Source organism: Bacillus salipaludis, assembly GCF_004358205.1.
In genome coordinates, this window is sequence record NZ_SMYO01000011.1 from 173015 (window position 1) to 228755 (window position 55741).

Annotated in this window: 63 protein-coding genes and 2 other annotated features (1 of these 65 only partly in view); of the genes, 26 read left to right on the plus strand and 37 right to left on the minus strand. The window is 37.7% G+C overall.

Annotated features, from left to right (window positions below; translation table 11 throughout):
• Positions 1–888, minus strand: partial view of a molybdopterin oxidoreductase family protein gene (locus tag E2K98_RS21935; RefSeq protein ID WP_133337950.1) — the 5' portion only. It extends 336 nt beyond the left edge of the window; 888 of the gene's 1224 nt are visible here — the first part of the coding sequence; it begins with the start codon at positions 886–888; its stop codon lies beyond the left edge, outside the window.
• A gap of 43 nt (positions 889–931) precedes the next feature.
• On the opposite strand from E2K98_RS21935, the gene E2K98_RS21940 reads away from it, so the two are divergent.
• Entirely contained in the window at positions 932–1810 is an 879-nt protein-coding gene (locus tag E2K98_RS21940) for a tyrosine-type recombinase/integrase (RefSeq protein WP_133337952.1), read from the plus strand.
• 547 nt (positions 1811–2357) lie between these two features.
• Here the strand turns inward: E2K98_RS21940 and E2K98_RS21945 are convergent.
• The gene (locus E2K98_RS21945) at positions 2358–2777 is read right to left on the minus strand and encodes an NUMOD4 domain-containing protein (RefSeq protein WP_133337954.1); all 420 of its coding nucleotides are present in this window, start codon (positions 2775–2777) and stop codon (positions 2358–2360) included.
• Positions 2778–3490: 713 nt separating this feature from the next.
• Between E2K98_RS21945 and E2K98_RS21950 the strand changes: the two genes are divergently transcribed.
• The 3 genes from E2K98_RS21950 to E2K98_RS21960 all read left to right on the plus strand — a co-directional run bounded on the left by E2K98_RS21950 (position 3491) and on the right by E2K98_RS21960 (position 5860).
• Positions 3491–3640, plus strand: coding sequence for a CopG family transcriptional regulator (locus E2K98_RS21950; protein WP_133337956.1), 150 nt, complete (start codon positions 3491–3493; stop codon positions 3638–3640).
• Positions 3641–4275: 635 nt separating this feature from the next.
• Positions 4276–5415, plus strand: coding sequence for a phage major capsid protein (locus tag E2K98_RS21955; protein WP_133337958.1), 1140 nt, complete (start codon positions 4276–4278; stop codon positions 5413–5415).
• 58 nt (positions 5416–5473) lie between these two features.
• Positions 5474–5860, plus strand: coding sequence for a hypothetical protein (locus E2K98_RS21960; RefSeq protein WP_133337960.1), 387 nt, complete (start codon positions 5474–5476; stop codon positions 5858–5860).
• A 210-nt stretch (positions 5861–6070) separates the two neighbouring features.
• Here the strand turns inward: E2K98_RS21960 and E2K98_RS21965 are convergent, their stop codons facing one another.
• A complete protein-coding gene (locus E2K98_RS21965) occupies positions 6071–6343 on the minus strand; it encodes a spore germination protein GerPB (RefSeq protein WP_133337962.1) in 273 nt (90 codons plus the stop codon).
• Positions 6344–6720: 377 nt separating this feature from the next.
• On the opposite strand from E2K98_RS21965, the gene E2K98_RS21970 reads away from it, so the two are divergent.
• The 3 genes from E2K98_RS21970 to E2K98_RS31470 all read left to right on the plus strand — a co-directional run bounded on the left by E2K98_RS21970 (position 6721) and on the right by E2K98_RS31470 (position 8632).
• A complete protein-coding gene (locus E2K98_RS21970) occupies positions 6721–7560 on the plus strand; it encodes a hypothetical protein (RefSeq protein ID WP_133337964.1) in 840 nt (279 codons plus the stop codon).
• A 171-nt stretch (positions 7561–7731) separates the two neighbouring features.
• Positions 7732–7989, plus strand: coding sequence for a hypothetical protein (locus E2K98_RS21975; RefSeq protein WP_133337966.1), 258 nt, complete (start codon positions 7732–7734; stop codon positions 7987–7989).
• Between the two features lie 130 nt (positions 7990–8119).
• Positions 8120–8632, plus strand: coding sequence for an SHOCT domain-containing protein (locus tag E2K98_RS31470; RefSeq protein WP_208025406.1), 513 nt, complete (start codon positions 8120–8122; stop codon positions 8630–8632).
• 210 nt (positions 8633–8842) lie between these two features.
• Here E2K98_RS31470 and E2K98_RS21985 read toward each other — a convergent pair whose 3' ends face one another.
• The 3 genes from E2K98_RS21985 to E2K98_RS21995 form a co-directional block, all read right to left on the minus strand.
• Positions 8843–9235: a hypothetical protein gene (locus E2K98_RS21985; RefSeq protein ID WP_133337968.1), complete on the minus strand. Its 393-nt coding sequence runs from the start codon at positions 9233–9235 to the stop codon at positions 8843–8845.
• Positions 9236–9452: 217 nt separating this feature from the next.
• On the minus strand, positions 9453–9647 hold the full coding sequence (locus tag E2K98_RS21990) for a hypothetical protein (protein WP_133337970.1): 195 nt from the start codon (positions 9645–9647) through the stop codon (positions 9453–9455).
• Complete coding sequence (locus tag E2K98_RS21995; RefSeq protein ID WP_133337972.1) at positions 9637–10095, minus strand: helix-turn-helix domain-containing protein; 459 nt, start codon at positions 10093–10095, stop codon at positions 9637–9639. The genes E2K98_RS21990 and E2K98_RS21995 overlap by 11 nt, the downstream gene beginning before the upstream one ends.
• Before the next feature lie 221 nt (positions 10096–10316).
• Here E2K98_RS21995 and E2K98_RS22000 point away from each other — a divergent pair, with 221 nt between their 5' ends.
• Entirely contained in the window at positions 10317–10478 is a 162-nt protein-coding gene (locus tag E2K98_RS22000) for a DNA-binding protein (RefSeq protein ID WP_133337974.1), read from the plus strand.
• A 272-nt stretch (positions 10479–10750) separates the two neighbouring features.
• On the opposite strand, the gene E2K98_RS31785 is transcribed toward E2K98_RS22000, so the two are convergent.
• Both E2K98_RS31785 and E2K98_RS22015 read right to left on the minus strand, forming a co-directional pair.
• Complete coding sequence (locus tag E2K98_RS31785; RefSeq protein WP_308913847.1) at positions 10751–11782, minus strand: molybdopterin oxidoreductase family protein; 1032 nt, start codon at positions 11780–11782, stop codon at positions 10751–10753.
• 129 nt (positions 11783–11911) lie between these two features.
• Positions 11912–14455 (minus strand): PAS domain S-box protein, encoded by a 2544-nt coding sequence (locus E2K98_RS22015; RefSeq protein WP_133337980.1) that lies wholly within the window; start codon positions 14453–14455, stop codon positions 11912–11914.
• A gap of 287 nt (positions 14456–14742) precedes the next feature.
• Between E2K98_RS22015 and yhfH (E2K98_RS22020) the strand changes: the two genes are divergently transcribed.
• The 3 genes from yhfH (E2K98_RS22020) to E2K98_RS22030 all read left to right on the plus strand — a co-directional run bounded on the left by yhfH (E2K98_RS22020) (position 14743) and on the right by E2K98_RS22030 (position 15386).
• Positions 14743–14880 carry a protein YhfH gene (yhfH, locus tag E2K98_RS22020; RefSeq protein WP_081810901.1) on the plus strand — a complete coding sequence of 46 codons (138 nt, stop codon included), beginning with the start codon at positions 14743–14745 and terminating at the stop codon, positions 14878–14880.
• A 70-nt stretch (positions 14881–14950) separates the two neighbouring features.
• Positions 14951–15085 (plus strand): protein YhfH, encoded by a 135-nt coding sequence (gene yhfH, locus E2K98_RS22025; RefSeq protein ID WP_081810903.1) that lies wholly within the window; start codon positions 14951–14953, stop codon positions 15083–15085.
• Between the two features lie 109 nt (positions 15086–15194).
• Positions 15195–15386, plus strand: a complete 192-nt coding sequence (locus E2K98_RS22030; RefSeq protein ID WP_133337982.1) for a hypothetical protein — start codon at positions 15195–15197, stop codon at positions 15384–15386.
• 48 nt (positions 15387–15434) lie between these two features.
• Here the strand turns inward: E2K98_RS22030 and E2K98_RS22035 are convergent, their stop codons facing one another.
• Complete coding sequence (locus tag E2K98_RS22035) at positions 15435–15656, minus strand: cold-inducible protein YdjO-related protein (protein WP_235824906.1); 222 nt, start codon at positions 15654–15656, stop codon at positions 15435–15437.
• Positions 15657–15719: 63 nt separating this feature from the next.
• Here E2K98_RS22035 and E2K98_RS31130 point away from each other — a divergent pair, with 63 nt between their 5' ends.
• A complete protein-coding gene (locus E2K98_RS31130; RefSeq protein ID WP_165976343.1) occupies positions 15720–15860 on the plus strand; it encodes a hypothetical protein in 141 nt (46 codons plus the stop codon).
• A gap of 13 nt (positions 15861–15873) precedes the next feature.
• On the opposite strand, the gene E2K98_RS22040 is transcribed toward E2K98_RS31130, so the two are convergent.
• The 4 genes from E2K98_RS22040 to E2K98_RS22055 all read right to left on the minus strand — a co-directional run bounded on the left by E2K98_RS22040 (position 15874) and on the right by E2K98_RS22055 (position 19578).
• Positions 15874–16128, minus strand: a complete 255-nt coding sequence (locus tag E2K98_RS22040) for a hypothetical protein (protein WP_133337984.1) — start codon at positions 16126–16128, stop codon at positions 15874–15876.
• 82 nt (positions 16129–16210) lie between these two features.
• The gene (locus tag E2K98_RS22045) at positions 16211–18136 is read right to left on the minus strand and encodes an endonuclease MutS2 (RefSeq protein ID WP_133337986.1); all 1926 of its coding nucleotides are present in this window, start codon (positions 18134–18136) and stop codon (positions 16211–16213) included.
• A gap of 391 nt (positions 18137–18527) precedes the next feature.
• Positions 18528–19205: an LrgB family protein gene (locus E2K98_RS22050; RefSeq protein WP_133337988.1), complete on the minus strand. Its 678-nt coding sequence runs from the start codon at positions 19203–19205 to the stop codon at positions 18528–18530.
• Complete coding sequence (locus tag E2K98_RS22055) at positions 19189–19578, minus strand: CidA/LrgA family protein (protein WP_133337990.1); 390 nt, start codon at positions 19576–19578, stop codon at positions 19189–19191. The genes E2K98_RS22050 and E2K98_RS22055 overlap by 17 nt, the downstream gene beginning before the upstream one ends.
• A 129-nt stretch (positions 19579–19707) precedes the next feature.
• Here E2K98_RS22055 and E2K98_RS22060 point away from each other — a divergent pair, with 129 nt between their 5' ends.
• Positions 19708–20310, plus strand: a complete 603-nt coding sequence (locus E2K98_RS22060; RefSeq protein WP_133337992.1) for an SCO family protein — start codon at positions 19708–19710, stop codon at positions 20308–20310.
• Between the two features lie 60 nt (positions 20311–20370).
• Here E2K98_RS22060 and E2K98_RS32115 read toward each other — a convergent pair whose 3' ends face one another.
• The gene (locus E2K98_RS32115) at positions 20371–20505 is read right to left on the minus strand and encodes a hypothetical protein (RefSeq protein WP_256218458.1); all 135 of its coding nucleotides are present in this window, start codon (positions 20503–20505) and stop codon (positions 20371–20373) included.
• A 204-nt stretch (positions 20506–20709) separates the two neighbouring features.
• Here E2K98_RS32115 and E2K98_RS22065 point away from each other — a divergent pair, with 204 nt between their 5' ends.
• The gene (locus E2K98_RS22065; RefSeq protein ID WP_133337994.1) at positions 20710–22329 is read left to right on the plus strand and encodes an ABC-F family ATP-binding cassette domain-containing protein; all 1620 of its coding nucleotides are present in this window, start codon (positions 20710–20712) and stop codon (positions 22327–22329) included.
• A gap of 55 nt (positions 22330–22384) precedes the next feature.
• Here the strand turns inward: E2K98_RS22065 and E2K98_RS22070 are convergent, their stop codons facing one another.
• Positions 22385–22531 (minus strand): YuzL family protein, encoded by a 147-nt coding sequence (locus E2K98_RS22070; RefSeq protein WP_372512723.1) that lies wholly within the window; start codon positions 22529–22531, stop codon positions 22385–22387.
• A gap of 84 nt (positions 22532–22615) precedes the next feature.
• Here E2K98_RS22070 and E2K98_RS22075 point away from each other — a divergent pair, with 84 nt between their 5' ends.
• The gene (locus E2K98_RS22075; RefSeq protein ID WP_133337998.1) at positions 22616–22858 is read left to right on the plus strand and encodes a YkuS family protein; all 243 of its coding nucleotides are present in this window, start codon (positions 22616–22618) and stop codon (positions 22856–22858) included.
• Between the two features lie 30 nt (positions 22859–22888).
• Here E2K98_RS22075 and E2K98_RS22080 read toward each other — a convergent pair whose 3' ends face one another.
• Positions 22889–23332, minus strand: coding sequence for a hypothetical protein (locus E2K98_RS22080; RefSeq protein WP_133338000.1), 444 nt, complete (start codon positions 23330–23332; stop codon positions 22889–22891).
• Positions 23333–23422: 90 nt separating this feature from the next.
• Complete coding sequence (locus E2K98_RS22085) at positions 23423–23911, minus strand: Hsp20/alpha crystallin family protein (protein WP_133338002.1); 489 nt, start codon at positions 23909–23911, stop codon at positions 23423–23425.
• 96 nt (positions 23912–24007) lie between these two features.
• Between E2K98_RS22085 and E2K98_RS22090 the strand changes: the two genes are divergently transcribed.
• A complete protein-coding gene (locus E2K98_RS22090) occupies positions 24008–24271 on the plus strand; it encodes a hypothetical protein (protein WP_133338004.1) in 264 nt (87 codons plus the stop codon).
• Between the two features lie 156 nt (positions 24272–24427).
• Positions 24428–25096 (plus strand): molybdate ABC transporter permease subunit, encoded by a 669-nt coding sequence (gene modB, locus E2K98_RS22095; RefSeq protein WP_232489970.1) that lies wholly within the window; start codon positions 24428–24430, stop codon positions 25094–25096.
• 24 nt (positions 25097–25120) lie between these two features.
• Here the strand turns inward: modB and mprF are convergent, their stop codons facing one another.
• The gene (gene mprF / locus E2K98_RS22100) at positions 25121–27649 is read right to left on the minus strand and encodes a bifunctional lysylphosphatidylglycerol flippase/synthetase MprF (protein WP_235824904.1); all 2529 of its coding nucleotides are present in this window, start codon (positions 27647–27649) and stop codon (positions 25121–25123) included.
• Positions 27650–27874: 225 nt separating this feature from the next.
• Here mprF and E2K98_RS22105 point away from each other — a divergent pair, with 225 nt between their 5' ends.
• The 4 genes from E2K98_RS22105 (at position 27875) to E2K98_RS22120 (ending at position 32861) form a co-directional block, all read left to right on the plus strand.
• Positions 27875–28327, plus strand: coding sequence for a cupredoxin domain-containing protein (locus E2K98_RS22105; protein WP_133338010.1), 453 nt, complete (start codon positions 27875–27877; stop codon positions 28325–28327).
• A gap of 352 nt (positions 28328–28679) precedes the next feature.
• Positions 28680–30905: a formate C-acetyltransferase gene (gene pflB, locus E2K98_RS22110; protein ID WP_133338012.1), complete on the plus strand. Its 2226-nt coding sequence runs from the start codon at positions 28680–28682 to the stop codon at positions 30903–30905.
• A gap of 61 nt (positions 30906–30966) precedes the next feature.
• Positions 30967–31707: a pyruvate formate-lyase-activating protein gene (pflA, locus tag E2K98_RS22115; RefSeq protein ID WP_133338014.1), complete on the plus strand. Its 741-nt coding sequence runs from the start codon at positions 30967–30969 to the stop codon at positions 31705–31707.
• A gap of 422 nt (positions 31708–32129) precedes the next feature.
• Positions 32130–32861 carry an urease accessory protein UreH domain-containing protein gene (locus tag E2K98_RS22120; protein WP_133338016.1) on the plus strand — a complete coding sequence of 244 codons (732 nt, stop codon included), beginning with the start codon at positions 32130–32132 and terminating at the stop codon, positions 32859–32861.
• Positions 32862–32887: 26 nt separating this feature from the next.
• On the opposite strand, the gene E2K98_RS22125 is transcribed toward E2K98_RS22120, so the two are convergent.
• The gene (locus E2K98_RS22125) at positions 32888–34468 is read right to left on the minus strand and encodes a cation:proton antiporter (protein ID WP_133338018.1); all 1581 of its coding nucleotides are present in this window, start codon (positions 34466–34468) and stop codon (positions 32888–32890) included.
• A gap of 189 nt (positions 34469–34657) precedes the next feature.
• On the opposite strand from E2K98_RS22125, the gene E2K98_RS22130 reads away from it, so the two are divergent.
• Both E2K98_RS22130 and yidC read left to right on the plus strand, forming a co-directional pair.
• Positions 34658–34957: a hypothetical protein gene (locus E2K98_RS22130; protein ID WP_133338020.1), complete on the plus strand. Its 300-nt coding sequence runs from the start codon at positions 34658–34660 to the stop codon at positions 34955–34957.
• Between the two features lie 21 nt (positions 34958–34978).
• A complete protein-coding gene (gene yidC / locus E2K98_RS22135) occupies positions 34979–35770 on the plus strand; it encodes a membrane protein insertase YidC (RefSeq protein ID WP_133338022.1) in 792 nt (263 codons plus the stop codon).
• A 41-nt stretch (positions 35771–35811) separates the two neighbouring features.
• On the opposite strand, the gene crcB (E2K98_RS22140) is transcribed toward yidC, so the two are convergent.
• Both crcB (E2K98_RS22140) and crcB (E2K98_RS22145) read right to left on the minus strand, forming a co-directional pair.
• Positions 35812–36171 carry a fluoride efflux transporter CrcB gene (gene crcB, locus E2K98_RS22140; protein WP_133338024.1) on the minus strand — a complete coding sequence of 120 codons (360 nt, stop codon included), beginning with the start codon at positions 36169–36171 and terminating at the stop codon, positions 35812–35814.
• Positions 36168–36551 carry a fluoride efflux transporter CrcB gene (gene crcB / locus E2K98_RS22145; protein ID WP_133338026.1) on the minus strand — a complete coding sequence of 128 codons (384 nt, stop codon included), beginning with the start codon at positions 36549–36551 and terminating at the stop codon, positions 36168–36170. Before crcB (E2K98_RS22145) ends, crcB (E2K98_RS22140) begins: the two co-directional genes overlap by 4 nt.
• A 145-nt stretch (positions 36552–36696) precedes the next feature.
• On the opposite strand from crcB (E2K98_RS22145), the gene E2K98_RS22150 reads away from it, so the two are divergent.
• Complete coding sequence (locus E2K98_RS22150) at positions 36697–37260, plus strand: YhcN/YlaJ family sporulation lipoprotein (RefSeq protein WP_133338028.1); 564 nt, start codon at positions 36697–36699, stop codon at positions 37258–37260.
• Between the two features lie 87 nt (positions 37261–37347).
• Here E2K98_RS22150 and E2K98_RS22155 read toward each other — a convergent pair whose 3' ends face one another.
• Positions 37348–37551 (minus strand): DUF6501 family protein, encoded by a 204-nt coding sequence (locus E2K98_RS22155; RefSeq protein WP_133338072.1) that lies wholly within the window; start codon positions 37549–37551, stop codon positions 37348–37350.
• A gap of 92 nt (positions 37552–37643) precedes the next feature.
• Complete coding sequence (locus E2K98_RS22160; protein ID WP_133338030.1) at positions 37644–38414, minus strand: VOC family protein; 771 nt, start codon at positions 38412–38414, stop codon at positions 37644–37646.
• A gap of 182 nt (positions 38415–38596) precedes the next feature.
• Between E2K98_RS22160 and sda the strand changes: the two genes are divergently transcribed.
• Positions 38597–38722: a sporulation histidine kinase inhibitor Sda gene (gene sda / locus E2K98_RS22165; protein WP_371261560.1), complete on the plus strand. Its 126-nt coding sequence runs from the start codon at positions 38597–38599 to the stop codon at positions 38720–38722.
• 61 nt (positions 38723–38783) lie between these two features.
• Here sda and odhB read toward each other — a convergent pair whose 3' ends face one another.
• From odhB to trpE, 13 genes are all read right to left on the minus strand, one after another.
• Positions 38784–40052, minus strand: a complete 1269-nt coding sequence (gene odhB, locus E2K98_RS22170; protein ID WP_133338032.1) for a 2-oxoglutarate dehydrogenase complex dihydrolipoyllysine-residue succinyltransferase — start codon at positions 40050–40052, stop codon at positions 38784–38786.
• Positions 40045–42894: a 2-oxoglutarate dehydrogenase E1 component gene (locus E2K98_RS22175; protein WP_133338034.1), complete on the minus strand. Its 2850-nt coding sequence runs from the start codon at positions 42892–42894 to the stop codon at positions 40045–40047. Before E2K98_RS22175 ends, odhB begins: the two co-directional genes overlap by 8 nt.
• A 208-nt stretch (positions 42895–43102) precedes the next feature.
• Entirely contained in the window at positions 43103–44503 is a 1401-nt protein-coding gene (locus tag E2K98_RS22180; protein ID WP_133338036.1) for a HAMP domain-containing sensor histidine kinase, read from the minus strand.
• The gene (locus E2K98_RS22185; protein WP_026576557.1) at positions 44500–45177 is read right to left on the minus strand and encodes a response regulator transcription factor; all 678 of its coding nucleotides are present in this window, start codon (positions 45175–45177) and stop codon (positions 44500–44502) included. The genes E2K98_RS22180 and E2K98_RS22185 overlap by 4 nt, the downstream gene beginning before the upstream one ends.
• 36 nt (positions 45178–45213) lie before the next feature.
• On the minus strand, positions 45214–45339 hold the full coding sequence (locus tag E2K98_RS32120; protein ID WP_268884128.1) for a hypothetical protein: 126 nt from the start codon (positions 45337–45339) through the stop codon (positions 45214–45216).
• Positions 45340–45717: 378 nt separating this feature from the next.
• Complete coding sequence (gene mnmH / locus E2K98_RS22190; RefSeq protein ID WP_133338038.1) at positions 45718–46797, minus strand: tRNA 2-selenouridine(34) synthase MnmH; 1080 nt, start codon at positions 46795–46797, stop codon at positions 45718–45720.
• 212 nt (positions 46798–47009) lie between these two features.
• Positions 47010–47792, minus strand: a complete 783-nt coding sequence (trpA, locus tag E2K98_RS22195; RefSeq protein ID WP_133338040.1) for a tryptophan synthase subunit alpha — start codon at positions 47790–47792, stop codon at positions 47010–47012.
• Positions 47789–48994, minus strand: coding sequence for a tryptophan synthase subunit beta (gene trpB / locus E2K98_RS22200; RefSeq protein WP_133338042.1), 1206 nt, complete (start codon positions 48992–48994; stop codon positions 47789–47791). The genes trpA and trpB overlap by 4 nt, the downstream gene beginning before the upstream one ends.
• Positions 48991–49617, minus strand: a complete 627-nt coding sequence (locus E2K98_RS22205) for a phosphoribosylanthranilate isomerase (protein WP_133338044.1) — start codon at positions 49615–49617, stop codon at positions 48991–48993. The genes trpB and E2K98_RS22205 overlap by 4 nt, the downstream gene beginning before the upstream one ends.
• Positions 49614–50405: an indole-3-glycerol phosphate synthase TrpC gene (gene trpC / locus E2K98_RS22210; protein WP_133338046.1), complete on the minus strand. Its 792-nt coding sequence runs from the start codon at positions 50403–50405 to the stop codon at positions 49614–49616. The genes E2K98_RS22205 and trpC overlap by 4 nt, the downstream gene beginning before the upstream one ends.
• The gene (gene trpD / locus E2K98_RS22215) at positions 50406–51431 is read right to left on the minus strand and encodes an anthranilate phosphoribosyltransferase (RefSeq protein ID WP_133338048.1); all 1026 of its coding nucleotides are present in this window, start codon (positions 51429–51431) and stop codon (positions 50406–50408) included.
• Entirely contained in the window at positions 51403–52014 is a 612-nt protein-coding gene (locus E2K98_RS22220; RefSeq protein ID WP_133338050.1) for an anthranilate synthase component II, read from the minus strand. The genes trpD and E2K98_RS22220 overlap by 29 nt, the downstream gene beginning before the upstream one ends.
• Positions 52011–53399: an anthranilate synthase component I gene (gene trpE / locus E2K98_RS22225; protein ID WP_133338052.1), complete on the minus strand. Its 1389-nt coding sequence runs from the start codon at positions 53397–53399 to the stop codon at positions 52011–52013. The genes E2K98_RS22220 and trpE overlap by 4 nt, the downstream gene beginning before the upstream one ends.
• Positions 53400–53468: 69 nt before the next feature.
• Positions 53469–53744, minus strand: a binding site (T-box leader).
• Positions 53745–53781: 37 nt separating this feature from the next.
• Positions 53782–54038: a binding site (T-box leader), on the minus strand.
• Between the two features lie 182 nt (positions 54039–54220).
• Here trpE and E2K98_RS22230 point away from each other — a divergent pair.
• The gene (locus E2K98_RS22230; protein WP_133338054.1) at positions 54221–55504 is read left to right on the plus strand and encodes an MFS transporter; all 1284 of its coding nucleotides are present in this window, start codon (positions 54221–54223) and stop codon (positions 55502–55504) included.
• Positions 55505–55528: 24 nt separating this feature from the next.
• On the opposite strand, the gene E2K98_RS31475 is transcribed toward E2K98_RS22230, so the two are convergent.
• Positions 55529–55741: hypothetical protein (locus E2K98_RS31475; RefSeq protein ID WP_208025407.1), on the minus strand; the 213-nt coding region annotated here is incomplete at its 5' end.

Sequence of the window (55741 nt, forward strand, 5' to 3'; positions counted from 1 at the left end):
TGTGAGCAAAAAAGGATATTCCTCATTCGGACGCTCTAATGGCTGTGTGTAGTCAACAGGGACAAATGGTGCTTTTTTACTTAGTTGCTTTTCTTGGTGAAATCGCTCATGCATGACAAAAGTGCCCGGATGGTCTTCCGTTGGACATGGATAATGGAGACTGTACTCTTTTTCCAGACGTTCATAGGAAATACCACCATACATCTCCCATGCAAGCCTTCTCACTTCATCCCAGATTTCCTCACTGCTGTTATACTTCATCGTGTAGCCCATTATTGTTGAAAGTTCGCAAAGAATTTCCCAATCTTCTTTTACATTCGGATGGGACTCAACTGCTTTCCGTACCCTTTGAATACGTCGATCTGTATTTGTATACGTTCCATCCACTTCACCCCAAGAACGGGCCGGCAACACGACATCCGCCATTTGGGCTGTCTTCGTTAAAAAGATGTCTTGAACAACTAATAAGTCGAGCTTTTCTAATAATGTTTTAGTATGATTCATATGAACATCAGCTAAAAGTGGATTTTCTCCTATCACATAAAGAGCCTTTAAGGCACCCGTTTCAATCCTATCAAAGGTTCTGGTTTGTGTATCACCTGCGATTGGGTTCAACACCACATTCCATTCTTTTTCATACCGACCCCGATATTCCTCGTTTGTAAGACTCATTGCCCCTGCCAATTGATTTGGCAAACTGCCCATATCTCCCGCTCCCTGAACATTATTTTGCCCCCTAAGCGGCATAATTCCGGTACCTTCCCTGCCAATATTGCCGGTTAATAATGCTAGATTCGCAATATCAAAAACATTATTTACCCCGCAATGGTGTTCCGTAATCCCAAGAGTATAGGCAATCATGGAGCCGCTTGAGGCATTTTGAGGCATTAAAAATTGCTGGGGTGAACAATGTAAGGGAGGTTATATCGTAATGTTAATCAGCGAACTTTTAGAGGAATATTTGTTGGAAATCGATGCAAGAGGACAAAGTAAAACAACAATCAAAACGACCAAAGACTCAATTGACACTTTCATAAAGTTTACTGGGGACATCTCTATATTCAAGGTGAATAAGATAATAATTAATAAGTACATCATCGACCAAAGAACGAGATGCAAAAACAATACAATTAACAACCGAATCATATATTTGAGGGGATTGTACAAATATGCAGTTGAGCAAGAACTAATAGAAAAGAGTCCCTTTAAGAATGTGGAGTTTTTAAAGAAACCAAAGGTGATGATTAAGACATATTCACCAGATGACATTCAAAAGATATTGGGATCATTGAAAGGACGAGATTTCCTGACAGTTCGAAACAGGACTTTGATAACTTTATTAGTTGAAACAGGAATCCGAAATAGTGAACTTTGCGGAATCAAATTAGAGGACGTTTACGAGGGTTCTATTAGGATTTTAGGCAAAGGCAATAAGATAAGATTCGTTCCTATCTCTAAACCTCTTCGACTCCAATTGTTAAGGTATATGAGGGTCAGAAACAAGTATACACTGAATCATCCATCTGACTATTTGTTTGTCAATAGATTGAGACAACCGATGACAAGACCTACTTTATTGAAAGCGATTAAAGACATCGGTAAAAAATTAGGGGTCGATGTTGCAACAACGATTCATAATTTTAGAAGATACTTTGCCCAGCAACTATTGAATGATGTTGACATATACATTATTAGTCGCTTACTGGGACATTCCCACTTAGCGACAACCGAGTTATACATTAGAAGTATTGAAGATACCACAATAGTCGAAAAGGGTGCCACCTACTCACCATTAAGTAAAAAGAAATAGTCCAAGTACAGTCCTTGGTCTTTTTTTATCGAAATATTTCGAACTGTATTCCAGTGTTTCGGATATTCTATAATTTCCGTTACTGAGGGTCAACCCTTTGTGGTTTTTTATGCAATCAATTGAATATTTAACTATTCCTTTGAGAACCAAGATTGAATAAACAATGAATACAACATCAAGAAGAACAAGGGATCATAAAAATTGCACACATCAGGAGAGGTTCCTTTTCCTGTTTCCGTTTCGACACCTGACAAGAACGTCAAAAGCCTTTAGAGACAAGGGGGTCACCAAAGTAACCTGTGTTACCTCGTTCAAACTTCGATTTTCTTATATTGAAGTTAGTTCTTTTAAGTAATGTTATATTATTTTAATTAATTTAAAAAATAGTAACCAATATATTATCAAGCTTACTCTCCCAAGGGATTGAGCCATTTACCGACGGTTACCTCGAGGGTAACGGACACCCCTTCAACCCTTGATAATACTGGATTTTGGTGTAACCTCCTGATACCTCTTGAACTGGTAACAAACAAAAAAGGACTCCCATTTATTGAGAGTCCTTGTTCACATATCCTGTAAACTTTTCAATAATAGACTTGAGTTCAACAAATCTTTGATAACCTTGATGCCATTTTCCCCACTCAAGATTCAGCATACAGTTATTTGTTCTGTCACCGTTAATATGGAAAATAAGATTCTTTGTCTCATCCTCATTTGGTAAAAATGCCTCAGCTACAAGACGGTGAACGGGGAATACTTTTGACCACCCATTATTACTCAAAGTCACATATAAAAAACCATCTCTCTTAGACTGTTTTAAAACTTTCCATCTTCCTCCTGAGAACCAGCTTCTCACGTTTCCGAAATTAGAGACTTGATATACTCCGTTATAACCTCGAATATCTTTCCACTCTTCATTAACCTTCCAAAATTCTTTCATCTCATTTCCAGTGTTCAATGTTTCCATTTCCTATCCCTCCAGAGTATTTTTTTTGCTGGGGTGCTTTTGATGTTATCTCAACCCCTCTGACTCATCTCAGCTCAACTATTCTCATCTTTATATGTCTTACGTTTGTTATATCGTTCAAGCCTTTATTTTTGCACAAAGGGTTTAAGGAAAAATCAAACCTTATCCATTAACATAAAACAAATCATTTGTCAATAGCCTCATTTTGGACGAATTTAGAACGATGCGGACTCCTCTAATCTTAATATACCCTAAAACCCTAAAAACGCTCCTGAGCCAAATATGAGCCTCTGAGCAACTCAGGTCAGAGTCGGCAACAGAGGAGAACGATAAAAGTAACCTTGAAATCGAAATCGTAACGATTCGGAAACCGTCAGAAAGTCAATGGCGGCAAGGGATAAAGATATATTAGTTACTTATTACTTTTTTAAATTTAAAAAATATATAAGTATATATACATATAAGCAAATTCTCAATATCGAAAATAAGCAAAAATAAAAAGGTAACTCAGGTTACATCGGTAACTCCCTTACTCTTCCAACGCTTTGACCCTCCTCTGATTGGTGTCATTTTTGACAACCAGGTAAGTGACCCAAATTTTCTCTTGACTTTTTCAACTTTTTTTGTATTTCTTTGTGCAAAAATGAGGTTTCATACGATATATAAACATAAGAAGTTTATTTACAAATAAGATTCTCAAGGATGTGAACCAAATGGAAAAGCAATCTAAACTCGTCAATTTCAAAATGAACGAGAATGACTTAAAAGTATTTACTGACTACGCTGATAAGAATGATTTAAACAAATCGGCTTTCATTAGAAGAGCCATCAAAAACATGATGGAACAAGATAACAAGAAATAACATGAGACTCTTAAGAGCCTCACCTTGGATTGCTGACAAGGGTCGTGACTTACCCCCTGACACTCCTCTCTCTTAATCGTCAGCAATCCAAAGGGAGGCTTTCGGTTCTCCTTTTTATCATGGGAGTATGGTGTCTCCCACCAATGTAACAAACGATTTTCTGAGGTTCACGATTTGCAGAGTCGTGACAACATTTGAACACCGATTGCGGAAACAGTCGGGTGCATCAAGACCTCTAGTACTTGATAGTTGTTCGATGTCAAATTTCTGCTTTTATGCTCCGTCACGAGTCGGCTCATCCTTAACCCGACAAAATGACACGAGTTTCACTTTGCTTTGCCGGATGCCTTCATCATCTAAGCTAAAGCGTTTTTCAAACCCGTTTTTCCGAGGGGATATATCGGAATCCTCCAATTTTGAGTTGGATGACACCTCAGACACAATCAACCTTGATTGTCAGAGGTGCATCCTCTTTTTTTATTCGGGATCATTGAGGGACAAACCCTTGAGACTCCCACCAATACATAGGACTCGTCGGGTGTTCTATTCAAAGCCTTTATGTGGAGGCTTTTTTCTATGTCTAAAAACATAGAGCAAAAGGTCGGAATGACTAACACAAAGAAAGGATGAATTAGATGTCAAAAGCATTAATCGAGGAACGGAACGCATTATTAGACCTCATGGACAACCTTGTAGAAAAAATCAAGGTTGATAAGCGTGGTTTCAATGTTTCCGAGAAACATGAGATAGACATGGCAAAGGCTCGTATCGGTGAAATCGATATGACCCTAGATTTAGAAAAAGAACGACGAGGAGGAATGGAAAATATGCAAGTTATCAAAAATGTTGATGTAGAAAACGAAAAAGAACAACGTGCCTTGGACGAGAAAGCATTCTTGACATGGGTCAAGGAGAACCGTGCAACTGGAGGTATTACCGCTGGTTCCAATGGTGGTGTTATTCCTGTTTCTATTGCAAGTCAAATCATTGACCAGGTTAAAAACATGAGCGGAATCTTACAACGTGCGACCGTGTGGAACGTGCAATCTGATTTAAACATCCCAGTGTATGACTTCACACAACACGTTGTATCGTACTTCACTGAGGGTTCCTCCATCGCAGACTCAAACGCAACTTTCACAACTGTTGCATTGAAAAACGTCATCATTGGAACTCTGACAAAGGTTTCAAACTCCTTTATTAATCGTTCTGATATCAACGTTGTCCCGTTCTTAATCAACGAACTTGCAAAAGCAATCTCTTGGTTCTTAGAGGGTGAACTAATCGCTGGTGTCGGTGGTGCTGGTAAGTTAAACGGACTTGCACAAATCACGGCTGGACAAACCACAACTGGAGCAACCACAATGACGATTACTCCTGACGAGTTAATCAGTTTACAATTGAAAGTTCCTCAAGTGTACCAAGAGAACGCTTGCTGGCTAATGAGTCCGTCAACCTTTGCTTATATCCGTTCTCTTAAAGCAACAACTGGTCAATCATTATTCACTGATGGCGGTCTTTCTAATAAGTACGATTACCTATTACTTGGTAAGCCAGTTCTTTTAAGCGACCGTGTTCCTAATATGGCTGTCAACGCGCTCGAAATCTTCTATGGTGATTTCTCAGGCTTACATGTTAAGATGACAAACAACATGGAAATCAAGGTTTTACTAGAACGATATGCTGAAATGTATCAAACTGGTATCTCTGCATTTATCGAAATGGACTCGGCTCTTGCTGAACCAGCTAAAATTGTTTGTTATAAAGGAAAGTAATCAAATAGAGAGACTCCGAGGAGCCTCTTTTTTAATTCAACTAAAGGAGGTTTAAACAATGCCAGTAAATCAAAATAACTACCCTCACGCAATGGCAGACGACCCAGTCACGGGGAAACCGATGGAAAAAGCGGGTTATCATAAGTTCGGAAGTTTTGACAGGATAAAGTCAGGCTCACTATATGGGTCAATCAGTATCGGCACAAGTGCGACACCTGTCCGAGTTGGAGGAAGTGATTTAGCGACTAGGCATACTCTTTTGATTGTTAACGATGACCCTACAAATTCTATCTACATCGGGTTCGATGCCTCGGTCACGGTTGCCAATGGGATTCCTATTCGACCTAATGAGGAAAGACAGTTGTTGTTAGACCCTGTCAGCGGGTTGACCATTTACGGAATTGCATCGGTTTCAACATCCGTTGTCGTCGCGGAAATGAAATAGAATCACCCTGACCCTTGAGTTAATCAGGGGTCTTTTTTATCATGGGCCAAAAGTCCACCAGTAAGAACCATCTTAACCCCTCGTGAGCCTTGGTCAGCTGGAGGGGTTATTTCTATTATGGGCATCATGCCCACCAACACTTAAAAACTGATTGAGGCTCAAGGAGAAAACCTTTCCTATGGAAAGAGACGAAACCCTTAAGCCTTTTGCTTATTTATTCATATTACCTTTTTCTGGTACAGGTGCTTGTAAAGGAACAGCAGGTGCTAAAAGTTCAGTAGTTTTTTCTCGTACAGGTGCTGCTAAAGGAACAGCAGCAGATATAATTCCAGGCGCCACTGGAGGATGTATTTGATACCATTCAGGCAGAACAGCGGAACGTTTAATAGGACCAGAACTACCGATTTGCAAAACTGCAGTATTGACCATTTCGGTGATTTTCAAAAAATTTATTTTAATACCTACTCGAGTTTTAAAATCCACATTAATCACCCCTTATGATTATATGCTCAATTCCTAATATTTTATGTGTAACTAAGAACATTGGGACGGTGACCATACACCACTCTGGAGACACTTGAAGCTGTTTGGTGCTAGTTGTTGGTCAATAAGGGGAAGAACATCCCCCCGCACCTCCCAAATGATTTTGGATCCCCTAGCGTAGACCACGCCTCCACAACGGCTATCAATGTTTTCCCGGAATGAATTTTTATTTCGATTACTGAACTTTACAGGTGATATCATTTTAGCTTTTTTGACTTATCTTCTCCTTAACTTATAAATTTTGGTAAACTGATATAAAGGCATCATTTTTAGAGAGGAGAAATAGTAAGAAAGTTAGATAAAAAGGGGGAATATGTGTGTATTATAGAATCGGGAGCATTGAGGAGAAAAAAAGTGGAGAACACGAAGTTAATATAACTAGAGATTTTACACGAGAAGAATATGACATCTTTGTTGAGAATGGGAAATATCTTGGATTGCACCTTAAAAACAAGCATTTATATAACCTACTTGTGAGAAACGGAGAAGAATTGGAAAGCTATTTGAAAGGAATTAAAGGTGAAGGAAAAGAGGATTTAAAAAATGGAGACTATGTTATCTTTGAATCAAACAGATTATTTATGAATTATTTATCAATGCTTAGAACTTACGATGACCATATTTCTTCCGCCCTATCTCAGACATTTAACCCAGAGGTTAAAGACCAGTTTAAATCCTTCTTATCGGAATTGTATGATGAATTTTTTACATATCGTTTTATTGTAAGACTAAGGAATTTAGCACAGCACTTTGACATTCCAATATCTTCTTTGACAACAAATCTTCATGGAAACTTTGTAATTATGAAAAAAGACCACTTATTGAAATATGATGGTTGGAGTACTGTAAAGAAAGAAATAAAAGAAATGGAAGAAGAAATAGGAATCCAAGGTTTAGCGTATTCCATGAATGGAATTATGCACAATGCTTATTCCTTTGTAATGCTTTTGTATGTTGAAAATATTGTTAATGCCTGTAAATGGATTTCATCTTTGCAAAAGGAGTTCTCTGGGAAACCGACAATAATTGCTACTGCAAATTCACGTGACGATTTTAAATCTGGAGATATAGGTTTCATTCAAATGAACAGTAAATCATTTATAGATGCAATACATGATTTGAATGAACTTCCAAATGTAAACATTAAAATTAATTAATTTATCCCTAATTCAAGGACAGGTGCAATAGTTACAGAAAACTAAAGCCCATTTTTTTAAATTTTTAAAGTGAGTGGCTAAACTGTCACCCACATTTCATAATTATTCTAATAAAACACTTCCTAAATAAGATATGCTGAGTTCGTATCATAATTTAGGAGGTGCTTTAATTTGTACAAGATGCAATTTATCAAAACTGACACCCAAGAGATTTTACGAGAAGTTGATTATGAAAAACCCGACATAATCAATAGCATAATTGAACAGTTTGAAGAAGAACGTGTTACAGATGCCTTTCTTATGGATAGTCGAAAGAGACTTTTTAAGGCTGATTATGTTACATATTCAGTTGTGGGATCTAATGTCTATAGGTTTTTCTTTAAAGTAAAGTTGCATGATGTGCAACCGATGTTAGCTAGAAGAAACTAATGTGTAAAGGGTCGCTGATGCGACTCTTTTCCGAATGAAATAATGGGACATTTGTCTTAAATAATTGGTAAATTGAGGAACGGCAATTTATAATCAAATTAGATACATACATACAACGGGGGTGGAGTTAATGGATACGATTCAAGAAACCATTAAATTAGCTGGTTGGGGTAGAAAAAAAGCCATGGAAAAACAAATAGCACTGTTTGAGAATGGTTTGCAAAAAGGAGAAAAATTACTGGGTGTAGGAGCATCTTATCCAAAGCCGACTCAGCAAATCTATGTTACTGATAAAAGGATAATAGTCCATAAAATTGAAGGTATCCTTGAAAATAAAAAAACTGAAATTCCTATACCATCTATTAGTTCCATAAATGCTAACACTAAAGGGTTAGGAGCAAATATTGATATTGTGGCTTCAAACAATAAGGCATCTATAGAACATTTGCACTTACATATAGCACAAGAATTAAAGAAAATAATTGATTCTTTATTAATTCCACCTTCGGAACAATTCGCCCCTATAGAACATACTCCTGTCGATGTTACGGAACAAATAAAGAAATTGGCTGAACTTAGAGATACTGGTATTTTAACAGATGAGGAGTTCAGTGCTAAAAAGAAGCAATTACTTGGTATTTAATAAGAAACTAGTGTATAAAGGGTTGCTGATGCGACTCTTTTTTATTCAACTAACTGGGCAGGTTAATTTAAGTGTAATTATTCACAATCTGTTTTTCTAAATGTCCTTTTCCTCCACACAAAAAGACTCCCATCACATGAAAAGGAGAATGATTTCATTATGTAATCATCCCCTCAAATAGTTTGAAAATGCTTATAGTGATATTACTCCTCAATTACTAGCTAAACGTTTTTCAAATTCAGCCTTAAACAGCAGAATAGCATCAATATTTACAGCAAAATCGTGGTCACTGATATTAAAATTAGTTATAAACCCGTCAGACTTCTCACGAACCATAATTGTCGGAAGGTTATTGTCTCCAATAGTTTCCAGAGTTACACCACTTCCATAAATATACCAGTTAGTTTCAGTAGGCTTATTTACTGCATTTTTAGATAAATCATTTTTTATTATTTCGCATAAATTATCCATAAAATCTTCATTAAGATTAATGATTTTTCCATGCTCACCATCAACTGTTATATCAGCATCTCCATACCAAATATTCCTGCTTGCTCGCCTTCCTTCATTTGAAGTGTATGTTTCATCATACAAAATTTTCATTTTCATTACCCTCCGTAAAACAAAATTACTTTACACTATTTTACAACAATTAGAAATTTTAAGCAAAATTGCTATTAGTCTCACTAACTTGTAAGAGTCAGCAAGCTTCTTCTTTGTATAGACAGCGAACATTGTGAATAAATGCACTTAAACTAACGGGTGCTTTAGTTCTAAAATGTCATTCTGATTGTTTTCCTTAAAGCCTATTTGACCTCCTCTAATACCCAGCACTTCTCAACCTAGCAAGGATGCTCTCCTTTGTTGCGGTTGTTTTTGGTGCTGGTGCAACATAGTCCTCGTTCATATACTCAGGGATCATCTCGGTTCTGATAGGTTTTTTGCCCCACTTTTGACCGCCATTTTGAGCCTTCTCTTGACTCCTCTGAACGCCCTTTTCCCTTTTAGACGCCAATGACATTAGAATCCTTTTCAGCGACCTCTTGAGCGATTTTTTGAACCTTTTCAGCGGTCTTTTTGATAGTTTCTTTAGTCTTTGATGTAATTGCTTGAATCATATCAGAGACTTTGCTCATTAACTCGACAATCGTTGGGATTATGTAAAAGTTGTTTCGGATTCCTTCCACTTTGACCACAATCAATAGACCCTTCTCCACCAACTGAGCAACGATTTTATTCGCTCTCGTGCGGTCTACTCCTAATTTTTCAGCAATCTTACTTTGAGAAGGAAAAGAAACACCTTGGCAAAGTTCAGATAATCCAGCTATGTACAAAAAAGCGTTGTATTCTTGTGTTCCGAAGTCAAAATATTCGTTGATGGTTTCTATCATGGACTTGAAATCATAATCGGTTCTAGTAGATAAGGCTTGAGCAGTTGCTAACATCATCTTGTTACTTGTCATCGTGTTTCCCTCCTTTCGTCCTTGAAACTGAGACGGCTCTCAGACTCCGTCTTGCTCATAACCAAGTTTCAATCTTAACTATCAATTACTACTCTCCTAATATAACATTAGTACACACTAGGTGTCCACACCTAGTTTACACTTTTTACACATATTTTCATATAATGTCCACACAGTGTATAATGGTAGTAGAAATACAGTTACAAAGGAGTGATTAAAAAATGGCAATTAGTGGAGACAAAAAGAGAATAGTCGTCACAATTGAAAAGGACTTGGAGCCAAAACTAAGAGCATTAGCAGAAAAAGATAATAGGAACCTTTCTAATTACATTGCTACCCTATTGGAGAGACATATTGAGGAAAATAAAAAAGACATCCAGTAAAAACGGGATGTCTTTTCTTTAACCTAGAGAACTTGAACCGCTGGGATTAATTATTTTTAAGGTATTTAAAGCATTTAAAGAATATAAAGAGATTAGTGTGGTGTTGGTAGTGTCGGGGTAGGTGTTATAGATAGTGCCATTGGTAATGACAGAAACATATGTTCTTTTTTAAATCTAAAAAATAGACCCTCTGACAGGTTCTATAAACACTTTACAGTTAACAATATGATAATGTATGATGAAGGTATAATACCCATTAAAACCGCGTTCTATCAAGCCTTGAACACCGGATAATCAAGCATTTTACACGCAATATCAAAAACATTATTTACCCCGCAATGGTGTTCCGTAATCCCAAGAGTATAAGCAATCATGGAACCGCTTGAGGCAGCATATTCTCTTGCTGTTGCAACAATATCCGCAGGATTTAACCCGGAAATTTCAGCCGCATATTCAGGTGTATAAGGTTCTACGAGCCTTTCAAGCTCAGCAAAATCAATCGTAAATTGCTGTATAAACTCTAGGTCATATAAACCTTCTTTAATAATTACCCGAATAAGCGCATTAATAAGCGCGATATCCGAACCGACATTAATTTGTAAATGACGATGGGCAACTTTCACCATATCAATTTTTCTTGGGTCAATGACGATAATTTTCAAACCTGCTTTGGCTGCCTTTTTTATTCGATTTGCGATAATTGGATGGGCCTCAGTTGTGTTTGACCCCATTAACAGCAATACTTCCGCTTTATCAATATCTTCAAGTGTATTAGTTGGGAAACCGCTTCCAAAAACAGTTGCCAGACCGGCAACGCTAGGGGCGTGTCACGTTCGGTTACATCCGTCGATATTATTACTGTCAATCACAGTCCTCATAAATTTTTGCGTGATAAAATTGGATTCGTTCGTGGTCCGCGCACAGGCAAACATAGAAATCGCATTTGGTCCCCACTCGTCTTTAATTTCTCCCAATTTCCTTGCAATAAATTCATAAGCTTCATCCCATGTTGTTTCAACCAGTTTTCCGGCTATGCGAATAAGGGGAGAGGTTAGTCTATTTTTTGCGTGAACATATTCATAGGCAAATGCTCCTTTTACACAGGTTTGTCCATTGTTGACAGGAGCCTCCTTATCACCGCGGATCTTCTTGATTTTATTATCCTGGACCTCGAGCACTAAGCCGCAGCCGGTTCCACAATAACCACAAATGGTCTTTACCAAAGATGTTTCACCCATTATCTTCCCTCCTTTAATTAAACTAGAATCCCTACTACCATCATAATAATCTATTCTTTTCATCATGTAAGTTTCTTTTTTGACTCAAATTTGTCTATTTTTCGAAAACTAGAAAAGCAAAAGCACCTAGCTCAGACCCCACAAGCGCTGGAGCTAGACAAATAAAAAACGGGAGAATTGATCTCCCGTTTTTTGTCAGGCTGTTTTAGCCGGCAATAATATATTAAAGGTGGTACCTTTATTTGGTTCGCTTTCAACAAACACTTTTCCGTTATGGCTTTCAATGATTTTAAAGCTGACCATTAATCCTAACCCGTTTCCATTTTTCTTTGTGGTGAAAAACGGTTCTCCCAAGTTCTTTAATTTCTCTTTTGGGATCCCAACACCCGTGTCTTGAATCGAAATTTGTACGTTATTCTCATGAATAAGCGTTTTAACGTTCAGTTCACCGCCATTCGGCATCGCTTCGATTCCATTTTTAATAAAGTTTAAAAAGACTTGCTTTAGACGGTTTTCATCGCATTCAATCTGAATAATTTCTTGATTACACTCAAAATACAGGCGGACATTTTTCTTTCTTGCCTCAAATTCCAGTAAAGATACCACATTTTTAATGACTGGAACAACATTCTTTTCCTCTAATTCAACCGCTTTTGGTTTTGCTAACACCATAAAATCCTCAACAATCGTGTTAACCCGTTCTATTTCATCAAGAATGATGTTCAAGAACTCCAACCGTTCAGGGTCCTTTTCATCTAATTGAAGAAATTCAGCATAACCTCGCATCGAGGTTAACGGATTCCGTATTTCATGAGCTACCCCTGCCGCCAATTGACCGACGGCCGCAAGCTTATCCTGACGATGAAGGACTTCTTCCGAACGTTTACGTTCGGTAATATCATTGCGAATCGCTAAATACTGATAAGGTTTACCCTGGTCATTCAAGAAGGGAATTATGGTTGTATCGACCCAATAATAGGTGCCATCCTTGGCCTTATTTCTAATTTCCCCTTTCCAAACATTCCCCTCGCCAATTGTTTTCCATAAACTTTTGAAATATCTCTTGGAATGGAAACCAGAATTTAATATATTATGATCTTTTCCAATGATCTCCTCACGGCTATACTTTGAAATCTCACAAAACTTATCATTCACGCTGGTAATCTTACCTTGCGCATCGGTAAAAGCAACAATAGATGACTGGTCAAGGGCAAATTTAATATCCGTGTTTTCCTTAACCATTTGTTTTAAATGTTCTTCCGCTTTCTTCCTATTTGAAATATCGGTTCGAATCGCAACATATTGATAGGGTTTGCCGTTCTCATTGAGGAATGGAACAATCGTTGTATCTACCCAGTAATTACTGCCATCTTTTGCCCGGTTACAGATTTCACCCTTCCAAACATTTCCCTGTCCAATCGTTTTCCATAACTCTTTAAAAAATTCTTTTGAGTGGTAGCCAGAATTTAATATCCGATGATCCTGACCGATTAATTCCTTTCGCTGATACTTTGAAATCTCACAGAATTTATCATTAACAGTCGTAATTCGACCCTTCTCATCTGTTATGGCAACAATAGAGGATTGGTCCAGAGCGAATGTAATGTCACGAACTTCCTTAAGCGAATCCAGCAAATCCTGCTCGGCCTGCTTTCGCTTTGAAATATCAGAACGAATCGCAATATATTGGACCGGTTTTCCTTTTTTATTTAAAAAGGGAACAATCGTCGTGTCGACCCAATAAAAAGAGCCATCTTTGGCCATGTTGCGAATTTCTCCTCTCCAGATTTTTCCGGAGGTAATTGTATTCCATAATTCTGCAAAAAATTCTTTTGAATGGTACCCCGAATTTAATATTCGATGGTTTTCACCAAGAATTTCTTCTTTTTTGTATTTTGAAATTTCCTCAAATTTATCATTTACATACATAATCGTTCCACGTTTATCGGTAATGGCAACAATGGTTGATGATTCAAGAGCCGCTTTTATATCATTTAAATTCGTATCCGAAGCAACCAGTTGTTTACTAATTAAGGTACTGGAGGCAATGAGTCCACCAATAATTAAAATGGATACAAATAAGACTAAATAAATAATAAAGGTATCCTCGCCGCTTGAAGGCTTAAGGATTTCAGATGTTGAAAGAATTGTTGTTGCTCTTTTAATTAGAAAATGCCCTTCAGCAATCGCTCCTGCCATAATTACCGCACTAACCGGTTTCAGCCATACTTGATTAGCGTGTGTATAACTCTTTGATGAATATAAAATCCATAATGAAAACATGAAGGTACAAAAAATTAAAATACCAGCTAAAATACATAGCGGAATATTATATTTCAGGGTCACATTCATTGCATAAAGACTTATGATGTGAGTAGCATAAACTGCAACTGTTAAAAGTAATGCACCAATCATTAGCTGGAATAATCGAATTTTTTTACCAAAGAACGGGACAAAAGCCATCCCAGTAAAAGCAATCCCGATAAAAATGGATAAAATGGTAAATGGAATTTGATAACTTGCAAACCGGCTGCTATCCGCCGCAATAAGCCCCATAAAATTCATTACCCAAATTCCAACACCTAATGTTACCGATCCTCCTAAGAATAAAAGGCGTTTATTAGGTTCAGCTGATTTTATTAAGGTAAACATATCTAATGCTGTATAGGAAGCCATTATCGTTAATCCTATGGCAATCAAAATAAAAAAAGGATGAATCGCTCCAAGAACTATATTCATTAACGTGCATCCCTCCAATCTCCATCATTACTATTATGATTGTAATGTAAAGTATTTTATTAGGGAAGTACCAAATAGTAAAAGAAAGCTAATTTTCTACTATCATTTCCTAAAAGTTGTTATTCATCAGAAATAAAAAAACACTCAGGAATCGGGACAATTGAACTATTTTAAAAAAAGTTAAAATTTTTCGAAAAAAGGCCTACACATTTTTAATTTTTTCGTTTATACTGTACTACAACAGATGAATTATTAATAAACTGTATTAAACAAAGGAGGAATTTTAAATGTTAATGAATCCAGTTGAGTTTTTCCGTAACCTACCTAAGAAGGAATGTCCAGAGTGTGGTCAGCATATGGAGGAGCAAGCTGAATCCTACATGATGGAATGTGATCGCTGCCTGTCAAAAAAAGAGGAGTATTAATTTTTTGTCCCTACTGTACTACAACAAAAAAAATATTAATAAGCTGTATATAACAATGGAGGAGATTTAAATGTTAATGAGTCCGGTTGAATTTTTCCGTAATTTGCCTAAGAAGGAATGTCCAGAGTGTGGTCAGCACATGGAGGAACAAGCAGAATCCTACATGATGGAATGCGAACGTTGTTTATCTAAAAAAGAAGAGTAAACCAACTCTCCAGGAAACTGGAGAGTTTTTAATTTGCAATTACTTCCGCCGCAGAAAAAGAATAAACCCATCCCCTGTTGCAAATCATGTAACAAAGGAGTTGAATGACGTGGCAAAGGCAAAAAAAGAAGATTATCTTTCAAATGCACCGAAGCAAGAACAGGTAACAATCGAGAACGGATCCATTTTTCCAAATTTAAAAAATGTTGCCGGTGATTCCGTTGACCGTCACATGGAACTCACCGAAGCCAATATTGTAATAACCGGAGATGAAATTAAACAGCAGAATGAAAACCTGTAAAAAGAATAAAAGACTGTCATAGTACAGTGACAGTCTTTTCAAAATATCTTATATTTTTGGAAGCTCTCTAATTTCAGACATCATTTCATTTCCACACATTGGGCAAAGTAAATCATCTGTAACAAAATCCTTTCGCATCCATCCGATGCAGGAGTCATCTATACATGAGTAAATTTCAGTATCCACAAGGATATTTTCAATTTCTTCTTCTTTAGCTCTTTTACCATAAAAAATGGGAACCGCCTCCTTTTCACTATTGTTAGTATGCACAAAAATCAATTATTTCATTTCTAAAAATGGAATTATCTTTTTTCTATTGAAAGGAGAATACAAATGAGCATAAATTCAAAAAAATTCACGAAGGTTGGGACCGATATTGAAGAAGTTAAAAGATTAAACAGCCGGTCGGGTCTTAGTTATAATGAAGTAAAAAAATTGCTGGCAGAACAATATCGAAAAAATAACAGAGGCTGATTCTTCAGCCTCTTTACGGAAAATAGATCTCAATTTTTTTATTCTCGATATTTAATGAATAATAATTTTTAAACACTGCTTCTGTTTTTAATTCTATTCCGTCAGGTAATTCAATCACGTTAACTGTTTTTCCCTCTTTCCTAAAAGCAAGTATTGAACCATTCATGATAATATCTTCAAACCAAAAACCGTCCCGTTTTACTAATTCTTCGTCTACATAGGTATTCACAACAACCTGCCGATGATGAAATTTTGTCATTTCAGGCATATCAAAGACTCCCTTGGTTCATTTATATCATTCATTTTCCTCCTGTATTCAATATTTGACAAGGAGAAAAGGAATCGATTCCCTATTCAGTATGGTCAATGATAATCCCTTCATGATGCCTTTTAGACAAGATTTTACTTTTCTTCCTGGTTTCCTTTGACTGAAAAATAATATCAAAATCATAATCATCCGGGTAAAGCTCAGCTGCCGAAATATAAAGCTTTAATCTTTTATGGTTTACGGAAATCTTCTCTCCTTTTATTTGAACAAGATAGTTCCCTTGCTGATCTGGACCGGTATAGACGATTCCATACTCATTGGAAGGAGAAATTTTGACATTGTCGCCCTGATGATAAATTGGGACCTTATCATACTCCTTAAAAGTTTCCTTCCGCTTTTGATACTTGTTGACAATGATTTGTTTTTCTATTTCTTTACGTTTCCAGGCATCGATTTCGGCCATTTCATAATGTTTTTCTTCCTTATAGGTAATCACATGTGCCCTTTCAATGATGTTTGGATGGATTCCCAGCTTAAGTGCAATCGCAAATGCCTGGCTTTCTCCCCCTCTGCCAATATGAAGGCGATACGTAGGCGAGAGCGTCTCCAAATCAAACTCCATCGATCCGTTCATAAATCCAGTATGGGCTTCGGCAAATTCCTTTATCTCGCTATAGTGAGTGGTTGCAAATAATGTAGCCCCCTTATCATAGAGTGTTTCTAAAATGGAGGTTGCAAGCCCCATCCCTTCACCAGGGTCCGTCCCCGATCCCAATTCATCTAATAAGACCAATGTTCGATCATTGGTATCCTTTAAAATTTCAATGATATTCACGATTCTAGAACTAAAAGTGCTTAAATTCTCTGTAATGCTTTGGCCGTCCCCAATATCAACAAGAATACGATGAAAAATACTAAGATTACTTCCCGGGGCTGCAGGAATATGAAGGCCGCTTTGTACCATTAGCGTCAATAACCCAACGGTTTTTATCGTTACCGTCTTTCCTCCTGTATTCGGACCGGTGATCACTAATGCATTCGCTGTATTACCTAGTTCCAGTGTTAACGGTACTGCCTTTTCTCCAAGCAATGGATGTCTTGCTTGAATTAATTGGATTTCATGTGATTCATTGATCCCTGCCTTCACACCATTCAGGGTACGGCTATATTTTGCTTTCGCAAATAAAAAATCATAATGAACCATAATTTCCATTGCTGAACAAATTAGCTGTTGATTTTCCTCGACTAAACCAGTTAGATAAACAAGCACCTTTTGTACCTCTACCTCTTCATCTGCTATTAGCCATGTTAATTGATCCTGATAAAGCGAAATTTCCTCCGGCTCTATGAAAAGGGTCGAACCTGATGCAGAGGTATCCAGGACATTACCTTTGATTTTGTTCCGATATTCTTTTTTTATCGGAATGACATATCTCCCATTTCGTTGACTGACAACATTTTCTTGAAGATAGGTTTTATATTTATTGGAACGAATCAACTGCATGGTTTTCTCTTTTAAGCGTTCCTCATGAATAATGACTTGTTTCCTGATTTTTAATAATTCTTTGCTTGCATAATCATCAACCCTGCCATTCCTGATACAGCGGATAATTTCATTCGCAAGCTGAGGCAGATCATTCATTGCCTCGACATAAAAGGAAACTCTAGGAGCGAGGTATTCCTTATCTTTCATAAATCTCCGCATTTTCCTGCAGCAGTCCAAAAACTCATAAAGCTTTGCCAGTTGATCCGGACGGAGTGCTACTCCCTTATTCAATTGCAGGATTAACTGTTTCATACCGTCCATCCCATGTACAGGTACACTTGAGCTTTTTTTTAAAATTTCTACTGCTTCTGACACCTCATCCAGCCATGCTTCAATTTGTTTTAAATGGGTAGACGGTATGAGAGTTAGAATTTTTTCTTTTCCTTCGTTTGTTAAGGCAAATTGAGCAATCTGCTCTTTAATTTGTTGAAATTCTAATGTTTTAAAAGTATGTTGATTCAATTTGGTTTTTCCTCCCTAAAAATAAAAATAGCCGCAATGAACAATGTCATTGCGGCCAACGTGAAAAAATGAGTCTTTCCCCTTCATTTTTTCATGCATAAATTTCCCCAAAATAAAAACTGTCTACACAAGTGTACACAGCATCATCGAAAAGGAATGTATGCTTATGTTCGCTCATTGTTCTTAACTTCATCCCATAGCAAATAAACCCTCTTTCACCCTTTTAAAAAATGAATGAGGCTAACGGAATGATTGTATCCAATTCATGGATTAGTTAAGAACGACACCTAACATAAAAACATACTCCTTACTTTTTACAATTTATCAAATATAGAATATTCAATTTGGAACCAATTGTCAATAATAGAAGAGAAAATCAGATTAGAAATTATTAAAGTAAAACAGGAATAAGATATGGCAAGATACAGGAAGTCAAAATTGCAGCAATTCCCATCGCTGCTCCAGCTACTGCCCCTTGGATTTCCCCCTCCTTGACCGCTTCAGCAGTTCCAATTCCGTGAGCAATCGTGCCAAGTGAAAGGCCGCGGGCAAACGGATGATCAATTTTAAACAAGTTTAATAATTTTGGACCAAACATCGCACCAATTATTCCGGTAATAATCACAAAGGCAACAATTAACGGCAGGTTCACTTTTAATATTTTACCAATCTCTGTTGCCACCGGTACAGTTACAGATTTGATACTTAATGCAAGAAGAGTGGTTCTAGAAAAGAGAAAGGCTTTCGCCATAAACAAGGCAGAGCCAATTGTTATAACAGTCCCTGCAATCAACCCAATCAATGCAGCACCAAAATATTTAGATAAAAGATGCCAATTTTTATATATCGGTACCGCAAGAGCCACTGTAGCGGGGCCAAGCAAAAAGGTCATGATATTCTTTGCGGGAGTATAATCATCATAAGATATATGCAGTCCCAGTAAAATGGCAATAATCAAAATTGTACTTAAAAACACAGGGCTGGTTAATGGTGTGGGATATTTTACCGCTAAAAAAATTGTCAGTCTATAGATTAACAGCGTTAAAAGGATACTAAATAACGTGATCATGATAATCTACTACCTTTTCTTTTTTCTTTATGACAGCCTGAGTTGTTTTTCCAGCCGTTACCAATCCAATGAATGCACTAATAACAAGAATAAACAGAAAAAGCAGCCCTTTATTAAGTAAAGTTGGACCCAGAGTCATTAAACCAACTGAAATTGGAATGAAAAAGAATCCTAAATGCTTCAAAAGCCAGCTGGCAACAAGTTCAATTTGGTCAATTTTTATGATTTTAAGCCAGAGTAGAACTAAAAGAATCATCAAACCCATTACATTCCCAGGGATTTTTAAATGTGTAAAATGGACGGTCCAATTTCCGATTTGATAGATTAAAACTAAGATCAACAATTGGCAGAATATTTTCCAACCCTTTTTCATCCACCGAACCCCCACTCCGTTTTTATTTAGTATAAGGTATAAACTTATGAACAACTATCTTTTGTTCACAAATTATCCATATGATTTTTTTTAAAACTTCTTTATCTTATTGATAGGAGGGATTACAAAATGAAAAAGATCTACCTAATATGTACTCTTGCTGTATTCGTTGGTATAGCAGCTGGAATTGCTTTTTTTCTGATTCGGGATGCAAACACAAAAATACCGTCAAATATTACCTTAATTAACCAAAATGGAGAATCATACAAATTTGGAGCGGATGATTCAAAGCTAAAGCTTGTAGAATTTATTTATACTCATTGTCCTGATATTTGTCCGACAACAACGCAAAAAATGAATGTTTTAAAACAAGAATTGGAGAAAAGCGGTGTTTTTGGCAAGAATATCGAATTTCTTACGATCACCATCGATCCTTACCGCGATACTCCCAAGGTATTAAAAGGATACATGAAAGGATTCGGCATTAGCAGTAATCAAAGTTGGCTGTTTTTAACAGGGGATAGACAGAACATTAAGAGAGATCAGAAGAGTATTAGAGAAATCGCCACCTCTCTACAATTTCAATACAAGGATCCAGGTAACGGACAATTTATCCATACGACGAATACTTATTTAGTAGACCAAAATAATAAGTTTATTGCCAAATTCCCAATGGGAGAAAAATTCGACAAAAAAGAAGTGTATGAAAAAATCATGAATAAAATTAATTAGTTTTACCATTCACTAAAAAAAGCGGTTAGTCCATTGGATTAACCGCTTTTTTTAACCTATTTAATTCACCGATGAAGGATATCTTTTAATTTGCTGCAAGGATAAAAGGTAATTGGACTTTGGTTTTGTAAGACTTACTTTAATACCAGCTTTTTTTAATTTATTAACGAATTCTGTAAGCTGCTTTTTTGCCATGCTTCTCACCTTCTTTAACATCATACGTACATTCTACAACAAAAATATGAATAAAGTGTTAAAACCCGAAAAAAAATTTAGAAATATTTTCATGTTAGAATAAACCGTTCACACGAATTATTTGGACTGCCATTACTAATAGTTTCGTTCTATGAGTTATTAATGGTATAATAAATAGATATTTTGTTTTGGAGGATTTTAACTATGATTACCGTTAGCAATGTAAGCTTAAGATATGGAGACCGCAAACTGTTTGAAGATGTTAATATTAAATTTACACCCGGAAATTGTTATGGTTTGATTGGGGCAAATGGCGCCGGAAAATCTACATTTTTAAAAATACTTTCTGGTGAAATTGAAGCACAAACCGGAAACGTTTCACTTGGACCAAATGAGCGGATGGCAGTATTAAAACAAAACCACTTTGAGTATGAAGAATATGAAGTTTTAAAAACTGTTATCATGGGACATGCAAGATTGTACCAAGTGATGCAGGAAAAGGATGCCATCTACATGAAAGAAAATTTCACTGATGAGGATGGAATGAAGGCTGCAGAGCTTGAAGGTGAATTTGCAGAGTTAAACGGCTGGGAAGCTGAACCGGAAGCCGCTATTCTCCTAAAAGGTCTTGGGATTGAAGAAGACCTGCATTATAAAACAATGGCTGAATTGACAGGATCTGAGAAGGTAAAAGTCCTTCTTGCTCAAGCATTGTTCGGACGCCCTGATGTCCTTCTTTTGGACGAGCCTACCAACCACTTAGATATAAAAGCGATTCAATGGCTTGAAGATTTCTTAATTAACTTTGAGAATACCGTTATTGTCGTTTCCCATGACCGTCATTTTCTCAACAAGGTTTGTACCCATATCGCTGACCTAGATTTCAGTAAGATCCAAATCTATGTCGGGAACTATGATTTCTGGTATGAATCCAGCCAATTAGCATCAAGGATGGCTTCTGATGCCAACAAGAAGAAGGAGGAAAAAATTAAGGAGCTGCAAAGCTTCATTGCCCGCTTTAGCGCAAATGCTTCCAAATCCAAGCAGGCTACCTCCCGTAAAAAACTATTAGACAAAATTACCTTAGATGATATCAAACCATCGTCACGCCGTTACCCATTTGTCGGTTTTACACCGGAACGTGAAATCGGAAATGATCTATTAAGGGTAGAAGGTTTGACAAAAACCATTGATGGTGTGAAGGTTCTTGATAATATTAGCTTCTTTATGAATAAAGGAGACAAAATTGCACTTGTTGGAACAAACGAGCTTGCAAAGACCACTTTGTTTAAGATTTTAATGGGTGAAATGGAACCTGACAGCGGTTCATTTAAATGGGGAATTACAACAAGTCAGGCTTATTTTCCAAAAGATAACTCCGAGTTCTTTGAGAACAGTGAATTAAATCTTGTGGAATGGCTCCGCCAGTTTTCACCTAAAGATGAAAGCGAAAGCTTTTTACGAGGCTTCTTAGGAAGAATGCTATTTTCCGGTGAGGAAGTATTGAAAAAGGCTAGTGTGCTTTCAGGTGGCGAAAAAGTTCGTTGTATGCTTTCAAAAATGATGTTAAATGGCGCAAACGTATTGCTGCTGGATGAACCAACCAACCACCTTGATTTGGAATCCATTACAGCATTAAATAATGGATTAATTAACTTTAAGGGATCTCTCTTGTTTTCTTCCCATGACCATCAGTTCATTCAAACGATTGCCAATCGAATTTTTGAACTGACACCAAAAGGATTAGTTGATAAACAAATGACCTATGATGAGTATCTTGAAAATGCTGATATTCAAAAACAAGTAGCGGAAATGTATCAATAAGAAAAAAGCGGGCACATTTTTGTGCCCGCTTTTTTCAGTGAAGCTTGAGTCGTGCTTAGGGGCTTTTTTTCCTGCGACGAGACGATGGCTCAGACCTCGTTCCTGTTTCGGTATTTGTCGTCCCCTGTCCTTCTACCTGAGAAGAATTCAGCCCTATTGTCGAAGCATCTTTTTTACGCTTTCCCATATCAACACCTCCCATTATAGTTTTGGAAAAATATCGGTACTTATACGGAATAATTCAGGAAAACTTAGGCAAGATAATCTACAGGAGGAGGTGTTTTGTATGGCAAAGATTGGAGTAGAACAATCTCTTACAAATATTCAACAGGCACTAAGGGAAAAAGGTTATGATGTTGTTGAACTGAAGCAGGAATCAGACGCGCAGAATTGTGATTGCTGTGTGGTTACTGGAATGGACTCTAACGTTATGGGAATGCAGGATACCTATACAAAGGGATCGGTCATTGATGCCAATGGAATGTCCGCTGACGAAGTATGCCAACAGGTGGAAAGCAGACTGCAATGATTTTCTCAGGAAGACTAAAGGTTGAAAACTTTAGTCTTTTTTCATATCTTCTTCTTTTTTGGCGTTAATGTTGACTTTCGGACCAAAACCATTTGTTTGATTATATATTTTCTCCTTACGGGCAGGCTCTTCTTCTACTTTTTCTTCATCCTCATTTAGATTTGGGGTATATTCACTTCCATATGTTGCACCAATATTCAATTTCCCCTTCAATTCTTTAATTCCTAACTGGCCAAAATTATTATTAAGCTCATATTTATCTAAAATGATTTTTTCAATGTTAATTTTTTCAATAATAATAGGTGGTTCCTTATGATGTATGATTTTCTCTTGCGTGACTTTTTCTTGCTCCTGGATTGCCAATAAAGATTTTTTCAATTCTTTTATATCTAATTCTAGGGAAGTCAATCTTCTTTTTAAGTCCTTTTCATCATCATTTTTATTGAAAATGAAGAATAAATCTTTTAGTGACATGTGCGCGGACGCTCCCTTATTTTATCCTTACTTATATATATATGGGAGATAAAGAGAAACATGTCCAAATAAAGAAAAGGAGACTGTATTCTAGTCAATCGGGATTATTTCTCCTTTTTCCATTTTCCGTTGATAGCTGACAAATAAAATTCCGTTCCAAAACTTTGCATTTATTTCGCTGGGGCTAATTTGATCCGGAATTTTAATCTGTCTCTGAAACTCACCATAGAACCTTTCAGAATAAGCTATTTTCAAATTAGGATGAATGGGCAGTGCGGTCCCTTTAATTGTTAAAATATCTCCGTTAAGGCCTAATTCAATATTTTCTTTCCTTACTCCTGGGAGCTCGATTAAAACCATTACCTCCTCCTCCCCTTCCAAAATATCAATGGATGGAAAGGTACGCGAGTTTTTATCCTCTCGCATATTTTTTTCACCATTTCCGTAAATAGGGGATTTAAAGGAAGGATCATTCATAAATTGTTTTGCAAAATCCTGTTCAAATATATTTTTCCAGAAATCGCCACCTTGCATATTTTGTGCGACCTCCAGCCATTGTTTTAATTTATCCATATCCATCTATTTACACATCTCCTTCATCTCTTGCCCCGTTCATTCGGGATAAACCTCAAGAACAATGCATATATTTAACCACAAGCATAAGGAGGAGATAACATGCCGGCTCCGGTTCCGTATATTAATATAAATATATTTATGATTAAAATTAATTCCTTTGAAAATGCATCTGCTGTAAATATTGGTCAAAATCTTTTGGCTGAATGGCATAATTCAGACAAAAAAAATCAAGGATATGGGCAAAACTTTGGTGATAAAAGCGACTTTTTTGGGAATAGAAGTTTCGTAGATGATCGTGATCAAATTGACTCACCAAGTTCTTTTGAAACAATAGGCAATCCGTTTCCGTGCAGGGAGGAATAAACGAAAAATGAAATTGTGGTATTTTTCTTTGAGGATTCTCTCCAATTAGATATAATGATTACAGTACATCTGCTCCTCTTCTATGAGTATTTAAAAAGAAGGACAACGAGAACTGTATTCGAAAAATTAAGGCTTTAATGTATTGGATTGATGATTTTGTTTCCAAATGAATTTTGGTCCCCGATTACCTTATCGTTAAAAATAGCATCGATTTCCGTCGTGATTGTTTTTTTATTCGGGATTATTTTCGCAAGATTATTCTCATTGCGGGCATTTAAAGGGAAAGCTTTTATTGAAACCATTCTAATGCTTCCTATTGTCCTCCCGCCAACTGTAATTGGCTTTTTACTGATCTTCTTTTTCGGAAGAAATAGTCCAGTTGGTGCCTTGATTGAAGAAATTTTCCATCAATCAATCATGTTCACTACATGGGCAGCTATAATCGCATCTACGATTGTTGCATTTCCACTTATGTTTCAAACGGTCAAATTAGGTTTTCAATCGGTAGATAAAGATATTGAAGAAGCAGCAAGAGTAGACGGAGCAAATGAAATGAAAGTTTTTTTATTTGTCACGCTCCCCTTATCGGCTAAATCCATGGTCACAGGTTTAATTTTAAGCTTTGCCAGAGCATTAGGTGAATTTGGAGCAACCCTAATGTTTGCCGGAAATATACCAGGTAAAACGCAAACAGCCCCTACTGCAATTTATGTCGCAATGGATTCAGGGAATATGTCACTTGCGTGGATGTTAGTTTTGTCCATGGTTGTGATCTCTTTTTTAATGCTTTTCGTAACCAATTACTCCGTAAAGCAAAAGCCATGAACAGTTTTCGCTGTCCATGGCTTTTTATCTTCTTTTTTTAGAAATCAATAACGTTATTTGTGCCATTGTAAAAGCCAGTGAAGATTTTCTTCGATAGGCAAGGTATTTTGGCTCCCAAATATTTGTATATTTCTCTTTAAATCCTCGAAGCCCTTGGAAGTCATAGATAAAGTGCCCATGAAAGAAAATTTGGGCCGCAACTTTTTCGCTTAGAGATGCGAATCTTGACATACCGACATTTGCGAGTGGGGCCATCCCCATATTAAAACGATCATATCCCTGTTCTTTCGCCCAATCAATTAAAGAAAGGATAAGAAAATCAATCAATCCCGCCTGTAAATTCGGTTTCAACCTCATCAAATCTATGGAAACCGTTTTTTGGTTATCGTATACCTGCATAATCGTAATAAAACCAAGAATTTGATTACTTTGATTTTTCACAAGGGCGATTGGTCCTTTATTTAAATACTCTCGGTCAAAAAACCCAACAGAAAATCCCTTTTCGGCTCTACCCTGGAGCCAGTCGTTTGAAATTCCATTTAATTCGTTTAATAACTCTTCCGAATAAGGAGGTTTTACCATTTCAAACTGATAGTCTTCCCGGATAAATTTGTTTCGTAAGATTCGTAAATCCTTCATATTATTTTCTGAAAGTGAAAAGGTTTTAAGATTGACGTATGCCTCCTCACCTAATTTAAAAAAGGCATACCCACTGCCATAGAGCAATGGCAAAATTTCATCACTGACCTGATAAAAAACTGGGGTGAAACCATGCAGATCTGAAATTTCCTGAAATTCCTCGATTGCATTTGATAGCTCTCTTTTTTCCCCAATAGGATCTCCTAGAATCACAAGCTTATCTGCATATTGCTGAAAGGTTATCAGGACATTCCTTTTACTGTTCCAAAAAATATACTTATCATGTAGAAAAATTAAATGGGACAATACCTTTGCCTTATATTCCGTTAAGTGAGACTTGATTTCTTGTTCTTGACCTTTTGATTTCTCAAATTTCCAATTTTTCGGCTTACTGCTTAAATAACCAAATACAAGGATAAAAAAGGCAATAATCAACCCGATCAAGGCACTATTGAATAAGTCATGGTAATCTACAATTACAAATGGTAGAAATCTTCTAGGCATCTCTAATTTGGCTGAAGGTAAATTTAAATAACCAATTAAAATGTACATGGATGTAATAATTAAGATCAGAGTGACATCAAATAAGGTTTTCCCCCATGTAAGAACATAACTTTCACGGTAAAATTGCCCCTTCGCCATTCTTAAAAGAAGGGCTACAATAATTAAAAAAATCGCTTCCTCATAATCAATTCCTTTAAAAATAGAGAATAACGCAGCAAGAATTAGGACAAACATAGTTAATTCATATGTTCTCTTTACGCTATACTCAATGCCCCTTGATAACCCCAATAAAAGGAAACCCGCGGCAACCGAGAGCTGATGGGATACATTTATAATCGGAAATGACAGAATCTCCTGTGCAACCCTGAGACGCGACATGATGCCCGGTACACTTGCTGATAAAAGCAGAATCAATCCTGATAAAAATACCATCAAGGTTAATACAATATGGCTGAACCCTTGCACAATAATTTTTGGTAAATTACTCCAGGTTCTGTTCCATTTTTCCCAATACATTTTGACAAACAGAACGATACTCACCAAAAACGGTAAAATATAATACCCAAACCGATAAAATAAAAGAAGAACAATCACTTTTTCCTGCGGTATATGTAAATCCTGCATTCCCCAAATAAATACTAAATCAAATGAGCCCAGGCCTCCGGGAATCATACTAATAATCCCTGCACAGGCAGCAATGATGTATACAGGAAAAAGCTGCTCAAAAGAAATCGAAATCCCAAAAAGATGGCTTAATATCCAGATGGCCATAAAAACGGCAAACCATTCGACCACGGAAACAATAATTAGTTTTATTGCCGAGTTAATGGTAATTAAGGAAGGACTATCCTTTTTGTTTTTTATAATATGTATAAATAGAAATACCGGTAAGTATAATCCGACACCAAGAACTGCAAAAAACAGCCATTTCACATCCTTGAACAATGGAAAGTGATGATAGAATAGGGTAACAAACCACGATAGGGCTGAAATTCCCGTTAAATAAAAAAGGGAAACAGTTGCGATTCCCCCTAACAGCTTTCGCTTATCCTGTTCAAGACTATGAAAAAAATAGGTTCTTAGCATCGCACCGATAATACCGCCAAATCCGATTAAATTGGAAAAAGAATTAGCGATGAAGGATTGCTCAAAAAGCTCTTTTTTAGGGACCTTTAGTCCAAGAATTCGAACTAACAGTACATCGTAAAGCAGCATTGGAAGCACGGCCGCAAACGTTATCGCCAGGATTAGAATTAGCATGCTGATATGTAATTTATGCAGTTCATCCTCTAGTAATTGTCCGTTCACATTTCCTGTAAATTTCTTTATTTCAACAATGGCAAAAATCAATAAAAAAAGTGGAAAGATAAATTTTGCTGATTTTAATAATTTTTCTTTTTTGATCCCCAACAAGATAACCACCTATTTTTTTCTCTACTAATTTTAATATAAACTTTTCCATAGGAAAAAGAAATCAATTTATTTTTGATTGACCTTGCATACTTCTATTCTAGACAGTTTATTGAAACCCCAACCGTTTAGAATTTCTTGCGGTAAAAGTTTGAAAAAAGAGACAAGTTTTCTAGCTCTATCCCATAAACATGAATTAGGACAAATCTGTGGGGGGGTTTAGAAATGAGATTTTTCGTGTTTAAGAAAGAAACATTGTTATTCTTCTTAGCTGTTGGGTTTGTACTCGTAACAGTCTCTGCTTGGTTTATATTAAGGGCTGGAGATACAGCTGTGTTTAACCAGCAATCAAATGAAAAAATTCGTGAGATTCATATGGTAACGGTGGAATATAAAACACAAACAAAGGATGGTAAGGAATTAGAGGCATACCGCTGGGATCCTGGTACAATTGTTTTGGAAAAGGGTGAAAAGGCCGAGTTATATATAAATGGAATAAACGGGGAAGAACATCCTTTTTTTATTGAGGGCACCAGTATTAAAGGTACTGTAAAAAAAGGAGAAGAGACAGTGGTTCCACTTCAATTTGATAAAGAAGGCACCTACCGATTAGTTTGTGAAGTCCATTCAGATAAGGCACATAATGGACCAATGATTGCAGATATTGTTGTGGATTAAAAAGCAGGAGATTATTCTCCTGCTTTTATTATTATGCTTTGTAAAAGAACAATATTTATTTTTAAACAGCGTTGATTGGAGCGGAAATCAACAACCAAGTTTAACACAGCCTATTATTATGAATATCCTTCTATATAACAGCCCCAAAATTCCCTTGTGATTATTCTAATACAGTAAGTTTTACCTTGAAAAACAAAAACAGTGAATTCCTCTTACAAAACCTTTATTCACAATATCTTAACAATTACACCTTTTATTTGTGATGTTTTTCACAAATTAACCGTTATACTGAATGTAAGATATAAATATCAAATCTGTTATATGTTTCTTAAAAAATTAGAGGTGAAAAATCATGGAACAATGGCAAGGTTTTAACAAAGGTATTTGGACGAGAGAAGTAAATGTTCGCGATTTTATTTTAAAAAATTTCGCTCCATACGAGGGAGATGATTCATTTATAACCGGTGCTACTGAAGCAACCAATAAACTTTGGGCACAAGTTATGGCTCTTACCAAACAAGAACGTGAAAACGGCGGCGTCTTGGAAATGGATACCGAAACAGTTTCAACCATTACCTCTCATGGTCCTGGCTATCTTGATGAAGAACTCGAAAAAGTAGTTGGGGTTCAAACGGATAAACCATTCAATCGTTCCTTACAGCCATTTGGCGGGATTCGGATGGCAAAACAAGCCTGCGAATCATACGGTTATCAATTAAATCCCGAAATTGAAAGAATTTTTACTGATTATCGTAAAACCCATAATCAAGGTGTTTTTGATGCTTATACACCTGAAATGCTGCATGCACGAAAAGCAGGAATTATTACCGGACTTCCAGACGCATACGGACGCGGGCGTATTATTGGGGATTATCGCCGTGTCGCTTTATATGGTGTCGATTTCTTGATCAAAGAAAAACAAAAGGATTATAACAACACAAGCGCTGTGATGATAGAAGAGAATATTCGTTTACGTGAAGAATTATCAGAGCAATATCGTGCCTTAAAGGAATTAAAAGAATTGGCAGCAAGCTACGGATTTGACATAAGCCAACCTGCTAAAAATACGGCCGAGGCGTTTCAATGGCTGTATTTCGGCTATTTAGCCGCTATTAAAGAGCAGAACGGTGCTGCAATGAGTCTTGGCCGTGTCTCAACCTTCCTCGATATTTATATTGAAAGAGATTTAGAGAATGGAATTTTAACAGAAACAGAGGCACAGGAACTAGTAGACCATTTTATTATGAAGCTGCGCCTAGTAAAATTTTCTCGCACACCAGATTATAATGAATTATTCAGCGGCGACCCTACATGGGTAACGGAATCAATTGGTGGCATGGCATTGGATGGGCGTCCTTTGGTCACAAAAAGCTCCTTCCGATTCCTAAATACATTAGATAATTTAGGCCCTGCACCGGAACCGAATTTAACTGTTTTATGGTCCGCCCAGCTTCCGGAAAACTTTAAAAACTATTGTGCGAAGATGTCAATTAAAACGAGCTCCATTCAATATGAAAACGACGATATCATGCGTCCAGAATATGGCGATGACTATGGTATTGCCTGCTGTGTATCTGCAATGGAAATTGGCAAGCAAATGCAGTTTTTCGGGGCACGCGCTAACCTTGCCAAGGCCCTTCTCTATGCTATAAATGGGGGTATTGATGAAAAATTAAAAATTCAGGTTGGCCCTCAGTATCAGCCAATTAAAGCGGATGTATTAGATTATGAGGAAGTCATGCAAAAGTTTGATCAAATGATGGAATGGCTGGCAGGTTTATACATTAATACCTTAAATATCATTCATTACATGCATGATAAATACAGCTATGAAAGAATTGAAATGGCCCTGCATGATACAAAGATTCTTCGGACAATGGCAACTGGCATTGCCGGTTTAAGTGTCGTAGCAGACTCTCTAAGTGCCATTAAATACGGCGAGGTAAAAGTAATCCGCGATGAAAATGGTATTGCCATAGATTTTGAAACTAATGGAGACTTCCCAAAATACGGGAACAACGATGATCGGGTTGACAGCATTGCGATAAAAATTGTTGAAAGCTTTATGAAAAAGCTTCGAAAGCACCACACTTACCGTGAATCTGTTCATACCTTGTCGATTTTAACGATTACCTCAAACGTTGTTTATGGTAAGAAAACAGGGAATACACCGGATGGACGCCGGACAGGTGAACCATTTGCACCAGGCGCAAACCCAATGCATGGACGTGATACAAAAGGAACCCTAGCTTCCCTTTCTTCTGTCGCAAAACTGCCTTACAGCTATGCAATGGATGGAATTTCAAACACCTTTTCCATTGTTCCAAAGGCATTAGGAAAAGAGGAAGATGTAAGAGTTCGCAACCTTGTATCCATCCTGGATGGTTATATAATCAAATCCGGACATCATTTAAATGTTAACGTATTTAATCGGGAAACACTCATTGATGCGATGGAACATCCGGAACAATATCCACAGCTAACTATTCGAGTCTCCGGATATGCGGTTAACTTTATTAAATTAACAAAAGAGCAGCAGCTCGACGTCATTAACCGTACTTTCCATGAGTCACTTTAATTAAACATTGGAGCTCCCCTTAGGTGGGGCTCCTTCCTTAAAATGAAAGGGGAAAATAACCATGAACGGAAATATCCATTCAATCGAAACTTTAGGGACAGTAGATGGCCCAGGAATTCGTTATGTAATCTTTACTCAAGGCTGTCTGCTGCGCTGCCAGTTTTGTCATAATGCCGATACATGGGAAATTGGCACTGGAAAACAAATTACAGTTTCTGAGGTGATGGATGACCTCATGAGTTACCTCCCTTTCATTCAAGCATCTGGCGGTGGGATTACCGTTAGCGGTGGGGAACCATTGCTGCAAATTCCTTTTCTTACAGAATTATTTAAGGAATGTCGGCGGATGGGAATCCATACCACAATAGACTCATCTGGGGGTTGCTTCTCACATTCTACCCATTTTATAGTGCAACTCGAGGAGTTATTACAATTTACGGACCTAATTTTACTTGATTTAAAACATATTAATCGAAAGAAACATATTCAATTAACTGGGATGGCGAATGACCATATTCTTGAATTTGCAAAGTTTTTATCTGAACGTAAGATACCAATTTGGGTACGGCATGTCCTCGTTCCCACAGTTACAGATGACCCAGAGGACCTTGAGCAGCTAGGAGAATTCATCGGTACCCTTGAAAATGTTAAAAAAGTCGAGATTCTTCCTTATCATAAGCTTGGGGTATATAAATGGGAGGCATTGGGGCATGAGTATCCACTTAAAAGGGTTGAACCTCCTAGCGAGGAAAAAATAAAAATTGCCTATGAAATGCTTACGGCACATTGGGAAGAAAAATAAAATGTAGCCTATTTTGGAAGAACACTTTGTGTGGATTCCCGCTGGTTTTGTCCTTCTGCGACCTCTGGTAGGTCACCTTTCTTGAGTTTCCCCTGATTCTGTCCTTCCACCACATCTGGTAGGACACTTTTTTTGGTTTCCGCTGATTCTGTCCATCCAACACATCTGGAAGGACACCTTTTTTGGGTTTCCGCTGATATTGTCTTTCCAACACCTCTGGAAGGACACCTTTCTTGAGTTTTCGTTGATTCTGTCCTTCCAACCCTCTGTAAGGACACTTTTTTTGGTTCTCCCCTGATTCTGTCCTTCATCAAAACGGATTCGGTGTTTTTTCTTACTATATTGTGAACTCCCTTCTATCTGCATTTATTTTTGATAAATTAATAGTATAGTACAAACAGTCTTTAAAGGGGTGAGTAATTATGTATGACATTTTTAGTTCCATCAGCAGAGTTTTAAGCAGTCCGTTTCAAGTTTTATTTTATGAAACAAAACAAATTCCGGTGCTTGCTGCTTTTTTACTGGGGTTAATTGGTGCCCTTGCTCCTTGTCAGCTTACCAGCAATATTAGCGCCATTACTTTTTACGGAAATAAAAGCCTGCAAACAAAGAAAACATGGGTGGAGGCACTCTTTTTTATATTTGGTAAAATTGTAGTATTTTCTACTTTAGGACTTGCCGTTTGGCTGATTGGTCAAGAATTCCAAACAGCGATTACCAGCTTCTTTGCCATTTTCCGTAAATTAATTGGACCCTTTATTATCCTCTTAGGTTTATTTTTAATTGGAATGATCCAATTAAACTGGATTAACCGGCTCTTTTCATATATCCCCAATCAAAAGAGCGGAGGGATTTTCGGATCTTTCATAATGGGAGTCACTTTTTCTATTGCTTTTTGCCCAACCATGTTCGTTTTGTTTTTCCTGACCCTGATGCCAATTGTGCTAAGTTCTAGTTACGGTGCAGTTCTCCCAAGTATTTTCGCTATCGGTACATCCCTTCCACTCCTTATCTTTATGTTTATGATTTCATTTCTTGGAATGGATGGGGCAATTATGAAAAAAAGCCGACAATTTGGTTTACTGGTACAGAAAACGGCCGGAGCCTTTCTACTCCTTCTCGGGATATTGGATACCATTACATATTGGATTTAAAAAAATGCGGAATCTGTCCGCATTTTTTAATGATTTTTTTCATCTAACTTTACTAAAAGGTCCATTACTTCGACCTCCTCCAAGTTTGCAATATCATTTGAAATGACTTCATCTTTATGAAGATGGCTTATGGCCTCATGTTCAGCATATAATGCCTGTCTCGATAATAAATCCCTCTGTTTTTCCTTTAATTCAGAATGAATTTTATATAATTCTTGAAGCTCCGTTTCAACACGGGATTTTTTTTCTTGATATTCGGTCACCATTTCAGCTGAAACCGGTTCGGTTATGAATAACTTCCTTTTTACCCTGGTTATTTCTTCAATAGCTGAATCAAAGCGATGAATTTTTGCAATCAAATGTTCATACTCCAATGACCCCCGCTCTTTAGGCGTAACGCCTAAGACTGTAATCAATGGTTTGACCGTCAGTCCCTGAACCACTAAGGAGAAAAGGACAACGAAAAACGTTAACACGAGCAATTCATCTCTACCATTGAAACTGTAGGGAAGACTTAAAACAAGGGCAATGGAAAGAGAGCCCTTTAGTCCTCCCCAATTAATTATATGCTTCCAAGCCCATGGGAAATCTTTATTAAAGATAAGACTTAAATAGACCGCAACACTTCTTGCGATTAAAACAATCAGAATCGCACCAATAATTGTCCCCCATTTATTGCTTAAACCGATTTTTGTAATTTCGAGACCTACCATTAAAAACACGACTGAATTGGCTAATAAGGCGGCAACATCCCAAAAGTTTCCTATATTTAATCTTGTTGTCGGAGACATGCCAATCCTGGCGCCAAAATTACCTAAAATAATAGCTGCTACTACAACGGCAATCACACCTGAACCATGCACACTTTCAGCTAATAAATAGGAACCGTAAAATAAAATGATACTAAAGATGATTTCAAGCGGATAATCATCATAAAACTTTGTTAAAATGGAGAATCCGTATCCCAGCGCTCCTCCCACAATGAGCCCAAGAACAATGACCTTCACAAATATCCAGATTCCCATTCCTAAACCTTCCCAGCCCATATCCAGGTAAGTTAATAAATAAAACGCTGAAATTTGATAAAGAACAACTGCCATACCATCATTAAATAAGCTTTCCCCTTCCACAATGATGGCTAATTTTTTATTGACCCCGACACTTTTAAAAATCGATAAAACGCTTACTGGGTCAGTAGCACTCATTAATGCGGCAAAAACAAAAGCAGCTTGTATCGACAAATTCAGTTGAAAGTAGGATGAAAACCCAACAACCAAATAAGATATTAACGTTGCCCCAAAGGCAAGAGCCAGAATTGGAAGCTTATTATTTTTTAACTGAGGAAAAGGAAGTTTTAGCGAAGCTTCCCCTAAAAGTGCCGGCAAAAACAGGGTTACGATGACAAAATGAAAAACTTCCCCCTGTGTAATAAAGTTTTTTAATGAAACTAAAGCAGAAAAATCGGTAAGGCCAATCAATGCACCGACCAAAACTAATGCAATTGGATAGGGTTGTTTTAATTTCTTGGCAATGGCTGTAACGAAGGCAGCAAGCAAAATGAGTACGAAGCCAATGACAAAAATAGAATGCACATCTAATTCCTTCAAAAATAAAACTCCTTTTGTGCAAATGGATACCAACAACTTTACTTTTCTCATTTTTAATAAAAATAAACCGAAAACAGTTGAGTGAAGGTGTTTCTCACAATCTATTATTCCTTCCACAATTCAGTATTTGATTATTTGCTAAAACTCCTTTATACTCTTATCATTGGCTTAAAAGCGAGGTGAAAATTTTTGTTCCAAATTCTAATCGATCATTCCGATATCAATACACTTACAGCCCTCTATGTCAGCCTCTATTTAGGGATTTCATTGAAATTTCTGCTGGCTTGGAGTGTAAAATATTCCTTTATGGATTCCTTGTCTAATCCTTCGGACACAAAAATTATTCACCCTATTTATTTTTATAAAGAAAAAAGCCGTTTAAATGGGAATTTTATTTTAATTAGAATTGTCAAATATATTCGTAGAAAAAAATGTTCACAGGATGATCCTGAAGATCCTGTTTCCTCTCTTTACTTATATACAATCTAACCACACTTTTTAGGAGGAAATATGAAAACAAAACGATCTTCACTATTATTGATTGCACTATTATCAATCACAACATTATTACTCTCAGCCTGTTCAAGTCAGGCTCAAAGTGGAAAGAGTACAGGCTTCTTCCATACTTACTTTGTACAGCCATTCGCGGTGGTCATTCATTCTGTCGCTGATTTTTTCAATGGTAATTATGGATTAGCCATTATTCTTGTTACCCTGATCATCCGGCTCATACTAATGCCATTAATGTTAAGACAATATAAAAATCAAATGGTCATGAAGGAAAAAATGGACGTGCTTAAGCCTGAAATGGATGCTATCCAAAAAAAAATGAAGGCTGAAAAGGACCCGAAAAAGAAGCAAGAGCTTCAAGCAGAAATGATGGGTCTTTACCAAAAACATGGGGTCAATCCATTAAATATGGGCTGCTTACCAATCGTTATTCAAATGCCAATTTTAACAGGATTTTATTATGCAATACGTGGATCACAAGAAATTGCTCATCATAAGTTTTTATGGTTTAGCCTTGGACATCCTGATATTGCGATTACGATTATTGCCGGTTTAATTTACTATTTTCAGTTTAAGGTTTCCCAATCCAACATGCCTACTCAACAGCAACAGCAAATGAAATATATGGGATTACTTTCTCCGTTAATGATTGTAATGTTTTCGTTTCAAGCACCAGCTGCGCTACCGCTTTATTGGGTAGTCGGGGGAACTTTCTTAATCATTCAAACCATGATCAGCCGAAAATTGTATCAAAATCATAAAAAAGAAGAAGTAGCCGTTAAGCAAAAATAAAAGTAAATAAAAAGGAAGCATCTTTTACAGGTGCTTCCTTTTTATATTTCCTTTCCAATTAAAATACCCAAAAAAACAAGGATGATTCCGGCAAGATAACTGATGACTAAATATCGTAAAAAAAATTTATTTTTTTTACTTTTTATAAGTCCCGTGAGTTCCAGCTTAAATGTTGAGAAAGTTGTAAATGCACCCATAAAACCAACACCAAGCAAACTATACACATGACCTTTAATGGGAATTCCAACAATAAGTCCCAACAAAAAAGCACCGATTAAATTGACTGTTAAGGTCCCAATTGGGAATCCAGATTGGCTATGTTTTTGAAACGATTTGCTTATGATAAAGCGGCCAATGGCCCCAAAAAATCCGCCAAGTGAGACAAATAGTACTTCAGTCATTTTTCTTTCCTCGTTTCATCCCCAAAATTCTGCCCCATTTTTACAAATAAAAGACCGCCAAATAAACTAAGCAAAACATAGATCAATCCTTTAAAATAGGCCTCTGCTTCTATTAGGCGAACTGTTTCCAAGCAAAAAGTTGAAAAAGTAGTATAAGAACCAACCACTCCTGTTGAAAAAGCAGTAATTAAATAGGGGTGAAGCTTTTTGGATTGGCCAAACCTGCTTGTAAACCACCCTAGCAGAAAAGCTCCAGTTAAATTAATCAAAAGGGTGCCAATTGGAAAACGTTCCCCCCAAATATTAACTGCTAGAAGGGATAAACCATATCGCAATAAACTTCCAATGAATCCACCCATTCCAACAAATAAATAGACCAAGTTTAAACACCTCAATAACTGAATAAAAAATCCATTTCATTTTAACATATCCATGTTTTTCTTTCGTCATAACCGCTTGAATATTTTTATTTATAAATGGAATGCTATCCTTGAAACAACTTAGAAAAAGGAGTGTTTGGACAGCATGAAAAAGACTGCTTTGTTAATTGGTTCCCTTGTCTTTAGTCTTTATTTAACAGGGTGTGGTAAAAATAATGTCAACGACGATGTGGCAAATCGAAATCGAAATGTAAACGAACCAACCAGGGTAAACTATAATCCTCACGGTGGACCAGCGGTAACTGGTGTTGATAATTCTGATACAAGACTTAATCGAAATAACGTTACAGATGTTCGTAATGACAACGATAATCGTAATCGAATGAGCGTCGCTGACGATGCTGCAAACCGGGTTTCGGACCTTTCCGAAGTCGATTCAGCAACTGTAATTGCTTCTGATAATAATGCATATGTAGCTGTTAAATTGGCTGGAAATGATAAATTAACGAATAATCTTGAAGATAAAATCTCTGACAAGGTGAAGTCAGTAGATCGTGATATCGACAATGTATATATATCCGCCAATCCAGATTTTTTTGGTCAAATGAATCAATGGGCTGGCGATATTCGTGATGGCAGACCGGTAACCGGCTTCTTTAAAGAATTTTCCGATGCAGTTCGACGCGTCTTCCCAGACTTAAAGGATTAAATAACTTCTGTTACAAAAATGCCTGGCGATTGCCAGGCATTTCTAATTTTCAATCTGACTTCAGGCTGTGCCTATGTCTTAATTTCTTTATACTTCTTGGAAATATTCTTTGTAAAATCCGCCAACCTTACCAGTATTGTCAACGATGTAATAAAATTCTTCTGTTTCATTTTTTACATCATACTCTTTACCGGCAGTTAAAGCACGATTAACAATATATTTTTTGGCATCCGTATGTACACATTTTACCTTTTTTAATGTTTCACGGTCACGCCATGTTAAATGGATCATTGCGGCCACCCTTTCCATTGTTGTCCATCTTCTAGTATAATCAATCACGGCGGGCATGCGCAACCATCTTAGTATTTTATTCGCCGTAATAATTACTTAAGACTATCACCAAAAACGATAATTGGTTCCCTCGCTATTGGTGAGTCTATTTCGACCTGAAAAGGTCTGTCCCCTTTTAATTTGTGAATGTTCGTCAAAATTTCACTATTCTTTTTATCATGGAAAACTAGGTCGGTTCTACCCACTTTTATTATATTTTTAGATTCTATTGGCACGCCCAACAATTGAGCCCAGTCAGCAACAACTTGCGCAACATTTGAAACAACAAAGGAAATTGATTTAACTGATTGATTTTCCTGCCTGGACGGTAGCATTCCTGATCGTTTTAGATCTTCCAATCTTTCTTGGTCACTCTGATTCCATTGAATGAAAAATGGATAGGGAAGCGGTCCGTCTTGCTGGATAAACAACATCTTCCATGAAATCTCTACTCCATCATCCCGCAGTCTTTTTCCTTCAAAAATTTCCGTTGGATGATATCCTTTCGTTTTTAAATCTTCCTTTAACCTGACAATATGACTCGTTCGGAAACAAATCTGGCCAAAACCTTCAAATTGTTTGCTGTCATTTAAGAGCTGCGATATTAACGGAATCTCTGATTGGTTTGCCACCTCTGGATTTTCAACTGCTAAATATTCAATATACGATAATCCGAAATACAGTAAGCTATTATAGGTACCCCAGTTAATATGACTACCCCCACGAATGGCTTTTAGCCCATATTTCTCCCACTCGAGTACAGCTTCGTCAGGGTTACGATTTATAAAATGGACAATATGATCCAATTGTAACAACTCAATCATCACCTTCCTATTACTTGTCTTTATTTTAACGTGAATCGTATCGCGGTTCTATTGAAATGCTTTTCATTAATTTGTTAGAAATTTTTATGATTAAGGGGTTTTCATTTTAAATGAAAACCATTACAATAATAAAAACTGAATATTCAATCCATTTTTCCGAGGGGGCATTTAAGGTGAAAATTATGAGTAACGAGCAGTTGGTTGTGTCATATCGGGATGCATTAAAGTCTGGTAAGGAAAAGGAATGGATCAAAATTTTGAAGGATGAAATTCAACGTCGTGGATTGAGACCGTTTAAGAAAAGCTGATTTCCTATTTAAAATTGTAACAAACCGCCGAGAACTCTCGGCGGTTTTCTAATTTAAAGTATTAACCTTCCAAAAGAAGTGATTCCGGATCTTCAATCATTTCCTTCACTTTGGCTAGGAAGCTTACAGCCTCTTTTCCATCGACAATTCGATGATCATAAGATAGCGCAATATACATCATCGGGCGGTTCTCCATTTTGTCTTTATCAATGGCAACCGGACGAAGCTTGATACTATGCATTCCCAAAATTCCTACTTGCGGGCCGTTTAAAATCGGAGTGGACATTAAGGAACCAAATACCCCGCCATTTGTAATCGTAAAGGTACCGCCCTGCAGGTCACTCAACGCTAATTTATTGTCTCTTGCCTTTTTCGCTAATTCAGCAATGTTGCCTTCGATGTCAGCAAAGGATTTACGATCAGCATCACGAACAACAGGAACAATAAGGCCATCTTCAGTGGAAACAGCGACACCAATATCATAAAACTGTTTAATTAACAGTTCTTCTCCTTGAATTTCCGCATTAAGAAGCGGGAATTGTTTCAAAGCTCCAACTACAGCTTTTGTAAAGAAAGACATAAACCCAAGTCGAACATCGTGTTGCTCAAAGAACCGATCTTTTCTTCGCTTTCTCAAGTCCATGACGGCAGTCATATCAATTTCGTTAAAGGTTGTAAGCATAGCAGTTGATTGACTAACTTCCAACAAGCGCTTAGCAATTGTTTGTCTGCGTCTTGACATTTTTTCACGTAAAACTGGTTTTGTCGGATCTTGTGCAACTGCCGGTGCAGCAGGCGCGGCTTTAGCAGCCGGTTTTGCTGCATTTGGCTGATAGGATGATACATCCTGTTTGCGAACCCGCCCAAGGGGGTCAGCAGTTGGAACACTCTGTAAATCAATCCCCTTTTCCCTTGCCAGCTTTCTTGCTGCCGGGGAAGCAATCGGACGTTGTCCGTTCCCTTCTGTATTTTCTGAAACAGGTGCAGGGTTCGCATTAACAGATTGTGAAGATTCCATAACCGGTTGTTGAGCCTTCGGTTGTGCCGCAGCTTCCGGTTTCGCTTCTGAAGGTGCAGTTGTTTCGGCACCTGTAGCGTTTTCATTTACGATTGCAATGGCTTCACCAACGTTAACCGTATCTCCCTCTTCATATTTTTGTTCCGTTAAAACTCCTGCATAGTCAGAGATAATCTCCACGTTTACCTTATCTGTTTCGAGTTCTACTAGGTATTCGCCCTTCTCTACAAATTCACCAACATTTTTAAGCCATTTAGCAATTGTACCCTCACTAATGGATTCTGCTAATTCGGGAACTTTTATTTCAGCCATTGTTTAACCCTCCATCTTCTGCCCTCGTTAATGCTGCATTTATAATTTTAGATTGATAAAGCTTATGAACATTTGGATCTCCCTCTGCGGGGCTAGATCGTCTTCTGCGACCAATATATTGAACACGAACACCATTTGTGGCGATTTCATTTAATCGCGGTTCTACAAAATACCAGGCACCCATATTTTTCGGTTCCTCTTGTATCCAGAAAATCTCTTTTACATTTTTATATTGGTTAAAAATATTTTTTAAAATTTCTGTTGGGAACGGGTAAATTTCCTCTAAACGTAAAATTTGCAACCATTCATTATCTGGGTAATTTTTTAATTGCTCAGCTAAATCAATCGCAATTTTACCGGTACAAAGTACAATTCGCTCTACTTTATCCTCTTGACCATCTCGGTTAAATTGTTCCATTACCGGTCTGAATTCGCCTGTACTTAATTCGCTCGCCGGTGAAGAAACCAGCGGATTCCTCAATAAACTTTTTGGTGACATGATGACAAGCGGTCGAATCTCATCTTTTAAAAGCAGTGCTGCTTGTCTTCGTAATAAGTGAAAATATTGTGCTGCACTTGTAAGGTTGGCAACCGTCCAGTTCTTTTCAGCAGCTAATTGTAAAAATCTTTCTACTCTACCACTGGAATGTTCAGGTCCCTGTCCCTCATATCCATGAGGCAATAATAAAACTAGGCCTGATTTCTGTCCCCATTTTGCTCTTCCCGCAGCGATAAATTGGTCGAACATTACCTGGGCTGCATTCGCAAAATCACCATATTGTGCTTCCCAAATCACCAGAGTTTCCGGTGCGAAAATATTATAGCCATATTCGAAACCAACCACTGCCGCTTCTGTCAACGGGCTATTATGAATAGCAAATGATGCTTTTGAATCAGAAATTTGATGAAGAGGAGAAAATGTCTTTCCAGTAACAGAATCATGCAATACTAAATTCCGGTGCGCAAAAGTACCGCGTTCGGAATCCTGACCGGTCATGCGGATAGGAGTACCCTCTTTTAAGATGGTTGCAAAAGCCAATGTTTCTGCCAACGCCCAATCAACCTTGCCATTCTCCTCAAATGCATCCACGCGTCGGTTGAGAATCTTTTCTAGTTTATTAAATACTTTGAAATCAGATGGCCATTGAAGCAGTTCGTGATTGATTTGTTTTAGCTGATCCTGTGGAACACTTGTTGCGATTGTTGGCTCCTCTTCAAGGAATACCGGAATCTCCGGTTCCGCTGTCTCATGTTCACCTTTATATTTTGAAACTTTTTCATAGGCAGCTTGCAGTTTCCCCTGAATTTCTGCCTCCATCTGTTTAAACTCTTCATCCTTAAGAATTCCCGCCGCTATAAGTTTATCGGCGTATAAATCCTTAATAACCGGATGTTTGTGAATTAATGTATACATTTGCGGACTAGTTGTCATCGGCTCATCCATTTCGTTATGTCCAAATCGTCTATATCCAACTAAGTCAATTAGGAAGTCTTTTTGAAATACTGAGCGATATTCAGCCGCTAAAGCAGCAGCTTCAAGAACCGCTTCCGGATCGTCACCGTTTACGTGTAAAATTGGAATTTCAAATCCTTTTGCCAAGTCACTTGCATATCGAGTAGACCTGGAATCACGAGATTCGGTTGTAAATCCGATCGTGTTGTTAGAAATAATGTGAATAGTACCACCGGTCCGATATCCATTTAATCGGCTAAGATTTAATGTTTCCGCTACAATGCCTTCTCCAGGAAATGCCGCATCCCCGTGGATTAAGATCGCAAGCGAAGCCTTCAAGTTTTCAACCGGATAGCCTGGTTCTTTTCTATTATCCTGTGCTGCTCTTGTATATCCTTCAACAACAGCTCCAACATATTCAAGATGGCTTGGGTTATTGGCGAGTGTCACTTTTGCCTTTTTTGAATTTTCACCTGTAATTTGGCGATTTAAACCAAGATGATATTTCACATCTCCTGTCCAGCCAAAGTTGATTCCAATTGACCCTTCTGAAGGAACAAGTTCCTTATTAGGGGCATGCTGAAACTCAGCAAAAATCATCTCATACGGTTTTCCAAGGACATGTGCAAGAACATTCAGCCTGCCACGGTGGGCCATTCCGATATTAATTGTTTCTGCACCGTCAACCACTGCTTCTGAAATGATTTCATCAATTAATGGAACCATTGTATCCAAGCCTTCAATTGAAAATCTTTTTTGACCCACGAAGGTTTTATGAAGGAATTTTTCAAAAGCATCCACTTCAATTAACCGGTTAGTGATTTTTAACTTTTTCTCGTTTGTTAAATTGCTGTGGAGATTTCCTTTTTCGATTTTATCACGAAGCCAATTTTTTTCCTCGACATTATGTACGTGGTCATACTCATAAGCAATCGACTTTGTGTAGATTTCCTTTAGCCAAAGGTAGGCATCATATGCCGTTTTAATTGCTGCCGGTGAATTGGTTAACATAATGTTAGCTGACATTGCTTTTAAATCTTCCACACTAAGCCCGTAATAAGCGGGATCAATTAATTCGACTTCCTCCCTTTTATTTCCTAAAGGATAAATACTAGCAGCAAGATGACCATATCCACGGATATTTTCCGCAAGCTTAACGGCTGCTAATATTTTTTCTGTTTGAACCGACCTTGTTTCAGGAACAACCTGAACATTATCCTGCAAAAGTGAAAAATCAGCTTCATTCATTTGCTCAAATAGCAATCTCATTTCCGGATCAATGGATTCGGGATTTTGTTGATAATTTTCAAATTGCTCAATAACATATCCAAGATTGGGGCCAAAAAAACTCTCCAAATAAGCTTTTTTGTCTACATTTGGTCTGTTCATTCTATATTCCCCTCCAATCAAAACCTTATTTTCATAGTCTTTATTACTATTACCCATTCACAAAAAAAAACAGCGTCAAATAAAAAATCATTTTAATATTTTTCCCCATGCAAATAGTAGTAACTTGACTACTATAGCATTATAAACCTCTCTCGTCAGCTATTCAAAAGAAAAGGATCGAAAAATCGGCCCCAAAAAAAATTTTTTTTCAAACTGCAGCAGGAAGAAGAATGTTTACCTTCGTCCCAATTCCTTCTTTACTTTCAATCGCAATTGTTCCATTATTTTTTTCAATCAACTGCTTTGCAATCGATAACCCCAATCCAGTCCCTCCATTTTCTCGGCTTCGGGCCTTATCAATTCGGTAGAAACGATTAAACACCTCTGACACATGTTCGGAAGGTATCCCGATTCCGTGGTCAATAACGGATAATAAGACTTTTTTATCGACCCGATGGCAGGAAATCTGAATGGTTCGATTATCCTTCGAATACTTAATGGAATTATCTAGTAATATGATTAACACTTGCTGCAAATGTTGTTCTGACAAAAGGACTTGCGGCAGTCCAGGTTCGAGTTCCATTATAAATTGGAAATCCGGATGTACGACCTCAAGATTTTTGACTACTCTTTGTATAACAACAGGGATATTTGCCTTTTCACCACTTAAACTTCGCTGGTTTCCTGCTCTCGTTAATTCAAGTAAATCCACAACAAGCTTTTTTAATCGAGCCAGCTCCTGAAGAGATGCCTGTAAGGATTCATCCAGAATAGCGGGGTCTTTTTTCCCCCAGCGATTTAATAAAGATAAATGCCCCTCTAAAATAGAAACAGGAGTCCTTAGTTCATGAGATGCATCCTCAACAAATTGTTTTTGTTGCAGGAAGGATGTTTCAATTTCATCCATCATTTCATTAAAAACATTTGTAAGTTCTGTTAATTCATCATTTTGTTTATATACTTCCATTCGTCCCTGAAACCCATTTTCTTTAATTCTTTTCATCGCACCTGTTAAATCACGGACAGGAGTCAGGAGCTGTCTAGCTAGGAAAAATCCACTGATGGCACTAAATAAAATGGCTGCCATCCCAAAAATGGTCATTACCCAGAAAAAATGGTCCATCATTTTTTGATAGTTGTTTAATTGACGGACAATTTCAATGGTTCCTTCAAAATTTGAACCTTTTATCGGAGACCTCGCAACAATGGCTTCTTTTCCCTCAGCCGAAATTTTTTCAATCAAGGAAGATTTTATTGGAGTCGGCTCCAAAACGGTGAAATTACCATTCTTATCAGAAACGACTACTTCTCCTTTTTGGTCATAGACCCGGATTAGTTGGTCCTTATCATTCATTTTTCGTAAAAAATCTCTACTATTTTTTATATCTTCGCGTGTTAATGAGTCTGCTTTTTCCTTGAAATATGTTTTTAAATCAGTGATTGTCCGATTTACAGCAATTTCTTCCCGGTTCATCATCCATTTTGAAACCGTATGATATTCCAAAAAACTAAATAAAAAGAAAGTAAAAAAAATAGCTGTAGAACCGCTTAGGACGAGCTTGTTTTGCCATGAAGGCTTGTTTAAATAAAATTTAAGTTTTTTGATCATCTCATAACATATCCCGTACCGCGAACTGTTTGGATATAGCTTCCCTCATGATCATCATCAATTTTTGTACGTAAATATCGGACATAGACATCAACAACATTTGTCTCGACACCGGTATTATAGCCCCAAACCTTATTTAAAAGAACTTCCCTTGTCAAGACGATATTGATATTGCTCATAAAAATCACCAGCAAATCATATTCCCGTTTCGTCAAATTAATAACCTTATCACCTTTCCTGACAACACAGGATTCAATTTCAACAGTGAGATCTTTAAAGGTTAAAATAGTTAAGCCAGCGGAAGTTAAGGCTTCCGTTCTTCTGAGCACAGACCTGAGACGCGCCAGCAGTTCTTCAATTGCAAAAGGTTTGATTAAATAATCATCTGCACCGCTGTCCAACCCGGAAACACGATCAAGGACACTGTCCCTCGCTGTAATCATAATAATCGGCAGGGTTTTATTTGTTTGCCTGATTCTGCGGCATACTTCCACTCCATTTAATTCAGGCAGCATTAAATCCAGCAGGATGGCATCCCAATTTTCAGACAAAGCGGCCTGCAAACCGCTCCGTCCGTCAGAACAAACCATGGTTTCATAACCCTCATACTTTAATTCAAGCTCGATAAACCTTGATAAATTTTTTTCATCTTCAATGATTAAAATTCTTGGCATCTATTCCACGCTCGCATATAAATTTGACATATACTTTTATTTTAACTGATGTTTATCTTGAAGAAAATTCATGACTGCATGCACAATCTCAATTGATTGGAAAGACATGAGGGAAAGTGCACTTAAAGAAAAGAATCCTACAATTAATAGTCGTACCCACATGTTACACCCCTCCTTTTTAATCGAATTAACGAATGAATGATCAATGGCAGGAATGGTCAATAGTCAATACGCTTATAAATGGAACATCTATTCCTATCATACCTTTAGAAATTTAAAGCATAATGAAAGGAAAATGAGAATTTGCTAATAAAATAATCATTCCCTCTATAAATAACAGAAAAACACATGCCTTTATAGCATGTGCAATAGTGGGAACTCTCATTTTGGTTAAGCGGCTACTTAGCAGCATAACTAACCGCCAAAGCAAGAATGATATAAATTGTACCGATCAAATTGTTATGTCCCCGATTCTTATCCATACAAGTTCATCATAAAGCAGCAAATAGAAGGTTTGATGAAAAAAACATTAAGATTAGATTAGAAAAGAGGCTCCATCGCTTTCTTTCCTTTGAAGGTGAGAGTATCAAGATGAGTGATGATCCGATCCGCTGCTTCGTCCGGATTTTCAGCGGGAATATCGATAAAATCGCCTTCATATTCATAACGCTTATGGTCATACCTTGGATCATAATAATGTTCCAATAAAGCTTGAATTAATTTGGGATAATCATGGTTTTTTAAAGCATCAATAAGTCCATTTTTAGTATCTGCATTCGTCACACGACGCAGTACTTTATCAAGACCTTCTTGAATCTTTTCATCGTACCATGGTTCATCCTTATACGGAGTAACATATTCGTCGATCAAGAGATTTATCCTCTGTTCGATTGGAGAATGAATATAAAAATTGATACCTTGACGTTTTTTCTCCATTAATTCTTCGGGTTGTACCGCTTTTCCAATTCGTTTGCTTTCGGCCTCAATTAAGAAATACGAAGACCCTTTTATTTCCTTTAGCCCTTTATAAAGCAACGAATCGAATGTTTTTTGATTATGCCCATCACTAAGTCCAATCGTTCCAAAAATGGAACCGCGATGCCCCGCCATTTCTTCAAGGTCAAGGACAGGATAACCTTTCCTGTTTAAATTTTTTAGAATGACGGTTTTACCGACTCCGGTTAATCCATGTAAAACAACTGCTTTTTCAGGAAACATCGTTGGGATTTGACTGAGAATAAATTGGCGAAATGCTTTATAGCCACCGACTAATCGCCAAGAGTAAATTCCTGAAAACTCCAAAAAAGTGACAACAGCATTGCTGCGCATTCCACCCCGCCAGCAGTTAATGATTAATTCATCACCGTTCGAAGCTAAATCTTTTATTTTGTGAAGCATTTCAGGAATCTTTGGAGAAACGAATTCCATTGCTCTCCATTTTGCGACTGCCTGTCCTTCTTGCTTATAAACAGTACCGATAACAGCCCGCTCTTCATCAGTAAATAACGGGACATTAATCGCTCCTGGAATAGCACCATCCTTAAATTCAATTGGTGAGCGGACATCAATGATGACAGGATTTTTTAATTTAGAAAAGTCTTCAGCATGAATTTCCTTCATTTATTTCCACTCCTTTATTTTAAATTCTATTTGAAAAACACACGGTAAAAAAAACAAACTTCCAGGTCTGGAAGTTTTCGGGCGCATAGCCTTGCTGTTAAATAATTCGGATACCTACTTATTATATATAATTCATATAACACAATCAAGATAACGGTAATTACTGTTATTTTCTCACAAGAAAAGTCTACTCCGTAGAGCAGACTTTTTGACTAGATTTTAGATTCAAGTTTTAATACGGACATAAGCGTTTCTAATTCTGCCAAGTTGTTTTGATTTAACAAATCAACAATTTTACTACCGACAATCACTCCATCGCAGTATGGAGTAATTTCTTTTATTTGCGTTTCATTTGATATTCCAAATCCAGCTAGAACAGGGATTGGACTGTTTTCCTTGATCGTGTGTAAGAACTGATTCAAATCTTGATTGTACTCATTTCTTGTTCCGGTTATTCCCTTTACCGTTACGGCATATAGGAAGCCATTGCCCTTTGATGAAATGGCCTTTATACGGTCAATTGGAGTGGTTAACGTAACAAGCCGAATCAGCTCAATTTTAGCGTCCTCTAAATAGGGCGTAATGATTTCTTCTTCCTCTACAGGTAAATCAGGAATAATACATCCGTCCACCCCCGCCACTTTTACATCCTCTACAAACTTAGCTATTCCGTATGCGTAGATTGGATTTAAGTAGGTCATCATAACAATAGGGACTGAAATCTGTGCTCTTGCTTTAGCAATCTCTGCAATGATCCCCTTTAATGTCGTACCATTTGCTAGCGCTCTAATCCCCGCCTGCTGTATCGTGGGACCATCTGCAACAGGATCGGAAAAAGGAACTCCTACTTCAATTGCCGTAGCACCCAATTTTTCTAGGGTAATAAGGCGGTCACAAAGGACCTCCAGGCCGCCGTCCCCTGCCATTATATAAGGAACAAACGCTTTCCTTTTCTGCTTGTTTAATTCATTAAATGTTTGTGTAATTCGATTCATTTTTCCCTTCCCCCTTTTAACCTTACTCTGACAGCATCAACATCCTTATCCCCACGCCCTGACAAGCAAACAACCAGATGTTCTGATTCTTTCATTTCAGCAGCAAGTTTAACTGAAAATGCAACTGCATGAGAGCTTTCTAATGCAGGGATAATTCCCTCTAGTTTTGATAAAAGCTGGAATGCATCAAGGGCCTCTTGGTCGGTAATCGAGTTGTAAATTGCACGGCCGCTTTCATGTAAATAGCTATGTTCCGGCCCAATTCCAGGATAGTCAAGACCTGCAGAAATCGAGTGAGCTTCGATAATTTGTCCGTCATCATCCTGTAATAGATACATAAGTGCACCATGTAATACGCCGGGACTTCCGCTTGTTAATGAAGCAGCATGAAAACCGGTTTCAATCCCCTGACCTGCGGCTTCAACTCCATACAATTTAACTTCTTCATTTCCAATAAATGGATAAAACATTCCCATGGCATTGCTTCCACCTCCAATACAGGCAACCACTGCCTCCGGAAGTTTACCTTCTTTTTCAAAAAATTGCTGTTTCGTTTCCTTTCCAATCACGCTTTGAAAATCACGAACAATCATCGGGAACGGGTGCGGACCTGATACAGAGCCTAACAGATAGTGAGTATCGTCAACATTCGCCACCCAGTAGCGAAGCGCCTCATTTACCGCATCCTTTAAGGTTGAACTTCCAGTCGTCACACTGACTACCTTTGCACCCAGTAATTCCATACGATATACATTTAGTGCCTGGCGTTTGATATCCTCCGCTCCCATAAAAATAATACAATCAAGATTTAGCAGTGCACATACCGTTGCCGTCGCTACTCCATGCTGGCCGGCACCTGTTTCCGCAACAATTTTTCGTTTGCCCATTCGAACTGCTAAAAGAGCCTGGCCAATCGCATTGTTAATTTTGTGGGCTCCTGTATGATTTAAATCTTCTCTTTTTAGATAGATTTTTGCACCGCCAGCATATTTCGTTAGACTTTCAGCAAAATAGAGCGGTGTCTCCCTGCCGACATAATCCTTTAAAAGCTGATTAATCTCTTCCTGAAAAGATGGATCCCCTTTTGCAATTTTATAGGCTTCTTCTAGTTCCGTAACAGCCTTCATTAGTGTTTCCGGGACAAATCTTCCGCCAAAAATGCCGAAGTGTCCTTTTTCGTTTGGTAATGTATAACTTGTCATACTATTGTCCTCCTCGTAAGGCTTCCCTTTGCCTTTTCAATAAATAGTTTAATTTTTTGAAGATCTTTCTTTCCGTCTGTTTCGACTCCGCTTGAAACATCAACCATATCAGGCTGGATGGTTTGGATTGCTTCCTCCACATTCTCCTGATGCAATCCACCGGCTAAAATAATTTTCTTTTCCTTAAGAATATCAAGATTAATGTTTTTCCAATTAAAAGCTATTCCATTTCCCCCCCGGTACTTTCCTTTTGGTCCATCAAGCAGGAGGTATTCACACGGATAATTTTTAATCTCCTCGAGGGTTTCGTCCGTTTCAATACTTGCGGCCTTTATTACCGGTAATGTCAATCTTTCACTTAACGATGCTGCTTCATCACCGTGTAATTGGATATGTGTTAATCCAGTGAAGTTAGCAATCTTCTCTATTCCTTCCAAGGTTTCATTGACAAACACTCCGACCTTCATAACTTCAGAAGGCAGTTTTTCAATGATGTCCTTTGCCTTCTCAAGTTCTACTTTTCGTTTACTCTCTGCAAAAACGAAGCCAATTGCATCTGCACCATAGGCTACAGCAGCTAGTGCAGTGTCAGCGTCACGAATTCCGCATATTTTCACCTTCATTGCTCCACACCTCGTGCAAGAGGAAGACGAAAATTAACCAATGATTGATTTACATCTGTGCTGACCATTAATGCTTCCCCGACTAGAATACCGTTCGCACCTGCTTTTCTAACTCTAACAACATCTTCGATTGAATGGATGCCGCTTTCACTGATAAGGAACGCTCCACTTTCTTTAACGAGTGCTGCCAAGTTTTCTGTTACTTCAAGAGACACATTAAAAGTCTTTAAATCCCTATTATTAACTCCAATAAGTTTTACACCTAATTTTAGGGCGGTTTGCAACTCCTCCAGGTTATGGACTTCTACTAAGATTTCTAATCCGAGGCTTGTTGCATATTGATGAAGTTGCATTAGTTTGTTCTCATCCAGTGCAGCAACAATTAATAAAATGATGTCAGCCCCATTTGCGGCAGCATGATCAATTTGAACTGGATCAATCATGAAATCCTTACAAAGGATCGGCAGTTCTACTGCTTCCCTTACTGATTTCAAGTCCGAAAAGGCACCTTGAAAGAAAGTTTGATCGGTTAAAACCGAGATGGCAGAGGCGCCGGAACGTTCGTATTGCCTCGCCTGTTCTGCTGGAGTAAGTGCTTGGTTGATGATGCCTTTTGACGGTGAAGCACGTTTAAATTCTGCTATAATTGAAATTTCCTCCGCCTTCTCTAGCTTACGAATGAAAGATTTTCTATCCTCTAAAAAGGGAGGAAGGTTTGGTCTCGACTCTTGAAGAATCGGAAGCTCCTGTTTTTTTTGTTCAATAATCCGGTCTAATATCGTTCCCATTTAGATTGCCTCCCTCTGCCCTGTTGCAGTTTTCTCAATTAATTGTTGAAGTTTCTCGTAAGCGGCGCCTGAATCTATTACCTCTCTAGCTTGATTGATGCCGTCCTGAATGGAGACAGCCTTTCCAGTTGTATAGATTCCAAGGCCAGCGTTCAATAATACTGTATCCCGGTAAGCCCCTTTTTCCCCTTTTAGTACTCGCACTAAGATTTCGGCATTTTCCCTCGAGTCTCCGCCCTTTATCTCGCTGTTATCATAATGTGGAAGCCCAACTTCCTCTGGTGAAAAAGTAAATTTTGTGATCTTGCCATTTTCTAAAATACTTAAATGATTTTCGCCCTGTAAGGATGCTTCGTCCATATACCCGGCACCATTTAAGACAATTGCCCGCTTCCGGCCCAGTTTGTGCAGCACTTCCGCAAACACCGGCAGCAAGTCGCGTCGGTAAACCCCTAATAATTGAAAATCTAAATCAATCGGATTGGTTAGTGGTCCAATAAAGTTAAACACCGTTGGAATTCTTAACTGCTTACGAACCAGCCCAATTTTTTTAAGTTTTGGATGGACATTTGGGGCAAACAAAAAAGCAATGCCCACCTCATCTATCACTTCTTCGATTCGTTCTGGTGCTAAATCTAAATTGATTCCGAGCTTCTCCAGAACATCCGCACTTCCTGTTTTGCTAGAAATACTTCTATTTCCATGCTTGGCAACCGGTATTCCCGCTCCGGCAATTACAAAAGCAGAGGTGGTACTAACATTAAAACTTGATGATCCGTCGCCTCCTGTCCCACAATTATCCAGAACATTCGGAAACTTCTTTTTAAAGCTTAGGGTATTTTCCTTCAATGCCCTTACAATACCGGTGATTTCTTCCACTGTTTCTCCTTTTGACTTTAACCCCATTAAAAAGGCGGCAATCTCACTTTCTGATACTTCCTCACAGAGGATATTGTCAATTGCTTCTTTCATTTCGTTTTCAGTGAACGATTTTTTTTCAGCTAATTGGAGTAAATAATTTTTCATTACGATTCATCCTTTCTATGTCATTTAAGAAATTTTTAAGGATTCCTTTTCCAGTTGGTGTCCCAATTGATTCAGGGTGGAACTGAAGCCCATACACCGGATAGTGCCTGTGCTTAATCGCCATTATCTCTTGGTCATCCATCGAAATTGCAACCGATTCAAATTCTTCTGGAAGACTATTTTTTTCAATCACTAACGAGTGATAGCGCATCACCTCTAATGGGGATGATAAGTATTCAAATAGCCCACAGCTGCTATGTGTGATAAAAGACGTTTTCCCATGCTTAATTGAATCAGCCCGTGTAATATTTGCCCCAAAAGCATAACCAATCGCCTGATGTCCAAGGCAAATACCTAAAATAGGAACCTTTTGATAAAACTCCTTAATTACTTCGATGCAAATCCCGGCATCCTCCGGTCTGCCAGGCCCGGGTGAAAGAATAATGGCTTTAGGATTTAACTCCTTCAGCTGCTCTATTGTAAGTTGATTATTACGAATGACAGTTGCTTTTTCCCCCAATTCACCAAGATATTGGTAAAGGTTAAATGTAAAAGAATCAAAATTATCGATTAGTACAATCATTTTTCACCCTCCAAAAATGATTTCAATTTATTTACAGTCTCCTCGTATTCGGACTCAGGATTAGAGTCGTGAACGATGCCTGCGCCGGCCTGAATATAGGCATTTCCCTCTTTCAAAATCATCGTCCTAATTGCTAAGGCAAAATCCATATTACCGTTTGCGGAAAGATATCCGATCGCTCCGGAATAAAGACCGCGCTTCGATTCTTCTAAGGAATTTATGATTTCCATTGCTCTAATTTTGGGTGCCCCTGAAACTGTTCCAGCCGGCAGGCATGCTGCCAATGCATCAAGAGCTTCGTTTTGGGAAGTTAATTGTCCACTGATTTCTGAAACCAAATGGATGACATGGCGAAATTTTTCAACAGCCATATATTTATCAACTGTAACAGTTCCAAATTCGCAAACCCTGCCAAGATCATTTCTTCCAAGATCGACAAGCATTTTATGTTCAGCTAATTCTTTTTCATCTGCCAACAGTTCTTTTTCAATTAATTGATCATCTTCAGGACTTGTTCCTCTTCTTTTTGTCCCGGCAATCGGATTTGCGATCACCTGTTTTCCTCTAACCTTAATCAAACTTTCCGGCGAAGAACCAATGACCGTGTATGGTTCAAAATCAATATAAAACATATAAGGAGTCGGATTATTCGCACGATGTTTACGGTATACGGATAATGGCGTTCCCTGAAATGCTGACTTCATCCGCCTTGAAAGGACAACCTGAAAAATATCTCCGGCAAGGATATGTTCCTTTGCCTTTTTCACATTATTGATAAAAGTCTCCTTCGTTGTCTCTGACTCATAACCGTTAAACTGGCAGGGTTCCTCTTCAAGAAAATAATCAGGTTGTTTTAACTCTTCAACTCTTTCCATAATTCTTTTTTCAATTTGAACCGGATCAGATTCCTCTAAAATCGGCAAGCCGCAAACCGTTACTTTTTCCTGAAGGTGATCAAAGACAATTAATTCTTCGTAAAACATCAAATGGACATCAGGCATATTTAAGCTATTTTCTAAGCTTGGGCCAATATCTTCATACTGCCGGACGATATCATAGCCAACATACCCGACAGCCCCCCCGATAAATGGAAAAGGAGTATCATTCATTTCCATTTTTGGGAGCAGTCTTTTTAAAATCTCTAAGGGATTTCCTTGAAGGATTGTTTCTTCGCCATTGCGTTTTATTAATTGAGCTTGATTACCTGTTGCAATTAATTCCAGTGCAGGATCCGCTCCAATAAAGGAATAACGTCCGGAGTCATTATATTTATGGGAACTCTCTAATAAAAATTTCTTTCTGCCGCTTATTTTTTTTAATATAGAGATCGGTGTCAGGGTGTCTCCTTTTAGTTCCTGAACCAAAAAGTTACTTTTTGTTTTCATTCCATTGCGCTCCTTTCAAAATAAAAAAAAATCGCCCTCTATGGATGCATTTTAAAATTTCATGCATCCATAGAGGGCGATTCTTAAACCGCGGTGCCACCTCCGTTTGAAACAGGTTCACAACCTGTCTCCTCTTTCAGATACAGGACATATTCGTCCGATATCCTATCCTTATAACGGTGGAACTCCGTGCAGTCCTACTGATCTAAGAAAGCATTTTCGCTTCCAGCGTTCAAACTGCATCTCGCAAGTCCATTCCACAAATTTCCTCTTACCGGGCTCTCACCCTCCCCGGCTCTCTGGAAAGAATCAAAAATGTGTACTCCTCTTGCTTAACGATTTTCAATATTAATTTTTTCAAAACAAAAAGGGCCCCCCATCCAAAAAGGACGAGAGACCCGTGGTGCCACCTTCATTAGCTAAAAAATTAGCTCACTTTACCGATATCGAAGCAGGTTGAAAACTGCTTGAATATCTGTCTCATGTAACGATGAGATTTCCGCCAAAGCCTACTACGCCATTTTGGGGTTCGGTTTGGGGCTCAGAAGTCCATTCACCATTACGTATTCACTGATTCGCACCATCCATCAGCTCTCTAAAGAATCCGTAAAAGTTACTACTCTTCATCAATGCCGTATCAATCTTTATTAATTGTTTTTAATGATAATCACTTTCCAACCGTTTGTCAACCATCAATTTTGGAATTTTCGAAATTGAATCGCTGGTCTAATTCCATTTAAAGGATTTTGGGTCCCTAATTATTTTGGGTCAAATAAGCCAATATTAACAGTAGCACATTATGAAGGCGGGATAGAAGGGTAATGGAACATATCGAGCAAATTTGCCCAAGTCCACGGGCAGTGAAAAAAAAATCATCATCATCCGGGAAAAAAAAGTCCGGTGAAATATCGAAGCAAAAGTGGGCCATTGTTTCTCTTTCCTCCATTCCATTGGTGATGACATTAGGGAATTCCATGTTAATACCTGTTTTGCCTGCAATGGAAAAAAAATTAAATATTTCTTCGTTTCAAACGAGTATGGTTATAACGGTTTACTCAATCGTTGCCATTTTTTTAATACCTGTCGCAGGTTACTTGTCCGATCACATCGGCAGAAAAAAAGTCATTATTCCCAGCCTCATCATTGCTGGTATTGGCGGAATAATTTCAGGATGGGCCGCTTGGAAATTTGACAATGCGTATTGGCTCATCTTACTTGGGCGCTCCCTGCAAGGGGTTGGTGCTGCAGGTGCAGCACCTATTGTCATGCCACTAGTAGGAGACATGTTTAAAAATGACGATGACGTCAGCAGCTGCCTCGGGCTGATTGAAACATCCAATACCTTTGGGAAGGTGTTAAGCCCGATTTTGGGAGCTTTTTTAGCCGGTTTCATCTGGTTTTTACCATTTTTCTCTTTTCCGGTATTTTGCGGGATTTCCGTGATTCTAATGATATTTTTAGTTAAGTGTCCTAAATCAACTCAAAAACCAATTCCGTTTAAACAATTTTTCCAAAATGTAAAGAAAACCTTTACCCAGGAAGGAAAGTGGTTATATGCCATTTTCTTTATTGGCGGAATCTTAATGCTTATTCTATTTGGAATTCTGTTTTATCTTTCGGAAATTTTCGAAAAAGAATATGGGATTCACGACTTGAAAAAAGGGTTCTTTTTAGCATTACCACTTGGCGCCCTTTGCTTATCATCTTTTATTTCAGGAAAAATCATTAAAGAAAATAAAGTTTTAATGAAATGGTTAACGTTTGGCGGAATTGTGGCTGCAGCTTTGTCCATTGCCGCTCTTTGGTTCTCGATAAAGTTATGGTTCATGATTACTATGTTTTTAATTAGCGGAGTAGGAATTGGAGCCGGGCTTCCTTGTTTGGATGCTTTAATTACCGAAGGAATTGAGAAAAAAGAACGTGGAACAATTACTTCGATTTATAATTCGATGAGATTTATTGGGGTGGCTGTCGGTCCTCCACTGATCGCCTTGCTCATGAAGCAGTCCAATCATTGGATTTTTATTTTGCTAAGCGGGCTAAGCATCATTGCTGCAATTGTTGCTTTAATGGCGATTAAGCCGGAGGCGGAGGGGCAGAAATAACCTTGAAGGCCAGCGGTTATATTTTCATATGAGTTTTGTCTGAAGGCCATATCTTTTTGAGTCTTGGGTAGTTTTGGCCTTCATAGACTTGATGAAGGCCATATCTTTTTGTTCATGTATAGTTTTGGCCTTCATGGACTTGATGAAGGCCATATCTTTTTGTTCATGTATAGTTTTGGCCTTCATGGACTTGATGAAGGCCATATCTTTTTGTTCATGTATAGTTTTGGCCTTCAT

What these genes read in the sequence shown, in the direction of transcription:
- E2K98_RS21940 (WP_133337952.1), top strand. Translation starts at nt 932, where the DNA reads ATGTTAATCAGCGAACTTTTAGAGGAATATTTGTTGGAAATCGATGCA.
- E2K98_RS21945 (WP_133337954.1), bottom strand. Translation starts at nt 2,777, where the DNA reads ATGGAAACATTGAACACTGGAAATGAGATGAAAGAATTTTGGAAGGTT.
- E2K98_RS21950 (WP_133337956.1), top strand. Translation starts at nt 3,491, where the DNA reads ATGGAAAAGCAATCTAAACTCGTCAATTTCAAAATGAACGAGAATGAC.
- E2K98_RS21955 (WP_133337958.1), top strand. Translation starts at nt 4,276, where the DNA reads ATGTCAAAAGCATTAATCGAGGAACGGAACGCATTATTAGACCTCATG.
- E2K98_RS21960 (WP_133337960.1), top strand. Translation starts at nt 5,474, where the DNA reads ATGCCAGTAAATCAAAATAACTACCCTCACGCAATGGCAGACGACCCA.
- E2K98_RS31470 (WP_208025406.1), top strand. Translation starts at nt 8,120, where the DNA reads ATGGATACGATTCAAGAAACCATTAAATTAGCTGGTTGGGGTAGAAAA.
- E2K98_RS21985 (WP_133337968.1), bottom strand. Translation starts at nt 9,235, where the DNA reads ATGAAAATTTTGTATGATGAAACATACACTTCAAATGAAGGAAGGCGA.
- E2K98_RS21995 (WP_133337972.1), bottom strand. Translation starts at nt 10,095, where the DNA reads ATGACAAGTAACAAGATGATGTTAGCAACTGCTCAAGCCTTATCTACT.
- E2K98_RS22000 (WP_133337974.1), top strand. Translation starts at nt 10,317, where the DNA reads ATGGCAATTAGTGGAGACAAAAAGAGAATAGTCGTCACAATTGAAAAG.
- E2K98_RS22015 (WP_133337980.1), bottom strand. Translation starts at nt 14,455, where the DNA reads ATGAATATAGTTCTTGGAGCGATTCATCCTTTTTTTATTTTGATTGCC.
- yhfH (WP_081810901.1), top strand. Translation starts at nt 14,743, where the DNA reads ATGTTAATGAATCCAGTTGAGTTTTTCCGTAACCTACCTAAGAAGGAA.
- yhfH (WP_081810903.1), top strand. Translation starts at nt 14,951, where the DNA reads ATGTTAATGAGTCCGGTTGAATTTTTCCGTAATTTGCCTAAGAAGGAA.
- E2K98_RS31130 (WP_165976343.1), top strand. Translation starts at nt 15,720, where the DNA reads ATGAGCATAAATTCAAAAAAATTCACGAAGGTTGGGACCGATATTGAA.
- E2K98_RS22040 (WP_133337984.1), bottom strand. Translation starts at nt 16,128, where the DNA reads ATGCCTGAAATGACAAAATTTCATCATCGGCAGGTTGTTGTGAATACC.
- E2K98_RS22050 (WP_133337988.1), bottom strand. Translation starts at nt 19,205, where the DNA reads ATGATCACGTTATTTAGTATCCTTTTAACGCTGTTAATCTATAGACTG.
- E2K98_RS22055 (WP_133337990.1), bottom strand. Translation starts at nt 19,578, where the DNA reads ATGAAAAAGGGTTGGAAAATATTCTGCCAATTGTTGATCTTAGTTTTA.
- E2K98_RS22060 (WP_133337992.1), top strand. Translation starts at nt 19,708, where the DNA reads ATGAAAAAGATCTACCTAATATGTACTCTTGCTGTATTCGTTGGTATA.
- E2K98_RS32115 (WP_256218458.1), bottom strand. Translation starts at nt 20,505, where the DNA reads ATGGCAAAAAAGCAGCTTACAGAATTCGTTAATAAATTAAAAAAAGCT.
- E2K98_RS22065 (WP_133337994.1), top strand. Translation starts at nt 20,710, where the DNA reads ATGATTACCGTTAGCAATGTAAGCTTAAGATATGGAGACCGCAAACTG.
- E2K98_RS22070 (WP_372512723.1), bottom strand. Translation starts at nt 22,531, where the DNA reads ATGGGAGGTGTTGATATGGGAAAGCGTAAAAAAGATGCTTCGACAATA.
- E2K98_RS22075 (WP_133337998.1), top strand. Translation starts at nt 22,616, where the DNA reads ATGGCAAAGATTGGAGTAGAACAATCTCTTACAAATATTCAACAGGCA.
- E2K98_RS22080 (WP_133338000.1), bottom strand. Translation starts at nt 23,332, where the DNA reads ATGTCACTAAAAGATTTATTCTTCATTTTCAATAAAAATGATGATGAA.
- E2K98_RS22085 (WP_133338002.1), bottom strand. Translation starts at nt 23,911, where the DNA reads ATGGATATGGATAAATTAAAACAATGGCTGGAGGTCGCACAAAATATG.
- E2K98_RS22090 (WP_133338004.1), top strand. Translation starts at nt 24,008, where the DNA reads ATGCCGGCTCCGGTTCCGTATATTAATATAAATATATTTATGATTAAA.
- E2K98_RS22105 (WP_133338010.1), top strand. Translation starts at nt 27,875, where the DNA reads ATGAGATTTTTCGTGTTTAAGAAAGAAACATTGTTATTCTTCTTAGCT.
- pflB (WP_133338012.1), top strand. Translation starts at nt 28,680, where the DNA reads ATGGAACAATGGCAAGGTTTTAACAAAGGTATTTGGACGAGAGAAGTA.
- pflA (WP_133338014.1), top strand. Translation starts at nt 30,967, where the DNA reads ATGAACGGAAATATCCATTCAATCGAAACTTTAGGGACAGTAGATGGC.
- E2K98_RS22120 (WP_133338016.1), top strand. Translation starts at nt 32,130, where the DNA reads ATGTATGACATTTTTAGTTCCATCAGCAGAGTTTTAAGCAGTCCGTTT.
- yidC (WP_133338022.1), top strand. Translation starts at nt 34,979, where the DNA reads ATGAAAACAAAACGATCTTCACTATTATTGATTGCACTATTATCAATC.
- crcB (WP_133338024.1), bottom strand. Translation starts at nt 36,171, where the DNA reads ATGACTGAAGTACTATTTGTCTCACTTGGCGGATTTTTTGGGGCCATT.
- E2K98_RS22150 (WP_133338028.1), top strand. Translation starts at nt 36,697, where the DNA reads ATGAAAAAGACTGCTTTGTTAATTGGTTCCCTTGTCTTTAGTCTTTAT.
- E2K98_RS22155 (WP_133338072.1), bottom strand. Translation starts at nt 37,551, where the DNA reads ATGATCCATTTAACATGGCGTGACCGTGAAACATTAAAAAAGGTAAAA.
- E2K98_RS22160 (WP_133338030.1), bottom strand. Translation starts at nt 38,414, where the DNA reads ATGATTGAGTTGTTACAATTGGATCATATTGTCCATTTTATAAATCGT.
- sda (WP_371261560.1), top strand. Translation starts at nt 38,597, where the DNA reads ATGAGTAACGAGCAGTTGGTTGTGTCATATCGGGATGCATTAAAGTCT.
- odhB (WP_133338032.1), bottom strand. Translation starts at nt 40,052, where the DNA reads ATGGCTGAAATAAAAGTTCCCGAATTAGCAGAATCCATTAGTGAGGGT.
- E2K98_RS22175 (WP_133338034.1), bottom strand. Translation starts at nt 42,894, where the DNA reads ATGAACAGACCAAATGTAGACAAAAAAGCTTATTTGGAGAGTTTTTTT.
- E2K98_RS22180 (WP_133338036.1), bottom strand. Translation starts at nt 44,503, where the DNA reads ATGATCAAAAAACTTAAATTTTATTTAAACAAGCCTTCATGGCAAAAC.
- E2K98_RS22185 (WP_026576557.1), bottom strand. Translation starts at nt 45,177, where the DNA reads ATGCCAAGAATTTTAATCATTGAAGATGAAAAAAATTTATCAAGGTTT.
- E2K98_RS32120 (WP_268884128.1), bottom strand. Translation starts at nt 45,339, where the DNA reads ATGTGGGTACGACTATTAATTGTAGGATTCTTTTCTTTAAGTGCACTT.
- mnmH (WP_133338038.1), bottom strand. Translation starts at nt 46,797, where the DNA reads ATGAAGGAAATTCATGCTGAAGACTTTTCTAAATTAAAAAATCCTGTC.
- trpA (WP_133338040.1), bottom strand. Translation starts at nt 47,792, where the DNA reads ATGAATCGAATTACACAAACATTTAATGAATTAAACAAGCAGAAAAGG.
- trpB (WP_133338042.1), bottom strand. Translation starts at nt 48,994, where the DNA reads ATGACAAGTTATACATTACCAAACGAAAAAGGACACTTCGGCATTTTT.
- E2K98_RS22205 (WP_133338044.1), bottom strand. Translation starts at nt 49,617, where the DNA reads ATGAAGGTGAAAATATGCGGAATTCGTGACGCTGACACTGCACTAGCT.
- trpC (WP_133338046.1), bottom strand. Translation starts at nt 50,405, where the DNA reads ATGGGAACGATATTAGACCGGATTATTGAACAAAAAAAACAGGAGCTT.
- trpD (WP_133338048.1), bottom strand. Translation starts at nt 51,431, where the DNA reads ATGAAAAATTATTTACTCCAATTAGCTGAAAAAAAATCGTTCACTGAA.
- E2K98_RS22220 (WP_133338050.1), bottom strand. Translation starts at nt 52,014, where the DNA reads ATGATTGTACTAATCGATAATTTTGATTCTTTTACATTTAACCTTTAC.
- trpE (WP_133338052.1), bottom strand. Translation starts at nt 53,399, where the DNA reads ATGAAAACAAAAAGTAACTTTTTGGTTCAGGAACTAAAAGGAGACACC.
- E2K98_RS22230 (WP_133338054.1), top strand. Translation starts at nt 54,221, where the DNA reads ATGGAACATATCGAGCAAATTTGCCCAAGTCCACGGGCAGTGAAAAAA.